Annotated in this window: 45 protein-coding genes and 1 pseudogene (1 of these 46 running past the window's edge); 31 read left to right on the forward strand and 15 right to left on the reverse strand. The window is 64.2% G+C overall.

Translation table 11 applies throughout. The features are described from left to right. The first annotated feature begins 185 nt into the window (after positions 1 to 185). The gene (locus DN412_RS23730) at positions 186 to 1,589 is read left to right on the forward strand and encodes an MFS transporter (RefSeq protein ID WP_115213817.1); all 1,404 of its coding nucleotides are present in this window, start codon (positions 186 to 188) and stop codon (positions 1,587 to 1,589) included. A gap of 14 nt (positions 1,590 to 1,603) precedes the next feature. Further along, on the forward strand, positions 1,604 to 2,521 hold the full coding sequence (locus DN412_RS23735; RefSeq protein WP_115213818.1) for a dioxygenase family protein: 918 nt from the start codon (positions 1,604 to 1,606) through the stop codon (positions 2,519 to 2,521). A 113-nt stretch (positions 2,522 to 2,634) separates the two neighbouring features. Here the strand turns inward: DN412_RS23735 and DN412_RS23740 are convergent, their stop codons facing one another. Both DN412_RS23740 and DN412_RS23745 read right to left on the reverse strand, forming a co-directional pair. Then, positions 2,635 to 2,991 carry a hypothetical protein gene (locus DN412_RS23740; protein ID WP_133303072.1) on the reverse strand — a complete coding sequence of 119 codons (357 nt, stop codon included), beginning with the start codon at positions 2,989 to 2,991 and terminating at the stop codon, positions 2,635 to 2,637. Positions 2,992 to 3,027: 36 nt separating this feature from the next. Next, positions 3,028 to 4,143: a porin gene (locus tag DN412_RS23745; protein ID WP_115213820.1), complete on the reverse strand. Its 1,116-nt coding sequence runs from the start codon at positions 4,141 to 4,143 to the stop codon at positions 3,028 to 3,030. A 497-nt stretch (positions 4,144 to 4,640) separates the two neighbouring features. Here DN412_RS23745 and DN412_RS23750 point away from each other — a divergent pair, with 497 nt between their 5' ends. The 9 genes from DN412_RS23750 to DN412_RS23790 all read left to right on the forward strand — a co-directional run bounded on the left by DN412_RS23750 (position 4,641) and on the right by DN412_RS23790 (position 13,536). Then, positions 4,641 to 5,672, forward strand: a complete 1,032-nt coding sequence (locus tag DN412_RS23750) for an ABC transporter substrate-binding protein (protein WP_115213821.1) — start codon at positions 4,641 to 4,643, stop codon at positions 5,670 to 5,672. Between the two features lie 3 nt (positions 5,673 to 5,675). Then, positions 5,676 to 6,470 (forward strand): ABC transporter ATP-binding protein, encoded by a 795-nt coding sequence (locus DN412_RS23755; RefSeq protein WP_115213822.1) that lies wholly within the window; start codon positions 5,676 to 5,678, stop codon positions 6,468 to 6,470. Then, on the forward strand, positions 6,470 to 7,309 hold the full coding sequence (locus tag DN412_RS23760; protein ID WP_115213823.1) for an ABC transporter permease: 840 nt from the start codon (positions 6,470 to 6,472) through the stop codon (positions 7,307 to 7,309). Before DN412_RS23755 ends, DN412_RS23760 begins: the two co-directional genes overlap by 1 nt. A 34-nt stretch (positions 7,310 to 7,343) precedes the next feature. Continuing rightward, complete coding sequence (locus DN412_RS23765) at positions 7,344 to 8,729, forward strand: FAD-dependent oxidoreductase (protein WP_115213824.1); 1,386 nt, start codon at positions 7,344 to 7,346, stop codon at positions 8,727 to 8,729. A 20-nt stretch (positions 8,730 to 8,749) separates the two neighbouring features. Then, positions 8,750 to 9,904 carry a CaiB/BaiF CoA transferase family protein gene (locus DN412_RS23770; RefSeq protein WP_167471118.1) on the forward strand — a complete coding sequence of 385 codons (1,155 nt, stop codon included), beginning with the start codon at positions 8,750 to 8,752 and terminating at the stop codon, positions 9,902 to 9,904. Then, entirely contained in the window at positions 9,901 to 10,674 is a 774-nt protein-coding gene (locus tag DN412_RS23775; protein ID WP_115213825.1) for an enoyl-CoA hydratase-related protein, read from the forward strand. Before DN412_RS23770 ends, DN412_RS23775 begins: the two co-directional genes overlap by 4 nt. After that, positions 10,674 to 11,030 (forward strand): ferredoxin, encoded by a 357-nt coding sequence (fdxA, locus tag DN412_RS23780; RefSeq protein ID WP_115213826.1) that lies wholly within the window; start codon positions 10,674 to 10,676, stop codon positions 11,028 to 11,030. Before DN412_RS23775 ends, fdxA begins: the two co-directional genes overlap by 1 nt. 38 nt (positions 11,031 to 11,068) lie before the next feature. Continuing rightward, a complete protein-coding gene (locus tag DN412_RS23785) occupies positions 11,069 to 11,983 on the forward strand; it encodes a LysR family transcriptional regulator (RefSeq protein WP_115213827.1) in 915 nt (304 codons plus the stop codon). Positions 11,984 to 12,105: 122 nt separating this feature from the next. Further along, complete coding sequence (locus DN412_RS23790; RefSeq protein WP_115213828.1) at positions 12,106 to 13,536, forward strand: aldehyde dehydrogenase family protein; 1,431 nt, start codon at positions 12,106 to 12,108, stop codon at positions 13,534 to 13,536. 102 nt (positions 13,537 to 13,638) lie between these two features. Here the strand turns inward: DN412_RS23790 and DN412_RS23795 are convergent, their stop codons facing one another. The 5 genes from DN412_RS23795 to DN412_RS23815 form a co-directional block, all read right to left on the reverse strand. Beyond that, positions 13,639 to 15,009, reverse strand: a complete 1,371-nt coding sequence (locus DN412_RS23795) for a sensor histidine kinase (RefSeq protein ID WP_115213829.1) — start codon at positions 15,007 to 15,009, stop codon at positions 13,639 to 13,641. Continuing rightward, positions 15,002 to 15,682, reverse strand: coding sequence for a winged helix-turn-helix domain-containing protein (locus tag DN412_RS23800; RefSeq protein WP_115213830.1), 681 nt, complete (start codon positions 15,680 to 15,682; stop codon positions 15,002 to 15,004). The genes DN412_RS23795 and DN412_RS23800 overlap by 8 nt, the downstream gene beginning before the upstream one ends. Before the next feature lie 148 nt (positions 15,683 to 15,830). After that, a complete protein-coding gene (locus tag DN412_RS23805; protein WP_115213831.1) occupies positions 15,831 to 17,288 on the reverse strand; it encodes an efflux transporter outer membrane subunit in 1,458 nt (485 codons plus the stop codon). 1 nt (position 17,289) lies between these two features. Further along, positions 17,290 to 20,451, reverse strand: coding sequence for an efflux RND transporter permease subunit (locus tag DN412_RS23810; protein WP_115213832.1), 3,162 nt, complete (start codon positions 20,449 to 20,451; stop codon positions 17,290 to 17,292). Positions 20,452 to 20,465: 14 nt separating this feature from the next. Next, positions 20,466 to 21,692 carry an efflux RND transporter periplasmic adaptor subunit gene (locus DN412_RS23815; RefSeq protein ID WP_115213833.1) on the reverse strand — a complete coding sequence of 409 codons (1,227 nt, stop codon included), beginning with the start codon at positions 21,690 to 21,692 and terminating at the stop codon, positions 20,466 to 20,468. Between the two features lie 369 nt (positions 21,693 to 22,061). Here DN412_RS23815 and DN412_RS23820 point away from each other — a divergent pair, with 369 nt between their 5' ends. Both DN412_RS23820 and DN412_RS23825 read left to right on the forward strand, forming a co-directional pair. Beyond that, positions 22,062 to 23,006 carry a COG4280 domain-containing protein gene (locus DN412_RS23820; RefSeq protein ID WP_115213876.1) on the forward strand — a complete coding sequence of 315 codons (945 nt, stop codon included), beginning with the start codon at positions 22,062 to 22,064 and terminating at the stop codon, positions 23,004 to 23,006. Between the two features lie 183 nt (positions 23,007 to 23,189). Beyond that, positions 23,190 to 23,534 carry a DUF4148 domain-containing protein gene (locus DN412_RS23825; RefSeq protein WP_115213834.1) on the forward strand — a complete coding sequence of 115 codons (345 nt, stop codon included), beginning with the start codon at positions 23,190 to 23,192 and terminating at the stop codon, positions 23,532 to 23,534. Between the two features lie 225 nt (positions 23,535 to 23,759). Here DN412_RS23825 and DN412_RS23830 read toward each other — a convergent pair. Beyond that, a pseudogene (locus DN412_RS23830) lies at positions 23,760 to 24,820 on the reverse strand (porin). Between the two features lie 313 nt (positions 24,821 to 25,133). Next, a complete protein-coding gene (locus DN412_RS23835; RefSeq protein WP_115213835.1) occupies positions 25,134 to 28,547 on the reverse strand; it encodes an adenylate/guanylate cyclase domain-containing protein in 3,414 nt (1,137 codons plus the stop codon). A gap of 347 nt (positions 28,548 to 28,894) precedes the next feature. Here DN412_RS23835 and DN412_RS23840 point away from each other — a divergent pair, with 347 nt between their 5' ends. Continuing rightward, on the forward strand, positions 28,895 to 29,569 hold the full coding sequence (locus DN412_RS23840; RefSeq protein WP_078200194.1) for a heavy metal response regulator transcription factor: 675 nt from the start codon (positions 28,895 to 28,897) through the stop codon (positions 29,567 to 29,569). After that, positions 29,566 to 30,972, forward strand: a complete 1,407-nt coding sequence (locus tag DN412_RS23845) for a heavy metal sensor histidine kinase (protein ID WP_115213836.1) — start codon at positions 29,566 to 29,568, stop codon at positions 30,970 to 30,972. Before DN412_RS23840 ends, DN412_RS23845 begins: the two co-directional genes overlap by 4 nt. A 1-nt stretch (position 30,973) precedes the next feature. On the opposite strand, the gene DN412_RS23850 is transcribed toward DN412_RS23845, so the two are convergent. The 4 genes from DN412_RS23850 to DN412_RS23865 all read right to left on the reverse strand — a co-directional run bounded on the left by DN412_RS23850 (position 30,974) and on the right by DN412_RS23865 (position 36,393). Beyond that, positions 30,974 to 31,189 carry a hypothetical protein gene (locus DN412_RS23850; protein ID WP_115213837.1) on the reverse strand — a complete coding sequence of 72 codons (216 nt, stop codon included), beginning with the start codon at positions 31,187 to 31,189 and terminating at the stop codon, positions 30,974 to 30,976. A gap of 190 nt (positions 31,190 to 31,379) precedes the next feature. After that, positions 31,380 to 31,889, reverse strand: coding sequence for an acetone carboxylase subunit gamma (locus DN412_RS23855; protein ID WP_115213838.1), 510 nt, complete (start codon positions 31,887 to 31,889; stop codon positions 31,380 to 31,382). A gap of 23 nt (positions 31,890 to 31,912) precedes the next feature. Continuing rightward, positions 31,913 to 34,237: a hydantoinase B/oxoprolinase family protein gene (locus tag DN412_RS23860; RefSeq protein WP_115213839.1), complete on the reverse strand. Its 2,325-nt coding sequence runs from the start codon at positions 34,235 to 34,237 to the stop codon at positions 31,913 to 31,915. An 11-nt stretch (positions 34,238 to 34,248) separates the two neighbouring features. Further along, the gene (locus tag DN412_RS23865) at positions 34,249 to 36,393 is read right to left on the reverse strand and encodes a hydantoinase/oxoprolinase family protein (RefSeq protein WP_115213840.1); all 2,145 of its coding nucleotides are present in this window, start codon (positions 36,391 to 36,393) and stop codon (positions 34,249 to 34,251) included. Between the two features lie 451 nt (positions 36,394 to 36,844). Here DN412_RS23865 and DN412_RS23870 point away from each other — a divergent pair, with 451 nt between their 5' ends. Beyond that, entirely contained in the window at positions 36,845 to 37,378 is a 534-nt protein-coding gene (locus DN412_RS23870) for a lecithin retinol acyltransferase family protein (protein WP_115213841.1), read from the forward strand. Positions 37,379 to 37,392: 14 nt separating this feature from the next. Here DN412_RS23870 and DN412_RS43060 read toward each other — a convergent pair whose 3' ends face one another. Beyond that, positions 37,393 to 37,650 (reverse strand): hypothetical protein, encoded by a 258-nt coding sequence (locus tag DN412_RS43060; protein WP_133303073.1) that lies wholly within the window; start codon positions 37,648 to 37,650, stop codon positions 37,393 to 37,395. Between DN412_RS43060 and DN412_RS23875 the strand changes: the two genes are divergently transcribed. From DN412_RS23875 to ggt, 6 genes are all read left to right on the forward strand, one after another. Beyond that, the gene (locus tag DN412_RS23875) at positions 37,649 to 39,652 is read left to right on the forward strand and encodes a sigma-54-dependent Fis family transcriptional regulator (protein WP_115213842.1); all 2,004 of its coding nucleotides are present in this window, start codon (positions 37,649 to 37,651) and stop codon (positions 39,650 to 39,652) included. The two genes, DN412_RS43060 and DN412_RS23875, sit on opposite strands and share 2 nt — an antisense overlap. Positions 39,653 to 39,814: 162 nt before the next feature. Further along, positions 39,815 to 40,762: a LysR family transcriptional regulator gene (locus DN412_RS23880; protein WP_115213843.1), complete on the forward strand. Its 948-nt coding sequence runs from the start codon at positions 39,815 to 39,817 to the stop codon at positions 40,760 to 40,762. A 200-nt stretch (positions 40,763 to 40,962) separates the two neighbouring features. Beyond that, complete coding sequence (locus DN412_RS23885; protein ID WP_115213844.1) at positions 40,963 to 41,442, forward strand: (2Fe-2S)-binding protein; 480 nt, start codon at positions 40,963 to 40,965, stop codon at positions 41,440 to 41,442. 11 nt (positions 41,443 to 41,453) lie between these two features. Continuing rightward, a complete protein-coding gene (locus DN412_RS23890) occupies positions 41,454 to 43,781 on the forward strand; it encodes a xanthine dehydrogenase family protein molybdopterin-binding subunit (protein WP_167471119.1) in 2,328 nt (775 codons plus the stop codon). 305 nt (positions 43,782 to 44,086) lie between these two features. Further along, the gene (locus tag DN412_RS23895; RefSeq protein WP_167471120.1) at positions 44,087 to 45,079 is read left to right on the forward strand and encodes a tripartite tricarboxylate transporter substrate binding protein; all 993 of its coding nucleotides are present in this window, start codon (positions 44,087 to 44,089) and stop codon (positions 45,077 to 45,079) included. A 149-nt stretch (positions 45,080 to 45,228) separates the two neighbouring features. Then, complete coding sequence (ggt, locus tag DN412_RS23900) at positions 45,229 to 46,836, forward strand: gamma-glutamyltransferase (protein WP_115213847.1); 1,608 nt, start codon at positions 45,229 to 45,231, stop codon at positions 46,834 to 46,836. A gap of 252 nt (positions 46,837 to 47,088) precedes the next feature. Here the strand turns inward: ggt and DN412_RS23905 are convergent, their stop codons facing one another. Further along, positions 47,089 to 47,844: a sulfite exporter TauE/SafE family protein gene (locus DN412_RS23905; RefSeq protein WP_115213848.1), complete on the reverse strand. Its 756-nt coding sequence runs from the start codon at positions 47,842 to 47,844 to the stop codon at positions 47,089 to 47,091. 311 nt (positions 47,845 to 48,155) lie between these two features. Here DN412_RS23905 and DN412_RS23910 point away from each other — a divergent pair, with 311 nt between their 5' ends. From DN412_RS23910 to DN412_RS23950, 9 genes are all read left to right on the forward strand, one after another. After that, complete coding sequence (locus DN412_RS23910) at positions 48,156 to 49,124, forward strand: Bug family tripartite tricarboxylate transporter substrate binding protein (protein WP_115213849.1); 969 nt, start codon at positions 48,156 to 48,158, stop codon at positions 49,122 to 49,124. Between the two features lie 11 nt (positions 49,125 to 49,135). Further along, positions 49,136 to 50,248, forward strand: a complete 1,113-nt coding sequence (locus DN412_RS23915) for a DSD1 family PLP-dependent enzyme (RefSeq protein WP_115213850.1) — start codon at positions 49,136 to 49,138, stop codon at positions 50,246 to 50,248. A gap of 128 nt (positions 50,249 to 50,376) precedes the next feature. Beyond that, the gene (locus DN412_RS23920; RefSeq protein ID WP_115213851.1) at positions 50,377 to 51,831 is read left to right on the forward strand and encodes an N-acyl-D-amino-acid deacylase family protein; all 1,455 of its coding nucleotides are present in this window, start codon (positions 50,377 to 50,379) and stop codon (positions 51,829 to 51,831) included. 67 nt (positions 51,832 to 51,898) lie between these two features. Further along, positions 51,899 to 52,528: a helix-turn-helix transcriptional regulator gene (locus tag DN412_RS23925; RefSeq protein WP_115213852.1), complete on the forward strand. Its 630-nt coding sequence runs from the start codon at positions 51,899 to 51,901 to the stop codon at positions 52,526 to 52,528. A gap of 254 nt (positions 52,529 to 52,782) precedes the next feature. Beyond that, the gene (locus DN412_RS23930; protein WP_115213853.1) at positions 52,783 to 53,796 is read left to right on the forward strand and encodes a Bug family tripartite tricarboxylate transporter substrate binding protein; all 1,014 of its coding nucleotides are present in this window, start codon (positions 52,783 to 52,785) and stop codon (positions 53,794 to 53,796) included. A gap of 14 nt (positions 53,797 to 53,810) precedes the next feature. Then, positions 53,811 to 55,562, forward strand: coding sequence for an IlvD/Edd family dehydratase (locus DN412_RS23935; RefSeq protein ID WP_115213854.1), 1,752 nt, complete (start codon positions 53,811 to 53,813; stop codon positions 55,560 to 55,562). Between the two features lie 13 nt (positions 55,563 to 55,575). Further along, positions 55,576 to 56,517 (forward strand): NAD(P)-dependent oxidoreductase, encoded by a 942-nt coding sequence (locus tag DN412_RS23940; RefSeq protein ID WP_115213855.1) that lies wholly within the window; start codon positions 55,576 to 55,578, stop codon positions 56,515 to 56,517. A gap of 89 nt (positions 56,518 to 56,606) precedes the next feature. Continuing rightward, complete coding sequence (locus tag DN412_RS23945) at positions 56,607 to 57,392, forward strand: SDR family oxidoreductase (protein WP_115213856.1); 786 nt, start codon at positions 56,607 to 56,609, stop codon at positions 57,390 to 57,392. 80 nt (positions 57,393 to 57,472) lie between these two features. Beyond that, positions 57,473 to 57,671, forward strand: partial view of a dihydrodipicolinate synthase family protein gene (locus DN412_RS23950; protein WP_115213857.1) — the 5' portion only. The gene runs 737 nt beyond the window's last position; 199 of the gene's 936 nt are visible here — the first part of the coding sequence; the start codon lies at positions 57,473 to 57,475; the stop codon falls past the right edge of the window.

Genomic DNA, 57,671 nt, shown 5'->3' on the forward strand with positions numbered 1-57,671 from the left:
CTGATCGGGCTGTGTTCGATAAAGCGTTCCACCACTGCGTCCAGTACCACGCCACTGACTCCGTCTTCGGTTCGAGGACACGGAGCTTGCCCTATTCTTCATCACCTTGAAAGGGGTGGCTCTGAGGGCGCTTGCCGGGCGGGCCATCAGCAACGCCGTCCAGACACTTAGAAAGCGAGGAGACTATGAGACAGATCGATATCCAAAGAATGGCCAGCGAGGCCAGGCTCAATGCCTTTCACTATGGCGTGCTGGGCTGGTGCGCGCTCATCATCATTTTCGACGGCTATGACCTGGCCGTAGCCGGCATTGCCTTGCCGTCGATCATGAAGGAGATGGCAATCCAGCCAGGGCAGGCTGGCTTGCTGGTCAGTACAGCGCTGTTCGGCATGATGTTCGGCAATATCCTGCTGGGAACTATTGCCGACAGGATCGGCCGGCGCTGGGCCATTGCAGCCTGCATCGCGCTGTTCAGCGTGTTCACCGCGGCCGCGGGCCTTTGCAGCAACCCGCTGCTGTTCGGCGCGGCCCGATTCCTGGCCGGCGTCGGCATCGGCGGCGTCATGCCAAATGTGATTGCTCAGATGACGGAATACGCCCCGCGGCGCGTGCGCAGCACGATGGTGACCCTGATGTTCAGCGGTTACTCGGTCGGCGGCATGCTTGCGGCGGTGCTCGGCAAGAACCTGATCGAAAGCTACGGCTGGCAGTCGGTGTTCCTTGCCGCAGGCTTGCCGGTGCTGCTGATTCCGCTGGTTCTGAAATCCATGCCGGAATCCGTGGCGTATCTGGTCCGGCGCGGCCGCACTGACGAGCTCAGGCGCCTGGCGGCCAGCATCGACCCGACCTACCGGGCCGATGCCAACGACCGCTTCGTTATTGTCGACGCAGACGCGGCGGCCGCGGAGACCGTGGCACCGGTGGCACCCATCAGCCAGCTCTTCCGGCAAGGACGGGCGCTGAGCACGCTGATGTTCTGGCTGTCCTGCTTCATGTGCCTGTTCATGGTCTACGCGCTCAGCTCGTGGTTGACCAAGCTGATGGCCAGCGCCGGCTATACCCTTGGCTCCGCGTTGACGTTTGTGCTGGTGCTCAATCTCGGCGGCATGATCGGCGCCATTGGCGGCGGGTGGCTGGCGGACAGGTTCCATATCAAGTACGTGCTGATCGGCATGTATGTGCTCGCCGCGGTGTCGATCACGCTGCTGGGCCATCCCGTGTCGACCGGCTGGCTGTATCTGCTGGTTGGCCTTGCCGGAGCCTCCACCATCGGCACGCAGATCGTCGGATGTGCATACGCCGGCCAGTTCTATCCCAACGCTATCCGCGCCACAGGTATCGGCTGGACCCTTGGCATGGGCCGGGGCGGTGCCATCCTGGCCCCGATCGTGATCGGCGTCCTGGTCGCCATGGGCTTGCCGCTCGGGCAGAACTTCATTGCCATTGCCGTGCCCGGTCTTGTCGCGGCGGTGGCGGTGCTGATGATCGACCACGGCCGGTCCGCCTCGGCGGCCGCCGGGCCAGGCAACGCCGCAGGCAGCGCCAGGTTGGCCGATGTACCGCGAAACCCCGCAAATTCCAACACCTGAGGAGATTAAGCATCATGGCTGAATACACCCCTTCCGAACTTCTGGCGCTGGTAAATTCCAGCCAGGTCAGCGCTGGCGATGAGCGTGTGCGTGCCATTACGGCCCGCATCGTTGCCGACCTGTTCCGGACCATCGAAGCATTTGAGGTCACGCCCGACGAATTCTGGTCCGCCATGAAGTGGCTGACCCGCCTGGGCCAGGCTGAAATGGTGGGCCTGATTACCGCCGGCCTCGGCTTCGATCGCCTCCTTGACATTCTCGAGGAGGAGGCTGACCAGGTGGCGGCGCGCGCGCAAGGCACGCCGCGCGCCATCGAAGGCCCGCTTTACGTTGCGGGCGCCCCCCTGTCCCAGCGCGAAGTGCGCCTGGATGAAGGCAACGAAGGCAAGGGCGAGTTGCTGGTGATGGAAGGCCGCGTGCTCGGACTGGACGGCAAGCCCGTGCCGCACGCGATGGTCGATGTCTGGCATTGCAACGAGTTGGGTCGCTATTCTCACTTCGACCCGAGCCAGCCCGACTACAATCTGCGCCGCTGCATCGAGACGGACGCCGAGGGCAACTACCGCTTCCGCAGCTTCCTGCCGCCGGGCTACGCGATTCCGCCAGACAGCCCGGTGTCCGAGCTCTTCTCGTTGCTGGGCCGCCATGGCAACCGGCCCGCCCACATCCATTTCCTGGTCTCGGGCCGTGGCAAGCGCGCGCTGACGACGCAGATCAATATCCCAGGCGACACCTTCCTGGACGACGATTTTGCTTTTGCTACCCGTGACGGCCTGATCGTGTCGCTGGAAAAGGTGGAACGATCGACGGACTATGCCTCGCTCGGCGTGACGGGACCATTCAGCCGCGTTCGCTTTGATTTCGTGCTGCAGGACGCCTTGAACGAGACGGAAACCATCGCTGCCAGCCGCTACCAGACCGCTGCGAACTGAGTGCGCCCCGGCGCTGCGGCCATTTCCGTTTCGCTCGCTCAGCTGACACGATGTGCCGGCGCCCGGGATGAATCATGGGCGCCGGCGCATCGGCCGTGTCGGGCCTCGCCGGCTCACGACGCCGCTCGCGCTCGCGATCCGGTCTCCCGCAGGAACAGCGCAAGGACAATGGCAGGCACGATGCCGCCGATCAGCCACATGCTTGCTGCGCGGAATACCGCCAGGTTCATTGCGCCGCCATTCGCGATGTGGGCGAGCACCTTGCCGTATGCGGGCGTGAGCAAAGCGCCGAATGTGAACACCAGGAAGTTGATCGCTCCGGTCGCACTGCCTTTCACGTCGTCCGAATTGAATTCCTTGATGATGGTATGGGGCAACATGGCCGCACCCGAGCCGATGCCGAGCAGCAGGAGCCCAAGTTCGGCCGTGTGAGGGTGGGCTATCGTGGAAGGATGAAGAGCACGCAGCAATTGCGCACACTGTTTGCCCTGAGCAATCTGAGTCGGTCAGAACTTATGCCGGATCCCTGCCACTGCAGTTACCTGCGACCTGGTGGACGACGGCGAGAGCGTATAGATCTGCGCGTAGGTGGCGTCTCCCGCCGCCCGCTGATAGATCCCGACCAGGAACAGGTCGGTACGCTTGGACAGGAAGTAGTCCGCGCCGAGGTTGACCTGGTGCCATTTCGGCTGGTTGCCGCCGGGCTGGTACTCGCCCCAGGTATAGATATAGGCGGCACCGAGCATCAGATTGGGCGTGATGTAGTCGGTTACGGAGATCTCCCCGTTGTTGACCGTCAGCCTTGTATTGTCCAGGTAGTCGAAGCGCACATTGGTATACAGCGCCGATACCCCCACCTTGCCAAACTGGTAGGAGCCTCCGGCGCCGAAGATGCGCTGATGGTCGACCTTGGCCCCGCTTGCTTTGCTGGTCACGAACGGGGAAGTGAAGCCATAGTCGCCAACCACCGCGCCCGACTGGTTGTTCGCGCTGTTGGGCGTGTTCAGTTCCTCATAGGCAATGCCCAGCGAAAGATCATTTCGCTTGTAGGAAATCCCGAGGCTGTACGCGTTGTTGGAACGGAAGTCGCCCGGCTTTTCGCCAAGACTCATCATGCCGGCAAACTGCAGGCCGCCGTACGAAGGGCTCTTGTAGGCGATCGTATTGTTGACGCGGAAGGTGTTGAAGACGTTGTCGCTGTCGCCGATGTGCGTGCCAAAGGCGGCGAACTGCGTGGCCGACTCATAGGACCACAATGTCGCCGCGGGCAGGTCGTATTGCCGGCCCAGGCTGATGGTGCCAAGGGTCGGCGACGACATGCCGACGAATGCCTGCCGGCCAAACAGGCGGCCGCCTTGCGACAAGGTGCCGGTGTCGATGGCGAAGCCGCCTTCCAGCGTATAGAAGGCGGTGTTCCCGCCCCCCAGTTCTTCCGTTCCCCGCAGGCCCCAGCGCGGCGTCTGCATCGGGCCGTTCGCCAGCTGCACCTGGGAATGGCCGTTCTGGTTATTGGCATACACGATGCCGGTCGAAATCAGGCCATACAGATTCACGCCGCTTTCTGCATGGGATGCCGGGCACGCCAGCAGCGTGGCGGCGGCAGCTATGACACATCGCTTCATGGTGACTTTCCTGTCGAGTGATGAATAAGCGCAGCCCTCCCCATGTGCACCGGGTGCACAGGGATCAGGTAGAGACGGGAGCTGGATTTGGGGAGAGGGGGCGGGCCCGCTATGTGCGGATCAAGCTACAAAATGGCGGGGCCATGCAGCGAAATGCTTTTGTCATATCTCTTCCTCTCGAATCTCTTTATCGATGAGATTTGAAGGGCATTCTCCATGCAGACGAACCGCCGCAGGAAGCACCGATTTTTGTCACCGCCGAGCGAATTATTCGCTCGCTGTGATTAATAATGCTCAGCTTTATGCACCAGGATGGCGTGCCGTGGCGCCCTTCTGGTGCCGGCTGCGCACGGAAATAGTGCTCTAATTTTGGCATCGGCTGCGCTCTAAAATCAGTTCTTGTTAGAGCACCACCTCAACCTCAAAATAGCCTCAACGCGAAATCCCGCTGGCACTGCCAGGCCAGCGCAATGAGACAGCTATTAAAGGAGATGGAGATGCCACGATTAGAGAATCCTGGTCGGCGCCGTGTGCTGCAAACGTCCTTGTTGGCGGGCGGGCTGGCTGCCTCGGGTGCATTGCTGTCGGTGCGAGCGCTCGCCACCGAGCGCGCCGCGGTCACCATGCAGCTGGGCTGGGTGCCCGGCGGCAATCAGGTGGGCGAGGTGGTGGCCAAGCGCCTCGGCTATTACGAGCAGGAGGGCATCGACTTCAAGATCCAGCCCGGTGGCCCCAATATCGATGGGGTAGCCATCGTGGCCTCGGGGCGCGGCGAGGTCGGGCAGATCTCTTCCAGCCCTTCGGTGATGCTGGCGGTGTCGGAAGGGCTGCCGGTCAAATGCTTCGCGGTCGGCCTGCAGCAGCATCCCTATGCTTTCTTCTCTCTCAAGAAGGCGCCGATCCGTTCTCCGCAAGACATGATCGGCAAACGGATCGGCATCCAGGCTACCGGCCTGGTGCTGCTCAAGGCCTTGCTGGCCAAGCACAAGATCACCGAGAGCCAGGTCAACATTGTGCCGATCGGTGCCGACATGATGCCGCTGCTGAGCGGGCGGGTCGATGCGGTGACCGGCTGGCAGACCAACGCGTCGGCGCTCAAGGCGCTGGGTGCGGACCGCGTCGACCTGAGCCTGTGGGACTCGGGCGTGCGTCTCTATGCGCTCCCGTACTACGCGCACACCAACACCCTGCGCAACCATCCGGAGGTGCTGCAGCGCTTCCTGCGCGCGACCGCGCGCGGCTGGCTCTACGCCAACAAGAACCGTGACCAGGCGGTCGATCTGCTGCTCAAGGATTACCCCAGCCTGAACCACACGGACGAACGTGCCTCGATCGACTCACTGATGGGCTATGCCTTCAACAAGGAGAGCAGCACGCAAGGCTGGGGCGCCATGGACCCGACCGTATGGCAGGAGCAGATCTCGCTGTACGCGCAGCTCGGGCAGTTCCGCGCGCGCGCTCCCAGGCTGGAGGATGTCATGACGCTGGACATCCTGCAGGCCACCAAGTCCTCCCGACTGACGGTGTAATCCATGCTAGCTACTCAATCCAATCCTGCGCGCGCGCCGCTGTCGATCAGTTGCCGCGATATCAACGTCCGCTTCTTCACCGACCGCCGCAGCACAACCGCCATTGCGGGCCTGAGTCTAGACGTGGCCAGCGGAGAGTTCCTCACGCTGTTGGGCCCTTCCGGCTGCGGAAAGTCCACCTTCCTGCGCGTGGTGGCCGACCTGGTCAAGCCCAGCCGTGGCGAGATCCGCGTGCTCGACGCCGCGCCGCAGGTGGCGCGGGCGCGCCGCGACATCGGCTTCGTGTTCCAGGACGCGGCACTGCTGCCATGGCGCACCGCGCTGCAGAACGTCGAGCTGCCGCTCGAGGTTGCCAACGGCCGTGCGCGTGCCGGCCGCGCGACGCCACGCGAGCTGCTGGAACTGGTTGGCCTGAAGGGGCGCGAGGATGCCTTCCCGCACGAAATGTCCGGCGGCATGCGCCAGCGCGTGGCGATTGCCCGGGCGCTGGTCAGCGATCCAAAAGTGCTGCTGATGGACGAGCCGTTCGGCGCGCTCGACGAGATTACGCGAGACCGGCTCAACGAGGAACTGCGCCGGGTCTGGCGGGAAATGGGGCTGACCATCCTGTTCGTGACCCACAGCATCCACGAGGCCGCGTTCCTCGGCCAGCGCGTGCTGCTGCTGGCGGCCAATCCGGGCCGGGTCAAGGAGATCGTGCCGGTCACCCTGCCCGAGGACCGCACCCTCGACATCCGCGAGACGCCTGAATTCGTACAACTTAGCGCGCATCTGCGGCGCGTGCTGGAGACCTGCTGATGAGTACATCGGAAATGAAGCTTGACCTGCCAGGCGTATGCCCGGACACCGAAGCCGACGCCTGGTTCGCCAGCCGCCGCCGCCGTATCTGGCGCGCGCGTGCGATGCCCGCGCTGGGCATTGCCGGACTGCTGTTCGCCTGGTGGGCGGTGGTGGTGGGCTTCGGCATCAAGCCCTTTATCGCGCCATCTCCCGGCCTGGTGCTGCAGACCTTGTTCGACAAGCGCGACGTACTGCTGCAAAACCTGATCCCCACCGCCATCGAAGCGGCCGGCGGCTTCCTGTTGGGCAATCTGCTTGCCATCTTGCTGGCAACGGTCTTTGTCCACAACAAGACGCTGCAGGAGATCTTCTACCCGGTCGCGGTCATGATCAATTCCATCCCGGTGGTAGCCAAGGCGCCGATCCTGGTGCTGATCATGGGCAATGGCATCGAGCCGAAGATCACCATCGCCGCCATCGTCTGCTTCTTCCCCACGCTGGTGAACATGGTGCGCGGGCTGGAGGCGGTCAATCCGCAGTCGCTGGAGCTGATGCAGGTGCTGTCGGCCAGCAAGCGCGAGATCTTCTTCAAGCTGCGCCTGTTCAACTCGCTTCCCTACCTGTTTTCCGCGCTGCGCATCGCTGCGTCAATGTCGGTAATTGGCGCGGTGGTCGGTGAATGGGTCGGCGCCACCGAAGGCATCGGGGCCATGATCATCCAGGCTACCTATGCGTTCGACTCCGCCCTGCTGTACGCGGCAATCGTCATGTGCGCGGTGATGTCCGGGACCTTCTTCCTGGTGATCGCGGCGACCGAACGCTGGCTCATCAAGTGGCAACCCGAGAACGCCCATTGAGCACGGCACCACAACAACAATTTCGAGGATAGCAATGACCAAGATCAGTGACTGGATCCGCCAGCCGGCCCAAGACGTGCGCGTCGCGGCCAAGGCCAATGTGGTGGTGGTGGGCGGTGGCCCGGCTGGCCTGTCGGCCGCGCTGGCGGCTGCGCGCAACGGTGCCGAAACCATCCTGCTCGAGCGCTACAACCACCTGGGCGGCCTGGCCTCGGGCGGCATGGTACTGGTGCTGGACGATATGTGGGACAGCCACCTGCAGGAAATCTCGGTGCGCGGCAACTGCCTGACCATGATCGAGCGCATGGCCGCGCTGGGCCTGGCCAAGTTCCCGCGCGCCAACGAGTGGGGCGAGGATCCCGCCGCGTACCGGCGCTGGGGCCGCTGGGGCACCTTCGACTTCCACAGCCAGAAGACGCCTCATCCCGTCTGCTTTGCTGCGGCCTTCGATCCCGATGCCTATAAGCGCGTTGCGCTCGACATGGTGCAGCAAGCCGGCATCCAGCTGCGGCTGCACTCCTGGTTCTCGCAGACCCTGGTCGAAGACGGACAGGTCAAGGGCGTGATCTGCGAAACCAAGAGCGGGCGCGAAGCCATCCTGGCCGACGTGGTGATCGATGCCACCGGCGACCTGGACGTGGCCGCATCGGCCGGCGCGCCGCACATCGGCGGCAGCTATATCACCACCACCGTGTTCCGGCTGGGCGGGGTCGATACCGAAGCCGCTGAACGCTTCGAGCAGGAAGAGCCGGAGGCCTACGCCCAGCTCGACCGCCAGATCAAGCGCATTCTCGGCGGCTCGTGGGGCCTGTGGTGGCTCAAGACGCCGCTTCCCGGCGTGGTGTGGTGCAACTGCCCGCACATGGCTGGCATCGACGGCCTCAAGGCGGAAGACCTGACCCGCGCCGAGATCCAGGGGCGCCAGCACATCCACGCCGTGGTCGAGTTCGTGCGCGACAAGCTGCCCGGCTTCGAGCATTGCTTTGTGATTGACGTCGCGCCGCAGACGGGCGTGCGCCAGACCCGCCTGCTCGAAGGCGAGTATGTGATGAGCAAGGAGGACGTGGCGCAGCGCTTGCGCTTTGACGACAGCATCGCACGCGGCCGCGACTACTACATGCCTTATCGCGTGCTGCTGCCCAAACAGGTCGACAACCTGCTGGTGGCCGGCCGCCACTACTCGGCCACCTCGCAGGCGCAGAAGATCTCGCGCGAGATCCCGCCGTGCATGGCGATGGGCGAAGCCGCCGGCGTGGCCGCGGCGCTGGCGCTCAACGCCGGTGTGTCGGTGCGCAATGTGGACGTGGGCAGCGTGCAGAAGGCCCTGCGCGCCCAGGGTGCCGATCCCGGCAACCAGGCAGGCCGCAACGCCGATATTCCGGCGCTGGCCGCCTATATCCCGCAGGCACAGGCAGCATGAACGAGATGGAGACAGGAGCTATGCAGCAAGACATGCCGCTGACGGGTATCCGGGTGATCGATTTCACCCAGGTCATGATGGGCCCGGTGTGCACGCAGACGCTGGCCGACTACGGCGCCGATGTGATCAAGATCGAGCGCAAGGGCGCAGGCGATCTGAGCCGCTCGACCTTCGAGCCGGTGGCGGGCACCGATAACCCGATTTTCTGCAGCCTGAACCGCAACAAGCGCAGCCTTGCGCTTGACCTGCGCGATCCGGCCGCGATGGCGCAAGTGAAAACGCTGATCGCCGGCGCGGACGTGGTCGTCAACAACTTCCGCGCTGGCGTGATGGAGCGCATGGGCCTGGGCTACGAGGCCTGCCGCGAACTCAACCCGCGCATCATCTACGCCGTCGGCACCGGCTTCGGCGAGAGCGGGCCCTACGCGCACAAGGGCGGGCAGGATGTCCTGGCGCAAGCCGTCAGCGGCGTCATGGCGCGCCGCGCCGACGAGTCGGTGCCGGTCTCGGTCTACCCGACGGCGCTGGCCGACTACTCGGCCGGCATGCATATGGTGCAGGGCGTGCTGCTGGCCTTGCTGCACCGCGCCCGCACCGGCGAGGGGCAGAAGATCAGCGTGTCGCTGTACAACTCCATGCTGGCAATGCAGATGCAGGAGGCGGCCATGATTATGATGGAGGATTCGGAGGTCAACTGGGCCGCCATGCCGCTGTCCGGCGTGTTCGATACCCAGAGCGGGCCGCTGGTCATGGTCGGCGCCTTTAAGGAGAATCCGCTGCGCGACATCTGCGCCGCACTCGAGCTCGAAGACTTGTCGGCCGATCCACGCTACTGCGATCTGAACCAGCAGTTCCGCAACAAGGCCACCTTGCAGGCCATGCTGCGCGAACGCTTTGCCGCCAATACGCGCGAGCACTGGCTGGCGCGCCTTGAAGCGCAGGACATCCTGTGCGCGCCGGTGCGCGACCTGCGCGAGGCACTGGTGGACCCGCAGACGCTGCATAACCAGATCCTGCTGGAAGGCCAGGGCGAAGGGCGGCCAGTCCGGTTCATCGGCAGCCCGATCAGCATGTCGCGCGCGCACGTCAGCCTGCGCCGGGCGCCGCCGCGCCTGGGCCAGCACAATGACGAAGTTCTGGGCGAACTGGCCAGCGCAAAAGTGGAGGCAGCATGAGCGTCCATCTGCAAGTCGAGAACTATGTCGCCACGGTGACTCTGTCGCGCCCCGATGTGCTCAATGCGATCGACCTCGCCACCGAGGCCGAGCTGCAGCGTATCTGGACCGAGCTGGAAGGCCGCCGCGATGTGCGCGTGGTGGTGCTGACCGGTGAGGGCGAGCGTGCCTTCTGCGTCGGTGCCGACCTGAAGAATCCTTCCACCACCGGCCTGGAGTACTGGGGCGCGGCGCGTCCCGGCGGCTTCGGCGGCATTGCCTTGCGCGAGTCGCTGAATGTGCCGGTGATCGCCCGTGTGAACGGCTTTGCGCTCGGAGGCGGCTTCGAGATGGTGCTGGGCTGCGATATCGTGGTGGCCTGCGAGGAGGCTAGTTTCGGCCTGCCCGAAGCCCTGGTCGGGCGCATGCCGCTGGACGGCGGCATGACCCTGCTGCAACGCCAGATCCCCTTCCGCAAGGCGATGGCGATGCTGCTGACGGGACAGCGCATGCCGGCACGCGAAGCCGCCGAGATCGGCCTGATCAACGAGGTGGTTCCGCGCGCCGGGCTGGATGCGGCGGTGCAGCGTTGGGTCGACGCGCTGCTGGCCTGCGCGCCGCTGTCGCAGCAGGCCATCAAGCAGGTGGTGCGGCGCACCTCGACGCTGTCGCCCGCCGATGCGCAGGCGCTGCGCCTGCCGGCGCTGGTGACCGCGCTGCAGTCCGAGGACGCGCACGAAGGCGTGCTGGCCTTCCAGCAAAAACGCAAGCCTCAGTGGCGGGGTTGCTGATGGCCTACGTCATTGCCTCGGGCTGCATCGACGTCAAGGACGGCGCCTGCGTAAAATGCTGTCCGGTGGATTGCATCTATGAAGGCGGGCGCGCCCTCTATATCCACCCGGACGAATGCATCAGTTGCGGGGTGTGTGTGTCGGTGTGCCCGACTGAAGCGATCTATGAAGATGTGGAATTGCCGCCGGCCGAAGCGGCATTTGCCGAAATCAACCGCGATTTCTTTGCCATCGGGGTGAGCGGCATCGGCTCGCCAGGCGGTGCCGACTATGTCGGGCCGGTCGCTTGCGACCATCCTCTGGTGGCGGCGTATCCGGTCAGGGCGGCGGCCACGGCGGCCAGGGAAGGGCACTAGGCCGGGGGCGCCGACATCGTGATTCGAGGGAAGAGGTCATGCACGCCAGCATTCTGAAGTACTTCGTCGAGGTCGCACGCTGTGGATCGATCCGCAAGGCTGCGCAAAATCTGTACGTCGCGTCGAGCGCAGTCAACCGGCAGATCCTCAAGCTCGAAGCTGAAATGGGTACTGACCTGTTCGACCGCCTGCCCAACGGCATCCGCCTGAATGCCGCGGGGGAGCGGATGTTGCTGCATATCCGCGCGACGCTGAACGACTTCCACCTGATGCGCAGCGAACTCGACGAACTCAAGGACGAGCGCAAGGGTCACGTGTCGGTGGCGGCGATGGATTCGCTGTTTGTCGATTTCCTGCCGGCCGCCGTGGAGGATTTCTCAGAGCTTTACCCGGCCGTGACATACGCTATCGCAGCGGTCACGCCGTGGGACGTGGCGCCCAAGGTTCTGGGCGGCGAATACGATGTCGGCGTCACCTTCATCGCCAAGCTGCCCGCGGGACTGGACGTGGTGGCGCAGGTGGCCCTGCCTCCTGGCGTGGTGATGGCCTCCTCGCATCCCCTGGCCAAGCTGGAGCGCCTGAACTTTGCCGACTGCCGCAACCATGCCTTCCTGCGTCTGGAGGGACGCTCGCCGATGCAGGGCGTAGTCTCGCCCAGGTTTGCCGAGTTTTGGGAGATGCTGACGCCCAGTGTCACCTGCAATTCGACTACCTTGCTCAAGCGGCTGGTGGCCTCGGGGCGCGGCATTTCGTTCTTCTCGAAGCTGGCCTTCCTCGAAGAAATCGAAAAGGGCGAAGTGGTCTGGCGTCCGTTCGACGAGCCCAATGTCAACGCGCTCAGAGTTGGCATCATCGTACCGAACCAGCGTGCGCTGTCCAACGTCACCCATGAGTTTGTCAAAGGCATCGCGCACCGCCTGAAACAGGTGGAGTTGTCCTTGCTCGATACCTGAGCGCCGGACCCCGGTCCGGCACCTCGATCCAGTCCGACAGTTTGTCAGCAGCTTTCCCGCGCGGGCGGGAGAGGGGACGGCTGTCGTCCGATTCATGCATCCGAAACAGGAACGAAAACCGAATGAAGCAAAACTATATTGCCGGCCAATGGCTGGATGGCGTCACCAGTGCCGCCAACATCAATCCGTCCGACACCACGGACATCATCGACCACTACGCCCAGGCCGACGCCGCCCAGGCGGGCGAAGCCATCACGGCCGCCCACGCGGCCGCGCCGCTGTGGGCGCGCAGCACGCCGCAGCAACGCGCCGACGCGCTCGACAAGATCGGCAGCGAGATCCTGGCGCGCCGCGAAGAACTCGGCGCGCTGCTCTCGCGCGAGGAAGGCAAGACCTTGCCGGAGGGCATCGGCGAGGTCACGCGCGCCGGAAATATCTTCAAGTTCTTTGCCGGCGAAGCGTTGCGCCAGCGTGGCGACAAGCTGGCCTCGGTACGCCCCGGGGTGGAGATCGAGGTTACGCGCGAGCCGGTGGGCACGGTCGGGATCATCGCGCCGTGGAACTTTCCGATGGCCATCCCGGCCTGGAAGATCGCCCCCGCGCTGGCGTTTGGCAACGCAGTGGTGTTCAAGCCGGCGGAACTGGTGCCGGGCTGTGCCTGGGCACTGGCGGAAATCATCAGTCGTGCGGGGTTGCCCGCGGGTACGTTCAACCTGCTGATGGGCCGCGGCTCGCAAGTCGGCCAGGCCATGCTTGACGACCGGCGCATCGACGCGATTTCGTTCACCGGCTCAGTTGCCACCGGCACCCGCGTGGCCCAGGCTGCCGCGCAGCGTCTGGCCAAGGTCCAGCTCGAGATGGGCGGCAAGAACCCGATGGTAGTGCTCAATGATGCAGACCTGGACTTGGCAGTGGAATGCGCGGTGCAGAGTGCGTTCTTTTCCACCGGCCAGCGCTGTACGGCATCGAGCCGGCTCATCGTGGAGGAAGGCATTTACGCGCGCTTTATCAAGCGCATGCAGGAGCGCACCGTGGCGCTCAGGATCGACCATGCACTCACCGCCGGCACCGATATTGGCCCTGTGGCCAGCGCCGACCAGCTCGAGCAGGACTTGCGCTATCTCGCCATCGGGCAGCAGGAAGGTGCTCGCCTGGTGTGCGGCGGCGAGATGGTGACGCGCGCCACGCCGGGACACTATCTGACGCCGGCAATCTTTGGGGATTGCAGCAACGAAATGCGCATCTGCCGCGAAGAGATCTTTGGACCGGTCGCTGCCGTGATCCCGGCCAGAGACTATGAGCATGCCCTCGAGCTTGCCAACGACACCGAGTTCGGCCTTGCCACTGGCATCTGTTCCACCTCGCTCAAGCACGTGCAGCACTTCAAGCGGAACGCGCAGGCCGGTATGGTGATGGTCAATGTGCCCACCGCGGGCGTTGACTACCACGTGCCATTCGGTGGTCGCAAGGGCTCCAGCTTGGGGCCGCGCGAGCAAGGCAGCTACGCGGCCGAGTTCTACACGACGGTGAAAACGGCCTACGTGGCGGGCTGAGCGAAACCTCCTTGGACGAGGCCTTCGCACGCAAAAAGTGACTCCAAAACCCGCACCATTGCGTCAAACGCAAGCCGCCACCGCCCCCGTTTCGTTGACGCATCACGCTCCTGGGGAAGAGAGGATCAGCGTTGCCCGCAACCCGGGGTGATTGTCGGTCAGCTCGAGGGCGCCGCCATGCAGCCTTGCAACGGCGGCCACGAGGCTGAGCCCCAGTCCCACACCCGGGGTACTGCGGCTTGCGTCGCCGCGGTAGAAGCGTTCGAGAACCTTTTGCTTCTCGCCATCGGGGATGCCCGGCCCATCATCCGACACGGAGATGACGACTGCCCCGTCGGCGCGGCGCGACGCCTCGACGGTGATCGTCCCGCGCTGCTGGGCATACTTGAGCGCGTTGTCGATCAGGTTCCCGACCGCCTGCGCCAGCAACAGGGGATCGCCAGCGAGCGGGAGCGGCCCGGACGACGCGAAAGACAAGGCGACCCCCTGGAGTTCCGCCACAGGCTGATAGAATTCGGCGGCTTCGCCAGCCACGGCGGCAGCATCGACCTCGACGAATCCGGAGCGACGGGTGCCGGAATCAATCTCCGCCAGGCGCAGCAGCGCGTTGAAGATTCCCATGACGCGATCTACGTCGGCGATGGCGCTGTCGATCTCGGCAAAGGTCTGTTCCGGGCGAGGCCGGGTCACCGACAACTCTTCCAGGCGGGAACGCAATTCCGCCAGCGGAGTGCGCAGATCGTGCGCGATCGAATTGGACACGTTCCGGATGCCATCGACCAGGTGCTCGATCTGGTCGAGCATGCGGTTCTCGGTCTCTACGAGCGTGTTGAGTTCGCTTTCGCCGCCGTAAGCCGGCAACCGGTGTGCGAGATTTCCCTGAATGATGGCGGCGGCCGCCTGGTTGATGTCGTGCACCTTCGAGAGCAGCGTGCGACGGACCAGTAGCCCGCCCGCTACGCCGAGCAGCAGGACCATGCCGGCCGCGCCCGCCAGTGCGGACATGAACAGCGCCTCGAGCTGTTCAAAGCGGCTGACGTCCCGCCCCAATAACAGGTGATAGCCCCCGGGAAGTACCTGGTGGATCAGTACGGCTCTTACCACCCGCTTGCCTATGTCGATTGACGCTGCGTGCATGCCGGTCGATACGGGAACCTCGCGGGGCCATGCCGGCAAATTGCCGGCAAGCTTCGCCAGTGCCGGATCGGTGAACAGGAGGATGGTGATTTCGGCGTCATCAAGTTGCCCGCCGACGCGGGATTCAATGGCCGTGGCCAGCGCATCGGGTCCGTGCCTGGCAAAGAGATCTGCCATGTTCCGCGCATCGGCCTGCAGCCTTTCGGTGCGACTCTGCTCGATGGTGTTGTGCCAGGCGTATAAGAGCGGTGTGGCAAACAGGGTAAGCACGACCAGGCTCACGGCAACATAGCCAAGCCCAACATTCAGTGCTGAAAAGCGCAGGCGCTTAATCATCTGCCGTCAGCATGTAGCCGGCGTTGCGAATGGTCCGCAGCAACTGACGTCCGCTGCCGTCGTCGATCTTCTGGCGCAGCTTGCTTACGTGGACGTCGATGACATTGGTCTGCGGGTCGAAATGGTAGTCCCACACGTTTTCAAGCAGCATGGTTCGTGTCACGACCTGGTTGGCGTGGCGCATCAGGTATTCGAGCAGCTTGAATTCTCGCGGCTGGAGCGCGACGGCCTTGCCCGCCCGCGTGACCTTATGGGAAAGCAGGTCCATGGAGAGGTCGCCCAGCGTAAGCGTGGTCTCGGCCCGGCCCTCCTGCGAGCGCCGCAGCAGGGCGTCGAGGCGCGCCAGCAGTTCGCCGAAGGCGAAGGGCTTGACCAGGTAGTCGTCACCGCCGCTCTTGAGACCCCGGATGCGATCGTCCACATCGGCGAGGGCGCTCAGGATCAGGATGGGGACCTTGCTTCCGGTCCTGCGCAACGCCTCGATGATCGCCAGGCCGTCGATGCCGCCGGGCAGCATTCGATCCATGATGATCGCATCATAGGGCTCGCTCGCGGCGAGGAACATGCCGTCGCGGCCGTTGTCGGCGTGATCTGCGGTATGTCCCGCTTCGCTCAATCCCTTCCTGAGGAATTGGGCGACGCGCTCGTTGTCCTCGACGATCAGTAGTTTCATGATAGGTCCGGCTTCGCCATTGTGATTGCGGGGGACTTCGCCCGCGCAAAAGCAGGTCTCCAGGCATGCCCTGGTGAAATATTAGGCATAGCGTGATCGGGTTGCCAGCCTCCCGGCGATCTGGCCGTCCATCCTGACAATTCCGGGATTATGAGACACTTTCCGCCTGCCGCGGCGCATCGCCGGTGCGCTGGATCCAGCCACCGCCGAGCGAGCGATACAGGTCGACAAGGCTGGTCAGGCGGTTCAGCCGTGTCGTGACCAGTGCCAGTTGCGCGTTGTACAAGTCGGTCTGCGCGGTCAGCACGCTCAGGTAGCTGTCGGTGCCGCTCGTGTAGAGCATGTTGGCCAGTTCCAGCCGGCGCTGCTGGGTATCGGTGTAGCGCTGCTGTGCCGCCAGCTGATTGTCATAGGTGCCGCGCGCCGCCAGCCCGTCGGCAACCTCGCGGAACGCGGTCTGGACGGCCTTTTCGTATTGCTCGATGCCGATGTCCTTCTGGACCGTCGCAACATCCAGGTTGGCCTGGTTCGCGCCAGCGGTAAAGATCGGCATGAGCAGCGAGGGAACGAAGGACCATGCGCTGGACCCGCCTGAAAACAGGCCACCGAGTGCCGCGCTGGCCGTGCCCAGAGTGCCGGTCAGCGAGATGCGCGGAAAGAATGCCGCACGCGCGGCGCCGATGTTCGCATTCTCCGAGCGCAGGGCCGCCTCGGCCTGCAGGATGTCGGGGCGGCGTTGCAGCAGATCCGATGGCAGTCCTGCCGGAATATCGGTAAGGACAGGCTGGGCGCCGAGCCTGACGGGGGCAGGCAGGTCGGGTGGCAGCGGCTGGCCGACCAGCAGAACCAGCGCATTTTCGGCCTGCGCGCGCAAGCGGACCTGGGCGGCGTAATTTGCCTGTGCCTGCTCGACGGTGGTCTCCGACAGCCGCAGGTCCAGTTCGGACGCAATGCCTGTGTCGAACTGCAGCTTCACGATCTTGTAGGCTGCCTGCGCGGTCTCCAGAGTGCTCTGCGTCACCGCGAGCTGCTCATCGTAAGCGAGCGTGGTCAGGTACTGGTCCGCGATCTCGGACACCAGCAGGATCTCGGCCGCCTGGCGCGCGTAGGCACTTGCCAGGTACTGCTCGAACGCCGCATCCGAGAGGCTGCGCAGGCGGTCGAAGAAATCAATCTCCCAGGACGCCGAAACCCCCACCGAATAGTTGCGGGTGGTGTTCGCGCCGGTGCCAGAACGGCTGGTCGAGGTGCCCGTGGCCGACGCGCTCGCGCCGGCGTCCACCTGTGGGAACATTGCCGCGTGCTGGATGCGGTATTGCGCCTGGACTTTTTCGACGTTCAGTACCGCGACGCGCAGATCCCGGTTGTTGCGCAGTGCGAGCTCAACCAGCCGCTGTAGGCGGGGATCGGCCAGGAAGTCGCGCCAGCCGATGTCCGCGGCCGGCAGTGTTGCACCGCCTGTCCCGGCAGAATCGGTCTTGTAGGCCTCGCCGGCGGGGAAAGCGGCCGACACCGGCGCCGCCGGTCGCTGGTAGACCGGCTGCAGCGAGCAGCCGGCGGCAAGGGTCACGAGCAGTGCACTGGCGGCAGATCTGTATCGCTTCATGTCAGTTTTCTCCGGTGCCTTGGCCAGCCGCGGCCATCGCGGGTGCTGCCGGCTCGGCCGGCTTCTTCTTGCCAAGCTTGCTGCTGACCACGACATAGAACATCGGGATCAGGAACGTGGCCACAAAGGTGGCGGTCAGCATCCCGCCGATCACCCCGGTGCCGATTGCGTTCTGGCTGGCCGAGCCTGCTCCGCTTGCCAGCGCCAGCGGCAGCACGCCAAGCACGAACGCCATCGAGGTCATCACGATCGGCCGCATGCGCATGTGCGCTGCCTCAATGGCCGCCTGCAGCGCCGTGAGGCCCTGGGCGTGACGCTCGCGTGCGAACTCGACGACAAGGATGGCGTTCTTTGCCGACAGGCCGATAGTGGTGAGCAGCCCGACCTGGAAGTACACATCGTTGGACAAGCCCATCAATGACGTCGCGCCAAGTGCGCCCAGGATGCCGAGCGGCACCACCATGATGACGGAGACCGGGATCGACCAGCTCTCATAAAGGGCGGCCAGGCTCAGGAATACCACCAGGATCGACAAGCCATACAGCAGGGGAGCCTGCGAGCTCGATTGCTGCTGCTCCAGCGAGGTGCCCGTCCACTCGAAGCCGATACCCGCGGGGAGCTGCTTCGCCAGCCGCTCCATCGCCAGCATTGCCTGTCCGGAGCTCTTGCCCGGCGCGGCCTGGCCCTGGATCTCCATGGCTTCCACGCCGTTGTAGCGCTGCAGGACTGGCGGACCGTAGGTCCATGCAGTTGTCGCGAACGTGGAGAAGGGCACCATGGTGCCGCCGCTGTTGCGTACATAGATCAGGTTGATGTCGCCGGGATTCATGCGATAAGGCGCATCGGCCTGCACATATACCTTCTTGATGCGTCCGTCGGTATCGAGGAAATTGTTGACATAGCGGGAGCCCCAGGCAGTCGAGAAGGCCTGGTCGACGTCGCTGAGGCTGACGCCGAGCGCCGCGGCTTTCTCGCGATCGATATTGACCTTGAACGTCGGGTTGTCCAGTTGCCCGTTGTAGCGCACCTGTGCAAGGTCCGGATCCTGCCTGGCCAGCGCGAGAAGCTGGTCGCGCGCCCTGGCGAGCGCGTCATGGCCGAGTCCGCCGCGATCCTCTAGCTCGAAGTCAAAGCCGGCAGCAACGCCCAGGCCGCGGATCGGCGGTGGGCTGACGGGGAAGACGACGGCATCCTCGTAGGTGGCATAGCGCTTGATGATGCGCTCGGAAAGGGCCTTGGCGGACAGCTCGGGACTGTTGCGCTGGCTCCAGTCCTTGAAGCGGACGAACAACTGGCCCTGGCTCTGGCCACGGCCGGCATTGTTGAAGCCGTTTACCATGAAGGTGGCGTCGACCATCGCCGCCTCATCCTTCAGCAGGTACTTGCTGACCTCGTCGAGTACCGCGCCGGTGCGCGCCTGCGTGGCACCCGGCGGTGTCTGGACCTGCACGAACATGAAGCCCTGGTCCTCGTTCGGCAGGAACGACGTCGGCAGCCTGACAAACAGGATGCCCACGGCTACGACGATCGCCGCATAGAGGATCAGCCAGCGTCCGGAGCGCACCGCGACGTGCCGTACCCCGTGCACATACTGGTCCCGGCCCTTGTCGAAGGTGCGGTTGAACCAGCCGAAGAATCCCTTCTTCTCGCCATGGTCCTCGCGCGGTGGCTTCAGGAGCAGCGCGCACAAGGCGGGCGTGAGCGAGAGCGCAACGAACACCGACAGCAGCATCGACGAAACGATGGTGAGCGAGAACTGGCGGTAGATCCCGCCGACCGTGCCGCTGGAGAACGCCACCGGAACGAACACCGCGCACAGCACCATCGCCACGCCGATCAGCGCGCTGCTGATCTGTCCCATCGCCTTGCGGGTCGCCTCAAGCGGGGACAGTCCTTCCTCGTGCATCACGCGCTCGACGTTTTCGACCACCACGATGGCATCGTCCACCAGCAGGCCGATGGCCAGCACCAGGCCGAACATCGAGAGCGTATTGATGGTGAAGCCAAGCGCCGACATCACGCCGAACGTTCCCAGCAAGACCACCGGCACCGTGATCGAGGGAATCAGTGTGGCGCGCAAACTCTGCAGGAACAGGTACATCACCAGGAACACCAGGACGATGCCTTCCAGCAGGGTCTTGATCACTTCCTCGATCGAGATCTTGACGAAGGGCGTGACGTCGTTCGGGTAGACCACCTTCAGCCCGTGCGGGAAATACGGTTCGAGCTCCTTGATGCGGGCGCGTATCGCGGCGGCGGTGACCAGCGCGTTGCCGCCCGGCGCCAGCTGGATGCCAATGCCGGAGGCGGGCTGGCCGCTGTACTTGTTGTCGACATTGAAGCTCTCCGCACCGAGATTGATGCGCGCGACGTCACGCAGCCTTACCTGCGAGCCGTCGGGCAGCACCTTGAGCAATACATTGCCGAAATCCTCGCTGGTGCGCAGCAGCGTCGACTCAGTAATCGTTGCGCTCAGTTGCTGGCCCTGCACGGCCGGCGTTCCGCCGAGTTGGCCGCCGGAAATCTGCACGTTCTGGCTTTGTAGCGCCGCGGTGACGTCATTGGGACTGAGGGCGTAGCTATTGAGCTTGTTGGGGTCGATCCAGATGCGCATCGCGTACTGCGTACCGAACACGTTCATATTGCCGACGCCATTGATCCGGCTGATCGGATCCTGGACGTTGGAGACCACGTAGTTGGCGATGTCGAACTTGTTCATGCTGTTGTCAGCCGATACAAAGCCGATCACCATCAGAAACGCGTTGGTCGATTTGGTGACGCGCACCCCCGACTGCTGGACCTGAGCCGGCAGCAATGGGACGGCGAGCTGCAGCTTGTTCTGCACCTGCACCTGGGCGATGTTGGGGTCGGTGCCGCTGGCAAACGTTAGCGTCGTGGTCGACTGGCCGGTATCGTCGCTGGTCGATGACATGTAGAGCAGGTTGTCGATCCCGCTCATCTGCTGTTCGATCACCTGGACCACCGTGTTCTGAACTGTCGTCGCGGAAGCCCCGGGATAGGTGGTGCTGATCTGCACCGATGGCGGCGCCACGGGCGGAAACTGCTCGATCGGCAGGGACTGTATGGCCAGTCCTCCCGCCAGCATGATGAGGAGGGAGAGGACGATCGCGAAGATGGGGCGGTCGATGAAGAAGCGTGCCATGTCTGGGTCCGCCCTTAGGTTGCCTGCGCAAGCACAGGAGTCTGTCGCGTCGCGGACGCGCCGCGGGTGTCTGCTTTCGCCGCGACCTGCGCCGCCTGACCTTGCGCTTCGACTGCCTGCACCAGCATCCCGGGTTGCACTTTCTGGCCGCCGGCCACGACGATCCGTTCGCCATCGCTCAGGCCACCGGTGACAATCCATTTGTCGCCGAGCGTACTTTGTGCCTGGATCGTGCGTTGGACGACCTTGCTGTCGGGGCCGACCACCAGCGCGGTTGCCTGCCCCTGCGGGTTATGGCCAACGCCAGGGACAGGCACCAGGAACGCGTTGTCATTCACACCCTGCTCGAGGCGGGCACGCACGAACATGCCGGGGAGCAGGACGTTGTCCGGATTCGGGAAGATCGCGCGCACCGTCACCGAGCCGGTGGCCGGATCGACCGTGATGCCGCTGAATTCAAGCTTGCCGGTCAGCGGATACCGCGTTCCGTCCTCCAGCGTGAGCGTCACCCTGGCCTGGTCCGGGCCGTGCAGCTTTACCTGTCCGCTGGCGGCGTCGCGCCGAAGCTGCAAGCCGGCGACGCTTGCCTGGTTGAGGTCCACGTAGATCGGATCGATCTGCTGGATCGTGGTCAGCAGCGTTGCCGCGCTGCCCTGCACATAGGCGCCCTGGGTGACCTGCGAAATGCCGCTGCGGCCCGCAATCGGCGCGACGACATCGGTATATCCCAGGTTGAGCCTTGCCAGCTCGACGGCAGCCTTGCTGGCGGCAACATCGGCGGCGGCCTGCTTCCGGGCCGCGACCGCGTTGTCGTAAGCCTGTTTGCTGATCGCGTTGCCGGCAATGAGGGTCTGGTAGCGCTCCGCCTGCGCGGTCGTGGTGGCGAGATTCGCTTCCGCCTTCTGCAGTGCCGCCGAGGCGCTGTCCAGGGCGGCGCGATACTGTGCCGGATCGATCCGGTACAGCGTCTGGTTCGCCTTGACGTCGGCGCCTTCCTGGAAGCTGCGCTTTTGCACGATGCCGTCAACCCGGGCCCGGACCTGTGCAATGAGGTAGGCGGAGGTGCGGCCGGGGAGTTCCACCGAGACCGGAACGCTGGTCCGCCTGACCGTGACCACCGTGACTTCCGGCGTCGCCGACTTTGGACTCGCTGGCTTTGCGGGACCGCAGCCCGCGAGCGCGAGGACTGCCAGCGTGATGGCCAGACAGGCACTGCGCCGAAGTGTTTTGTGCGAATTCATCAACATGGCTCCATCCCGGTCGTTCGTGAAGAGCGGGTGGTTGCACTCTGCGCGATCGCGGATGAAGGCTGGGTTGGCGGTTCATTAACAGTTGTTAATGTGCAGGGAACGCGGCGAATGACAAATCCGTAATCAAATTGACAGCGTTGCACCTCCCCCGCACTGACTAGAATCCATGCCGTCGCACGCGAACGACGCCGGCCGGAGTTCGCCCCGGCGCGGCACCACCGCAGAGATGCGGCCTGCTGTCTGGAATGGCTTCGCTGGAGAGCGCCGCGCACACCAGCGAGCGAACCCTTTCACCCTGGAGAACTGGAGTGGGACATGCATGAATGGACTTCGGCAGCACCTTCCGTGCTTGCAGCTTTCATGGCCTCGCTGGTCGAGTTTGTGGAGGCACTCACCATCGTGCTGGCGGTCGGCGCCGTCCGCGGCTGGCGCTCGGCGCTGCTGGGGACGGCGGCTTCGCTGGCCACCCTGATGCTATTGGTGGCAGTCGCCGGCCCTGCGCTGGCCAGGGTTCCGTTGCCGGTGGCCCAGTTGGTCGTTGGCACGCTGTTGCTGCTGTTCGGCATGCGCTGGCTGCGCAAGGCGGTGCTGCGGGCGGCAGGCATCTTGCCGATGCACGATGAAGGTCAGGCGTTCACCGCGCAAACCGAATCCTTGCGCCGGCAAGCCGGGCCATCCGGCAGGTCGATCGATGCGGTGGCATTTGCGACCGCCTTCAAGATCGTGATGCTTGAAGGCATTGAGGTGGTGTTCATCGTCATCGCGATTGGCGCGAGCGGCCGCTTGATCCTGCCTGCGTCCGTCGGTGCCGGCCTTGCATTGCTTGTGGTGGTGGCGCTCGGCGTGTGCCTGCATCGACCGCTGGCGAATGTTCCGGAGAATTCGCTCAAGTTCGGCGTCGGTGTCATGCTCGCCGCTTTCGGCACCTTTTGGGCAGGCGAGGGCCTCGGCCTGTCGTGGCCGGGTGAAGACTGGGCGATCCTGGTTCTGATCGGTGTCTTCCTCGTCGTTGCGCTGGCGATGGTTCATCTATGCATGCGACTGCGCGGGGCGTCCCCGGCGCGGCAGAATGCAGCCGCCGGCGCGCGTCCGCCCCCTCGGCGCCGCATCGCGAAGGTGGTCGAGGAAGTGACGGGACTCTTTGTGGATGACGGCTGGCTGGCCTTCAGCGTGGTGGCCTGGGTGGTGGCTTCGTGGGAGCTGGGGGCAAAGCATGCCGTCACTGCTGCAAGCGCGGGGCCGCTGTTCGCGGTGGGACTGACGGTGCTGCTGGCGGCCAGCGCGGTCCGGCGTGCGCGCGCCTGAGGGCGAGCCCCCGGGCATCGTAAGCGCCTGGGCGTGTGAGAGCTAACGTAATGCGATGGTAATGGAGTGGTCAGTCTGCGGTCAGCGGGCGGAGCCAATACTGAAGACAGCATTTTCATCATGTCGATGAAAGCGCGACTCCGGTGCCACCGGAGGCATTCCAACTGAAAGAGGTACCGCATCATGAAAGCAATCGTTCGAACCGTACTGGTTTCCTGCGCCTTCGCAGCCCCGGCATTGACCTTTGCGCAAAGCGCGCAGGCACCGCTTACCCGTGCCGAGGTACGCGCCGATCTGATCCGGCTGGAACAGGCCGGTTACACACCGGGCCGTGGCAACGACGCGACCTACCCCGTAGAAATCCAGGCGGCCGAAGCCAAGGTGCAAGCGCAGGATGCCGCCGCGCTCAAGGCTGCTTCGGCAGGCATGAAACCGCAGGCACAGGGCCATTTGCAGGCAGCAGCGCCCTCAGCCGCCGGGCAATCGGGGATGGATGACCTACGCAGTTCGTTCTACAGCGGCGCATGACGTGCCTCTGACGCCGCGGATGAGGTGTCCCGCTGAACCGCACCGTTCCGTAAGTGGTTCGCGCGGGCGGGGCACCTCATTTTCGACCGGACGATCTGCTGCCGTAGTCAAATTGGAGCCCCTCAGTATTCCAACAACAACGAATCTGCCATTCAAAAAGGCCATCGCGGAATAGCGATGGCCGTAAAACCCCTGCCTGTCACAGGAGTGTCGATAACTCGTGCATCAAAATTTGTGCCGGATACCGAGCACCGCACCCGTTTGATTCGAGCCTGGCCAGACACTCGTGGGGCTACCGCTGGTTGCGTTGAATCCGTTCAAACCAAGCTGCGACCCGCCCTTGTTCCTGACGTATCCGAGGGTCAGGTATGCATCAGTGCGCTTTGAGAATGCATAGTCGGCGGACGCCACAAGCATCAGTGGATCAGCGTTCGACTGACGTGTGTCGGTGTAGTATGCGGCTCCGGTAAGCGACAGCGCGCCGGTCGCGGCATAGCGCAGGCCTGCAAAGTACAAGTTTGAGCGTACGTTTCCGTTGGCGCTTCCGTTCAGCCAGCGGTATCCGGCGAACGCCTTCATTGAGCCAAATTCGTACGTGCCCCCGAGTAGCAGCCGGCGATCTTTCTTATCCTGTGTCGCAATAGTGCTGCCCTGGAATTCATCGTAGACCAAGCCGGCCGAAAGTGCCCCAGTTTGATAATAGAGCGAGCCTCCGATATTCCGGTCGATCCGGAAATCACCTGGCACCTCTCCCGCGCCCGTTCTGCCGAAGCTATAGAGCGCGGCCGCAGTCAGGCCGCCGAACGAGATGTTGTACTTTACCGCGTTATCGGCGCGCCCCGTGACAATGGGGTCGCTGCTGTACAGCGAGTAGCGCACGGAAATTGCCATCGGATCGAGTAGCGCCGACAAGTCGTACATGGGAGTGGTTTGTCGGCCGAGCCTCAATGTTCCGTATTTTTGGCTGGAGAGGCCGACTAATGCGGCACGGTCGAATAGCCTGCTGCCGCCGTTGTTCGATCCCGAATCCACGGCAATGCCACTTTCGAGTTGAAAGATTGCCTTCAGGCCGCCGCCCAGGTCCTCCGCCCCGAGAATTCCCCATCGTGAGGTCGACAAGTTTCCGGATGACATGCGCACAAGGTTTTTGCCGCCGTTAGCGGTGGGTGCATTCGACAGTATTCGATGCCAACATCCGTCACACCATAAAGCGTAACGCTGGATTGCGCGAACGATGTACCAGACGAGATTGCCAGAACAGCCGCCGAAGTCAGGCCCGATTTAATTCCCACTTTGTTTCCCCTACTTGTTTATTAAACTAAATACCACCAAAAAACCGGTGCAGTATAGAAAGCAGCGTCTTTCGGTTCGATTACAAAGCAGTTACGATGCAGCGGGGACGGGTCATCATGGCTGCGGCAATTGGGGATATGGGTGACATGGGCGATCACGCGCCAGCCTGGGGGGAGCCCAGCTTTGCCGTGCACGCGGCAGGAGAGATTGCCATCCCGCTGGATGAAGTCGCGAGCACCATCGTGGAAATCCCCGCAATCACTTCTGATTGCCTGGATGACGAAGTGCCAGACCGACCGCGCGGCCTTAGGGCAGTTCGTCGAGCAGCGCTCTCGCCAGCGGCAAGTCGGTGGTGTCGAAGCCTTCCGTGAACGCGCCGTAGATCTGCGCCAAGTGCTGCCGGGCTGCTTCTGCCTTTCCCTGTCGTTGCCATAGTCGGGCCAGACTCAGCGTTGCTCGCAATTCCAGCGACTTTGCACCCTGGTGGCGGGCGACTGCGATCGCCTTGTGAAAACACGCCTCGGCTTCTCCGGCATTCGCGGACGGGTCGCTTCCCATGCCGGACGCATGGAGTATCAACTCCCCTTGAAGCCTGCGCAGTTCCGCTTCATAGAAGCGCTCCCCGGTCCTGTCGACAATGGCCAACGCCTCGTCCAGCACGTTCAGCCCCGCGTCCGCCTGCCCCGCATTCCCGTAGCATTCGGCCAGCAGGGCCAGGAAATATGAGCGCTCCCGCTCAGCCCCCGTGGCCCGGTAGGCGGCAAGGCCCTGGCGGATCTGGGCGATTCCCTCCTCGCTGTGCCCCTGCACGGCCAGCGCCCAGCCGCGAAGGATGGGTGCCCACGCCAGCCAGAAAGGGAACCCCTGTTCGGTTGACAGCGCCATGGCAGCCTCGGCCAACTCCCGGGTCTGCTGTGCGTCACGCCGGAACTGATGAAGCTCTGCCGTAAAGACCAGGCAGTGAACCAGGCTGAATGGGTGAGACATCTTCCTGGCCAGGGCAAGCGCCTCCTGGCCCGGCTTGCCGGCCTGATCGGCATGGCCCTGATACCAGAGGATCCACGCCGCAAAGGTCAGGCTACGTATGCCGGGATCCACCCCGGAAACAAAGGCACGGGTGTGACGCTGCCCGGGCCCGCAGAGCGCGAGCGCCTGCTCGTGGTGGGCAAGGGCAGTGGTGAGGTCACCTTGAAAGAACAGGGTCGCTCCCAGTGCGCTATGGGCTTCCACCAGCAACGCCGGGTCCCGCGTGTTCTGCGCTATGCGGAGCAGCCGCTCGCCCAGCTCGCGTGCGGTGGCGTACTCCGCCCGCAACTGATAATAGGTCCGCAGTCCCAGCAGCGCCGGGAACAGTAGCGAAGCTTCCCCGACCTGATCGCACAGCGCCAGTGCGCGAGTGTAGGTCGCCTCCACCGCCGGGGCGGCATAGCCCCGGGCTGCCATCAGGGCCGGACCGATGGCAAGCTGCAGTGCGAGCTCCTGCCCAGCGCGTTCGGGCGTGTCGGGCAGGCGCATGAGCAGTTCCAGCGCCGAGCCGAGGTGCCGGATCGCTTCGAGATTGGCGGAACGCTGGAAGGCCTGTTGCCCCGCACAGTGCAGATACTCCAAGGCTTTCGGGACGTTGCCGCTCTGGCTGTAATGGTGCGCCAGCTCGCTGCAGTACTCCTTGAGCCGGGTAGGGTACAACGCCTCGATGGCCTGCGCGGTGCGTTCATGCAGCACGCCGCGCTGTTCCGTGAGCATCGAGTTCCTGGCAACCTCCTGTGTCAGTGCATGTTTGAACGTGTATTCCACCTCCGGGAACGCGGGCCGCTCGTAGATGAACTCGCCGGCCTCCAGGCGGGACAGCAGGCGGCGCAGATCGCCTTCAGGCCGCCCGACGACCGCCTGTATCAGACTCCAGGGAAACTCCGTGCCGATCACGGCAAGGGTCTGCAGCAGCCCCTTCTCCTCGCCGGGGAGCCGATCCATGCGAGCCGCGAGCACGCCCTGCACGGTGGGCGGGATGCGAATCGCGGTCGGCGTCGTCTCGATCCGGTAACCTCCGGGCTCGCCGAGCAGCGCTTTCTCCTCAGCCAGGGTCTGGACGACCTCCTCCATGAAGAAGGGATTGCGCGCGGTCTTCTCCAGGATGAGCTGCTTGACGGGCGTCAGTCCGGGATCGACCCCCAGCAGGACGCTGAGCATGTCCTGCGCTTCGGCGGGGCCCAGAGGATCGAGCCGCAGCTGGGTATAGTAGCTTTTGCGCCCCAGGTCATGCTGATACTCGGGGCGGTAGTTCACGAGGACGAGGATCCGGGCACTTGTCACGGCGTCGACGAGGAACGCCAGGAAGGCCTCCGTGTCGCTGTCCAGCCATTGCAGGTCCTCGAACAGGAGCTCGATGGGCTGATTAACGCTCTCGCGCACCAGCAGGCGCATGATTGCCTCGAACGTGCGCTGCCGCCGGATGAGCGGGTCCATGTTCGGCAGCGCCGAACCCGGCTCGCCGATGCCCAGCAAATACAGCAGGTAGGGCAAAAGGTCTTCCAGACTGCGCTCCAGCGCCAGCACCTTGCCCATGACCTTTTCCCGGCACCGTTGGTCGTCATCCTGGGCGGTGATCTGGAAATAGTTCTTCAACAGGTCAATCAGGGGCAAATAGGCAAAGGACTTGCCGTGCGAAATCGAAAAGGCTTCGAGCACCAGACAGCCTCGCTGCGAGCGTCCTTTGAATTCATGGAACAGCCGCGATTTCCCGACCCCGGCTTCCCCCAACACCCCGACGATCTGCCCGTGTCCCGCCGTGGCCTGGTCCAGCGCCCGGTGCAGTTGCTCCAGTTCGGTCTGGCGGCCCACAAACCGGGCCAGGCCACGACGCTCCGCCACTTGCAGGCGCGTGCGCAATGGCCCCAGGCCAAGCAGCTCATAGACGGTGAGCGGCTCGGGGATGCCTTTGACCTGGGTGTCGCCCAGGGTCTTGAACTCGAAATACCCCTCGGCCAGCTTATGGGTTGACGCGCTCACCAGGATGGACGAGGGCGCGGCAATCGTCTCCATGCGGGAGGCGATGTGGGTCGTGTGCCCAACCGGTTCATAGTCCGTGTGCAGGTCGTCCTTGCGGATCCAGCGCACCACCACCTCACCCGTGTGGACGCCCACCCGGATCTGCAGCGGGATGCCTTGCTCCAGGCGTATCCGGTCACTGTGGCGTCGGATGGCTTCCTGCATGCGGAGCGCCGCATACAGCGCCCGCTGAGGATGGTCCTCATGGGCGATGGGGGCGCCGAACAGGGCCAGGATCCCGTCGCCCAGCGACTTTGCCACGTAGCCCTCGTAGTGGTGCACGGCCTCCATCATCAGGGCGACGACGGGGGCGATCAGGCGGTCGACTGCTTCCGGGTCGAGGTCGTGGATCAACGCGGTCGAGCCGGCCATGTCGGCGAACAGGACGGTGATGGTCTTGCGTTCGCCGGCGCCGGACGTGTCGCCGCCGCGCGCTTCCAGGGCGGCCTGCTCGGCCAGGATGCGCTCGGCCAGATAGGGAGGGGTGTACTGAATCGGGGGCGCGGGCGACGCTTGCGGCCAGGCGCCCAGGGGTGCACCACATTCACTGCAGAATTTGGCGGCCGGCCCCGACTCGTGGCCGCAGCGCGGGCACACGCGTGCCAGCCCGGCCCCGCACTCCTCGCAGAATTTGGCCCCGGCAGAGTTCTCGAATCCGCAGTTCGAGCAGCGCATACAACCTCACTTGCCCCGGCGCACCTTCTACAGATTAGACGCCTGGCCAACATCCGCGGGCAGTCCGTCGATGCAAAATTCGGTCGAGTAGGCGAGGGCCTCGGCGTCGAAATGGAATGCGTGAGATCTAACGTTCACTTTATAGAAGGCCGGCAGACGGCGCGCGAAACTGTGAAGGAATGGCGGCGGGATGCCGCAGCGCGAGCATCACAATCCACTGTCTTTAAAATGCGGCAGGGCATCAAACGCGGTCGGAACGATTACAGTCTTGTCATTCCGCGCAGGGTGCGCCGGGCATATGATCGCTGCATGCAATCCAGACAGCGGCGACAGGGGGGCGCAAGGCAATGAAGATCCTGGTGGTGGAAGACGAGCCCAAGACGGCGGCGTACCTGCGCAAAGGCCTGACGGAATCGGCCTTCGTGGTGGATGTCGCGGTGACGGGCGCCGATGGGCTGCATCAGGCCATGGAGCATGCCTATGACCTGATCATCCTCGACGTCATGCTCCCCGGGATGAACGGCTGGGACCTGCTCAGGCAGTTGCGCGAGCACAAGGACACGCCGGTATTGTTCCTCACCGCCCGCGACGACCTGGAGGACCGGGTGCGCGGCCTGGAGCTTGGCGGCGACGACTACCTGGCCAAGCCGTTCGCGTTCGTGGAGTTGCTGGCACGCGTGCGCACCTTGCTGCGGCGAGGGCCCTCGCGCGAAGCCGACCGGATCGAGATCGCAGACCTGGAGGTAGACCTGATTCGCCACCGCGTTACCCGTGGCGGGCAGCGCATCGACCTGACGCCGCGTGAATTCGCGCTGCTGCATTTTCTTGCGCGGCGCCATGGCGAGGTCCTGAGCCGTACCCAGATTGCATCGCACGTGTGGGACATGAACTTCGACAGCGACACCAACGTGGTCGATGTTGCGGTCCGGCGGCTGCGCGCCAAGATGGATGACCATTTCGCGCCGAAGCTGATCCACAGCGTGCGCGGCATCGGCTACGTCCTCGAAGCGCGCCAGCCGTGAAGTCTGCCGGCTCGCTCACCGCGCGGCTCGCGCTCGCCTTTGCGCTGATTGCGGGGGGCGCCTTTGCCGGGGTCGGGCTATACCTCTATCACGCGCTGGCCGCGCAGATCATCGAGCGGGACGACGCGGAGCTTCTGCGCAAGGCCGCCCGCGCCCGCGCCGAACTCGCCGAGACGGGAGCGAGCAACGCCGAGCGATGGCGCGAGCTTGGCGGCGTGGTCGCCGGCAACGCCGAGTATGGCTTGCTCGCCAGCGCGCCCGACGGCACGCCGCTGGTGGCGACGGGAGCAGAGCCGGGCGTGCCGCCCGAAGCCCCGGCGCTGCCGCCGGGAGCGCCGATCGGGCCGGCATCGATCCGCGCATGGAGCGGCGCCGACGGACTGCCGGTGCACGGCATCTCGATGCTCGCGCACGCCGGCGCGCAGCCGTTGCCGGTACAAGTCACGGTCTACCAGGTTGCTGCATCGCGCATGGCACTGTTGCGCGCCTATCGTTGGAAGCTGGTCTTGGCGACGTGCCTTGGAGCCCTGGCCGCAGGCGTGCTTGGCTATGCCGCGCTGCGCGCCGGCATGGCGCCATTGCGTCGCATAGCCGCCGGCACGCGGGCCGTGACGTTCACCAGCGGGGCGCTGCCCGTCGATCCGTCGCAGCTTCCCGCGGAACTCAATGAGCTGGCGCTGGCGTTGCAGCACATGATTGAGCGGCTGCGCGAGCGCTACGAGCGCTTGTCACAGTTCTCCGCCGACCTGGCGCACGACTTCCGCACGCCGATCAACAACCTGCTCGGACAAACGCAGGTGGCACTTGCCAGCGACCGGTCGGTCGAGGAATACCAGGCGCTGCTGGTGTCAAACGTGGAAGAATACGAACGCCTTGGGCGGATGATCGAGAACATGCTGTTCCTGGCCCGGGCCGACAACGCGCGCGTGGCGGTGCGCTACGCCGAGCTGGACCTCGCCACCGAACTCGAGCGGCAGGCGGACTACTTCGAGCTGTTGGCGGACGCCCGCGGGATCACCATTCTCGTCGATGCGCAGGGCCAGGTCCATGCGGATCCCACGCTGCTGCGCCGCGCCGTGGGCAACCTGATCTCCAATGCGGTCCGGTACGCGCCCACCGGCACACAAGTGCGCCTGTGGGCGCGCGAGGCGGGCGCGCAGGTGCGGATCGAGGTGTCGAACCCGGGCCCTGGCATTGCAGCAGAGGATCTGCCGAAGCTGTTCGACCGCTTTTTCCGTGCGGACCCGGCGCGGGCCAACTCCGGCGAGTCGTCAGGCATCGGGCTCGCCATCGTCAAGACCATCATGGATCTGCACCATGGCACCGCGCAGGCGGAATCGATACCGGGGCAGGTGACCTGCTTCCGGCTGATCTTTCCGGGCCGCGCGGGCCCGGGCCAATGAGTCAGGCTTGCGCAGGCAGGTGGGCGCCATCGAGGTAAGGATCGCGCGCGCCGTTGTTGGCGCCGTCCGTGAAGGGATCGCGTGGGCGGTGGACCTGGTCGGCGATCGCCCCGTTGGGCTCGTTGGAGGGATCGACAGCCGCTGAGGCAAAGGGCGCGGCGGATCCCAGTACCGTGAGCAGCAGGGCAGCAATGAGGATTCGGCGGGTAGGCATCATGACATTCTCCGGTTGATTCGTGCGGCGCGCGGATCGTCGCGCCGTGCAAAGCAGTCTAGGTATCCGATGCCAACCGATGCATTGCTGCTTGATGACAGAGTTGTAAGTCTCGGCGACGTTCCTGCCTCCCGTTTTCGCCGTTGTCTGCAGCGGGGGCAGGCAGTGCCTGCCCCCGCTCTTCACGCTGCGATCAGTCCGGGGCGCGCTCCGGAACCGACAGGTGCACCCATTCCTTATAGAACGCCTCGATATCCGGCTCGAAGTCGTGGATCACCGGATACCACGGGGTGGGTGCCTCGACGTCATGCATGGTGCCGCACGCCGGGCAGTAGTACTCGCGATATACCTGCCACTGGGTGTCGGGGGCCATGAGCCTGGGATAGACCTCGGTCATTGCCTCCTCGGTGTCGCGCACGTAGATCGAGGCATGCAGTTTCCAGTTCTCGCGGTAGTCGCAGAACTCGTGGCCGCAGTCGCACTTGATCACCCACGCCTTGGTCCTGGCCGATTGCACGATATGCATATGCGGGCCGAGCGGAAGCACGATGCGGTCCGGGAAGCTCACCTTGGCCTGCAGGGCAGCCAGGTACTGCTCGAACCGGCTGTCATCCTTGGGCATCGAGAGCATGCGGAAGGTGGTTTCCCAGTCCAGGGAGCCTTCGACGAGGTGGGCAACCTGTTCATTGGTGTAGGCAGACATTGTTCAGCTCCTTGATTCGGTGATTACTCTTCGACCTGGACGACGGTGGTGACGTCGGGCAGCAGGGAGAGGTCCATCCGGTGCTTGGCGCCGTAGGACGGCACCCCCAGTTCTTCCTCCAGCAACTGCCAGTCGGCGGGGAGGTTCCAGAAGGCCTTGAACTCTCGCGTGAACTTCTCCGACAGGGCGAAGCTGGTGGCGAACATGTGTTGCACCTGGACGGATGCGTGCTTGTTGAGGATGCGCTCGCGCTCCTCCTTCATCCATTCGCGGGTTGGCAGGGACCGGGCCAGGCGTTCCTTGCGGATCTCGGCACGGCGGGCCTGGGTTTTGCCTGCATCTACCGTGAACACGCCCTTGGCGTCCTGGGTGAAGACGGCGCCATAGACCTTCTGCGCATATTCCGGCAGCAGGAACTTCTGGTTGAGGTCCGCTTCGATGGCCTTCGGATCCCGGTCGATCGGGTCTCCAAAGCCCGGGCCCCCGCGCAGGTAGTTGAGGTACAGGTCGTGGTTGGCGTAGCAGTCTTCGGTGGTGATGCACTGCTTGTCACGCTTGACCACGGCGGTGGCATCGATGTGGCGCTCGTAGTCCGGGTTGCCCGGATCGATGTCGCCGCCCAGAGGCAAGGAATCGCCGATGGCGATGCGCTTGTCCAGCCCGGTCTTGTGTGCCTCAAAGCGATAGCCAGTGGCCGAGGGATAGCCGCCCATCATGCCCCAATCGCTGTTCATGAACCCGTTGCCCATGAAGAACATGGTCCAGTCCTGGGCGTTCCAGACCATGCGCAGCGTCTCGAAGCCGCAACCGCCGCGGTACTTGCCATACCCGCCGGAGTTGGCCTTGACGTTGCGGCCAAGGTAGAGCAGTGGCTCGGCCATCTCCCAGATCTCGATATCACCCATGTCGCCTTCCGGGTTCCAGATGGCGGCGGCGTGGTTGAGGCCGTCCTTGACCGCGCAGGCGCCAGTGCCGCAGGAGCTGGCCTCGAAGCTGTTGACCGCGTGGATCTCGCCATCCTGATTGATGCCGCCGCCTTGCAGCCAGTTGGAGGTGTTGGCGTTGCCGGCGTTGACCTCTTCCAGATAGCCGCGGCTGAAATAGGACTGGGAGAGACCGCGCCACAGGGCCGCCCAGCCCGAGACCAGGAAGTGCCAGGCGTAGGCGTGGCCGGTGCGGCGGTCATCCGGGTTGCACCAGGTGCCCTTTGGCAGGCGGAACTCGGTGGCGAAGTAGGCACCGTCGTTGATGCGCTGGGTGGGCACCAGGGTCTGGCACATCATCACCCAGATTCCGGAAGTGAATGCCACCTGGTGGGCATTGAAGGTGTGCCAGCCCCAGCGGCTCGCGCCTTCGAAGTCGAGGCGCCACTTACCGTCCGGCTTGATGGTCATCTCCACCGGCGAGTGCATGATGGAGTCGAGCTTGGCGAAGGCGTTGGAGACCTGCACGTCCTCATGCTTGTAGGGCACGTCGACAAAGGAGACCTTGCGGTACTTGCCCGGCAGGGTCATGGCCTTGATGCGGCTCTGCAGTCCGCGGCGGCCTTCTTCGATGACCTCGTAGGTGAATTTCTCGTAAGCCTCGATGCCGTCGGCACGAATCACCTCCTCCACCAGTTCGCGGATCATGTGGCAGCCGGCGATGCGGGTCTTTTCGTCGAGGATCCAGTACTTGGGCGTGCGCACTGAGCGCTGGGACTCGTGCAGCCAGTCGCGCAGCGGCTCGTCGTTCACGCCGGTCTTGCGGCAGGTGATCATGTAGCCGTCGCCGAAGCGCTGGGTCTGGCCGGTGGACATCGAGCCCGGGGTCACCGAGCCGGTGTCGATGACATGCGTGACGCCGCCGACCCAGCCGATCAGCCGGCCCTTCCAGAAGATCGGGACGATGGTGGCGATGTCGCAGGGGTGGACGTTGCCGATGGCGCAGTCATTGGTCGTGAACATGTCGCCGGGGTTGATGCAGGGGTTGGCTTCCCAGTTGTTCTCGATCATGTACTTGATCGCCGCGCCCATGGTGCCGACGTGGATGATGATCCCGGTCGAAGTCAGGACGCAGTCGCCGGCGGCGTTGTAGAGGGTGAAGCAGAGTTCGCCTTCCTGCTCGACGATGGGGCTGGCGGCGATCTTCTTGGCAGTCTCGCGGGCATGCACCAGGCCGCCGCGCAGCTTGGAGAACAGCTTCTCATAGCCGATCGGGTCGCTGTCACGGAATTCCAGCTTGTCGAGGCCGTTGTAGTGGCCGGTGGCCTTGGTGCGCTCGATGATGCCGTCGCGGTGCTGCTTGAGCGTCTGTCCGTTCTGCAGCAGGTCGGCGAAGCCGACTTCTTTATTGCTCATCATATTCATGGCGGGTCTCCTTACTTCACTTCCTTGAGATGGAACAGGCGGTGCTTGTCGATCGTGGTTTCGAAGCCGTCGGGCACGACGAAGGTCGTGGCGTCGGATTCGATGATGGCGGGACCCACGATGTGGTTGCCGGCCTTCAGGGCTTCCATCTTCCAGAGCGCGGCATCCACCCACTTCTTGTGGCGGTAGAAGGGACGGGTTCCGAGATAGGCCGTTTTGGGCGGCGTCGGGCCGGCATCCGGGTCTTCCGGCAGCACCGGCTTCTGGGTCACGACGGTGCCGCGCAGGATGGCGCCGGTGATCGAGAAGCCCAGTTCCGGCGAGCGGGCGGAGCTCGCGTAGACGCGGCCGTAGGTGTTCTCGAAGGCCTCGACGATCTGGTCCCAGTCGGCGGCGGTGGCGGCGCTGGTCACCGGCGAGACGATTTCGAGGTCATTCAACTGGCCCATGTACTGCATCTTGTAGCCGGGGATCAGCAGCACATCCTCGGGCTTGTAGCCGTTGAGGACGAATTCGTCGATGACCTTGACCGCCAGTTCAGACCAGGCTTCCTGCAGGCTCTTGCAGGCGGCTTCCTTGTCGGCGTCGGGGGCGTGCTGGGCAACACCAAGGTCCACGGACTTGTCGTAGCGGTATTCGAAGTCCGCGCAGGCGCAGCCGAAGGCCGAGAAGCCGGCCGCCCAGGCCGGCACGACGACATCCTTGAAGCCGACGCCCCCGGTGTAGCCGTAGGTGTGCACCGGGCCGGCGCCGCCGTAGGAGAAGCAGGTGAATTCCGCCGGGTTGTAGCCCTTGGCACTGATGTTGGCGCGCAGGTACTCGGAGAGGGTGAGATCGAGCAGCTCGATGACGCCGGCGGCGGCATCCTCGACCGACAGGCCGAGCGGGTCGGCGATCTGCGCCTTGATGTGGTCGCGGGCGCGCTGCACGTCGAGCTTGATGGCACCGCCCAGGAAGTTCTCCGGGTTCAGGTAGCCGAGCACGACGTGGCAGTCGGAGACCGACACCGTGTCGAGTCCGCTTTCCGGCCAGCAGGTGCCGACGCGGTAGCCGGCGCTGTCGGGGCCGAGCTTGATCGACTTGCTGTAGGGGTCCAGGCGCACGAAGCTGCCGGCGCCGGCGCCGACCGAGTCCATCGCCACCAGGGGCAGGGAAAGCACCAGCCGGGCCATGTCGGGGTCGGACTTGATGGCGAAATTGCCCTTGGTGATCAGGGCCACGTCGAAGCTGGTGCCGCCGATGTCGGAGCAGGCGATGTTCTCGTCGCCCAGGTATTCGCCCAGCAGCCTGGAGCCGATGACGCCGCCGATGGGGCCGGAGACGATGGTGCGTGCGAGTTCCTTGGCCTTCCAGCTGATGGTGCCGCCGTGCGTGGCCATCACCCGCAGGTCGAACCTGGCGCCGTGCTTCTTGAACCGGTCGCTCACCTTCTTCAAGGTCTGGCGCGAGGGTTCGGCGCCATAGGCCTCAAGGATGGTGGTATTCATGCGGTGGCTTTCCTTGCGCGACGGGTAATAGTCCACCGAGGCGAAGACGGGGATATCCACCTTCAGCTTTTTCAGCTCGTCCCTTACCGCATCACGGGCGCGCTGCTCGCTCGATTCGTTCTTGTGGGATTGCAGCAGGCAAATGACGATGGCTTGCGAGCCGGCCTCCACCAGTTCCCGGGTAGCCTGGCGGACCTCGTCTTCACGCAGGGGGATGACCACCTTCCCCTGCACGTCGGTACGTTCGGTGACGCCGCGCGTGCGCGAGACGGGCACCAGCGGCTCGTCGTAGCGGTGCGTGTTCAGGTGAATCCGGTCCTCCAGGGCATAGCCGAGATAGCTCTGCAGGGCGCGGCCCATCGAATGGATCTGCTCGAAGCCGCGGTTGCAGATGAGGCCAACGTCGAGGCCCTTGCGCATGAGAATGCGATTGAGCATGGCCGTCCCGGAGTAGACGCAAGTCACCAGCTCCGGATAGACATCGTCCACGGTCCGGTCCCAGTGGCCAAGGGCGTCTTCGGAAGAGTTGAAGATGGCAAGGGATTCGTCGCCGGGATTGCTCTGCGCCTTGCCGACCACGAAGCGGCCATCGGAGCGCACAAAGAATGTGTCGGTCATCGTGCCGCCAGCATCGATGCCCATCACCTGTACGGTGGACTGCGATTGCATACTGCCTCCTGTCGTTGGTGTCGTCATGGTGGGAGTTCCCCACGACCCATCCATGGCAAGGCCTGTGCCAAGCCCTGGCTGGCACAGGCGCGCAGCGCCGATACGCGATGGAAATCAATGCGTTGCGGGCATTCCCGTGCCACTTCTGTAGTAGCGGGGGTGCCTGCTGTCGCTGTCCGGATTCACGACGCCCCTGCACAGAGGTGTCCGGGAACCGGACACCTTCTGCTCAACGATTCGATGCGGTTGTCTTGCGGCGAGCCCAGGTTTTAGCGGCCGGGGTATGCGCTGTTGCCCTGCGCGAATGGCGCCGGGCGTGGGAATGGGCGCTTGCCTGTGGCTGCCGCGATGGTCTCTGACTTTCCGGTGCTCGGCCACGGAGATCGCCTGCAGCGCTGGCACGCCCTGTGCGCTGGTTTCCTGCGAATGGCAGCGAAACGTGGTGAAGCAAATGAGGAATTCAACGACGACAAGGCGCCTGACGGTCGAAGCGCTTGCCGACACGGACCTGGCGCCCGGCGCCCATCTCGTCACCGATCGATTCGGGTACACGCATCATGGCGTCTATGCGGGCGCCGGCAAGGTCGTGCATTACGCGGGTCTGTCGCGGTCACTGCGTCCGGCCCCGGTGCACGAGGTCACGCTCGAGGAATTCGCGAACGGGCGTCCGGTGCGGGTCCGGCAAAGCCCCGGTGCCAGGTTCGCTGGTGTGGAAGCCGTCCGGCGCGCCTACTCCCGGCTCGGCGAGGATCGCTATCGCCTGATTTCCAATAATTGTGAGCACTTCTGTATGTGGTGCTTGTATGGCGAGAGCCGCAGCGATCAGATCGACCTCTGGAAGTCCTGGGCAAGTGATGTGCTCGCTGCGTGCCGCGACGCCATCAGGCGGCTCGCGGACTCGCGGAGCGTGCCGGTGGTGCGAGCCGATTCCCGCCTCGGATTCGAATGCGGGACGTTCGTGAATTCAACGCAATCTTCTTCCTGAACCGTGCTCGTGCGTCATGCATGGCTTCCGGCACATCGGCCACCGATCGTACGGCCGGTACCTTCGTGGCGGCTACGGCTAACGCAACCGCGCTTGGCGCGGGCATGGTTGCCATTGTCCGGTTTCCGGACACCTGAGGCGGCGATGGCCGGAAACCGGACACCTTCCAATTGATTTGCTGCAAAGCACAAACTGTTGATTTCAAAGAGGTTGTTGACTTGGGAATAACGCGGGCATACGGTTACTGCAGTCAACTGATAGTGATCGTCCATGCCCCCTTTACAATACGGCGCTCTGATCCCCCGCATCCGCGACGAACTGGTCGTGGCGTCGGCCTGGGAGCGTTTTCTGCAGGACCAACCCGTGGAAGTCAAAGGGGTGCGAAGCGTCGTCCTCGCATCGTGGCAGCGGTGTCGGTCCGAGGCCGTTGATCCTGCCAAGCACTCCGCACCGGGGGCTGGCGCCGAGCACGTGCGCCAGTTGCAGCGCCAGAGCCGGGACCTGTGCGATGCCGCCAGGCCGGCACTCGAGGGCCTGGGTGAGATCCTGCGGGAATGCGGTACCCTCATCATGCTCTGCGATCCGGGCGGCACCATTCTGCAACTCAGCGGTGAGACCCGGGCCCGCGGCGTTGGCGAGCGGATCAACCTGGCCACCGGTGGCTGCTGGAATGAGGACGTCATCGGTACCAATGCCATCGGCACTGCGATCGCCACCGCCGCTGCAGTTCAGATCCATGCCAACGAGCATTTCTGTGTGGACGTCAAGAGCTGGACCTGCGCTGCGGCGCCGATTCTCGACCCATTTGGCGGCACCCTGCTGGGCGTGGTGGATGTCTCTGGCGTCAAGGAAACGTTCCATGGCCACACCCTGGGCCTTGTGGTGGCGGCCGCCAGGCAGATCGAGGGCGAACTGGCCCGCCGCGGCGTTGCCATGCACGAGCGGCTGCTGACCCGATCGATCGATCATTTCATCCGTTACGCCAGCGACTACGTGGTGCTCATCGACAGCCGCGGGCGCGTTGTCCGTACCAACGGCAATGCGCAGGCGGCGCGGGAGAGCTATGACGTACGGCTGCCCCTGGAAGTTGGCGGCCAGGTGCCAGGACTCGACCTGGCACTGCCCGAAATCGACCGGAGCTGCCAACGGCCGCAATGGCTGCGCCCCGAATGGCTGCACCCGGTGAAGGACCATGACGGTATGCTGGGTACGATGCTGGTGATCCCACTCGAGGCGCGCCAGCATCGGAGCGCGATATCGTTGCCCACGGCTATGGCATCGATGGCAGCCAACGATGCGTTTGGCGAGATCATCGGGGCAAGCGAGGTGCTGGTGGCGACCAAGGCGCGCGCGCGCCGTATCGCACCTCTCGATCTGCCGGTACTGCTGCTTGGCGAGACCGGAGCCGGGAAGGAACTCTTTGCGCGGGCGCTTCATCGGGCGGGTAACCGCCCCGACGGTCCTTTCGTTGCCGTCAACTGCGGCGCTTTTACCCGTGAGCTGCTGGCCAGCGAACTCTTCGGCTATACCGACGGCGCTTTTACAGGCGCCCGCCGTGGAGGCCTTCCGGGCAAGTTCGAGCAGGCCGACGGCGGTACGTTGTTCCTGGACGAGGTTGGCGAGATGCCGCTGGACATGCAGCCCCACTTGTTGCGCGTGCTGCAGGACGGCGTTGTGGTCCGCCTGGGCGATACCCGCGAGCGGCGCGTCGCGGTGCGCGTCATCGCAGCCACTAACCGTGATCTGCAGAAGGAGATCGCAGCCGGGCGCTTTCGCGAAGACCTGTACCACCGCCTCTGCGTCGTCAGCCTGCTACTACCGCCGCTGCGCGACCGGCCCGGCGATATCGAGACAATCATTGCGCATCTCAACGGCAAACTGGCGCGCAAGTATGACTGTGCGCCCAAGCAGCTTGAACCCGCCGTGTTGCAGGCGCTGCTGCGCTATCGCTGGCCGGGCAACATACGTGAACTGCACAATGTCTTCGAGGTGATGTTCGCGCTCAGCGAAGGCCACGTCATCGATTCTTCCCTGTTACCCCCGGGCATCGCGCAGACGCCAAAGGACTCAGTTTCCATATCCACCTCGACGTCAACGCCCGGTCCGCGCGGTCGTCTTGAGGAAATGGAAAGACAAGCGATACTCGAGGCGATCGCGAATTCCCACGGCAATATGTCCATGGCCGCCCGGACACTGGGAATCTCGCGGAGTACCTTGTACGTCAAACTGGCCGCGATCCAGTGCGAGCCTGGCAGTTCAGGCGCCGGCATGTAGCGGGTTGACTGGCCCGCGGCGCGACATCCTTGCGCCGCTATCGCATCGCCGGGTGCCAACTCGCGCCGATGAAGCATCGCGTCGTCCGCACTTATACTCCACTATTTGGAATATGCGCGCCAGCCGAGACGCGAAGTTGCCGGCCGGGATCGCCAAGGGTGCATGCTGAATCGACTCGAAATGCTCAGGATTTTCTGCGTGACCGCGGAAGCGCCTTCCTTCAAGGCGGCGGCAGCGCGCCTGAGCACCTCGCCCCAGACCATTACGCGCGCGGTGAAGGAGCTGGAAGACCTGGTGGGCGAGCCCCTGTTTCACCGCAATACGCGTAGTGTGCGAATCACCGCCGCGGGCGAGCGGCTGGCCGAACGCGCACGCCAGGCACTGAGCGATGTTGATGGCCTGTTCGCGCAGCCTGCGGCCCGCGCCGCGACCGAGCTGAGCGGCGCCGTGCGAATCACGGCCCCTTACACGCTTGGCCGCGAGCACCTGCTGCCGGCCCTGCGGCAGATTGCCCTCGAGCATCCGGGCCTGATGCTCGACCTGCGGCTGTCGGACCAGGTTGCCGACGTGGTGGACGAGGAAATCGACATCGGCGTGCGTCTCGGCATGTTTCGCGACCAGCGCTTTGTTGCCCGCATGACCGGGCGGATTTCGTTCCATGTGGTAGCGACTCCAGAGCTGGTGGCGCGCGCCGGCATGCCTGCGCTGCCCGCCGATCTCCACGGGCTGCCCACCACCGGCCTGGTGGCGGGCAGCACCCGCCGACCCTGGCCCTGGTACTTCGCGCAGGGTGAGCAGTTCATTCCCCGCACCCCGGCGTTCCTCACCGACGACCCGCAAACGGAGCTCGGCGCGGTGCTGTCCGGGCTCGGTTATGGCCAGCTGCCGGACTACCTTGCAGGCGCGTACCTCCGCGCTGGCCAGCTTGTCAGCGTGCTGGAAAAACACACGCCGCAGCCATGGGGCCTCTACGTATTCCGTCCGCGGCGAGCGCCGGTACCCAAGCGCGTGCGGCTGGTGTTCGATGCACTGGTCGCGTATTTCACCGATCCCGACCTGTTTCCCGGTAGCGGACAGGGCGGCGGGCGCAGAGCGTCCGGCGGAGCGTAGGCGGCGCGCATGGCCATCGCGGCATCGCTGCCGCGCCAGCCGTCTTCCGGGGCGAAAAGAAGAATTCCGACGCCTGGAATTGTGAATTCCCAAAATTCTCATTCCGGGTGCGCCGTGCGCGCACCAGAATCTCCGTTGCATTCGCCGCGTGCGGCCTTGTAAAGGCCGTCCGTTCCCACTGGCACGCCCTGCAAGAAGACATGAGAACAATCACCATCAACGGTAAGCCCCAGAAGATCGATTTGCCCGACGATGCGCCGCTGCTGTGGGCGGTGCGCGACCACCTCGGAATGACCGGCACCAAGTTCGGTTGCGGCATGGCGCTGTGCGGTGCCTGCACCATGCATCTGGACGGCCAACCGATTCGTTCCTGTGTCACGCCCGTTTCCGCGGCGGCTGGTAGGAAGCTGACCACCATCGAGGGCCTGGCGGCCGACAAGGTCGGGCAGGCGCTCCAGGCAGCGTGGGAGCAGTTCGGCGTGGCCCAGTGTGGCTACTGCCAGGCCGGCCAGCTGATGTCCGCCACGGCGCTGCTGAAGGCCAACCCGCATCCCAGCGAAGCCGATATCGACGGCGCCATGAGCGGCAATATCTGCCGCTGCGGCACCTACACGCGCATCCGCGCTGCCATCCAGCATGTGGCGAAGTCGAACGTGGCAGGCAAGGGGGGCGCGAAATGAAACAGTCACCAATGAGCGGGATCCTCGGTATGGACGTGGCAACGGCGCAGGACGCTATCCCCGGCGCGCCGGAGTCGACCGGGCGGCGCCGCTGGCTCAAGGGCATGGGCGCGATGACGGGACTGGCTCTGACGGTCGGCCTGGACGGCGTCGTGCTGGCGCAGGAGGCCAGGAAGTACGGCCGCGACGCGATGCCCGGCGGCGCGGTGGACGATCCGCTGGTCTTCGTGCAGATCGGCGAGGACGGTCACGTCACAGTCGTGTGCCATCGCTCCGAGATGGGGCAGGGCGTGCGCACCAGCCTGCCGATGGTGGTGGCCGACGAGCTGGAAGCCGACTGGGCCCATGTGGCGGTGGTGCAGGCCCTGGGCGACGAAGCACGCTATGGCAACCAGAATACCGACGGCTCACGCAGCATCCGGCATTTTTTCGAGCCGATGCGGCGCGTCGGCGCCAGTGCGCGGCAGATGCTGGAAGCCGCCGCCGCCGCGCGCTGGGGCGTGCCGGTGAGCGAAGTGCAGGCGCGCAACCATGAGGTGGTGCATGCCGCGAGCGGCAGGAAGCTTGGCTACGGTGCGCTGGCGCGCGACGCGGCCCGCCTGTCCGTGCCCCCGGCCGCGAGTCTCCGGCTCAAGGATCCCGCCGCCTTCCGCTATATCGGCAAGGACAGCACGCGCAATATCGATGGCCGCAATATCGCCACTGGCCGCGCGCAGTATGGCATCGACGTGCGCATGGACGGCATGCTGTACGCCGTGATTGCCCGTCCTCCTGTCTTTGGCGGCAAGGTGGCCAGCTTCGACGCGGCGCAGGCCGAAAAGGTGCCGGGCGTGGTCAAGGTCGTGCCGCTTGCAGGCAGCCCGGCGCCGGCCCTGTTCAATCCGCTGGGCGGGGTGGCGGTGATTGCCAGCAATACCTGGGCCGCCATCAAGGGCCGCGAAGCGCTGAAGATCCAGTGGGATGACGGCCCCAACGCCGGCTACGATTCGGCTGCTTTCAAGGCCAGCATGGAAGCGGCGGCCAACCGGCCGGGCAGGGTGGTGAGAAACCAGGGCGACGCGATGGCGGCGCTGGCCGGCAGCGGCAAGCGGATCACGGCGCAATACTACCTGCCGCATATCGCACACGCATCGATGGAACCGCCGGTGGCTACCGCAAAGGTGGGCAACGGGTCGTGCGAGGTGTGGGCGCCGGTGCAGGCGCCGCAGGCCACGCGCGAGACCGTGGCCAAGGCTCTCGGTCTCAAGCCTGAGAACGTGACCGTCCACGTGACGCTGCTGGGCGGCGGCTTCGGCCGCAAATCCAAGCCCGATTTTGTCGCGGAGGCCGCGCTGTTGTCCAAGGCAATGGGCGGCAAGCCGGTCAAGGTGACCTGGACGCGGGACGACGATCTCCACCACGACTACTTCCACACCGTCTCGGTGGAGCACCTGGAAGCCATGCTGGCCCCGGACGGCAAGGCGCTCGCGTGGCTGCACCGGACCGCGGCGTCATCGATCAGCTCCACCTTCACCGCCGGCGCCAGGTCGGAATCGGCGGTGGAGCTGGGCATGTCCGCGATCAATGTGCCCTTCGACATCCCCAACCTCCGGGTGGAGAATCCCGAGGTGGAGGCGCATACCCGCATCGGCTGGTTCCGCTCCGTGTCCAATATTCCACACGCTTTCGCCGTGCAGTCATTTGCCGCTGAACTGGCTGCGGCGGCGGGCCAGGATCATCGCGATTACCTGCTGGCGCTGCTGGGCCGGGATCGCCGCATCGACCCTGGCCAGATGGGCGACACCTGGAACTACGGCGAGTCGCCGCAGCAGTACCCGCTGGATACGGGCAGGCTGCGCAAGACCATCGAAGTGGCGACGCGTGAAGCGGGCTGGGGCCGCAAGCTGCCGTCGGGCCGCGGCCTGGGCCTGGCGGTCTGCTACAGCTTCGTGACCTACGTGGCCGCGGTAGTGGAAGTGGTGGTTGGCCAGGACGGCAGCATCAGCGTGCCGCGCATCGACGTTGCGGTCGATTGCGGTCCCCAGGTGAACCCGGATCGCATCCGCTCGCAGGTCGAAGGCGCTTGCATCATGGGCCTCAGCCTGGCCACCAGCGGCGAGATCACCTTCAGGAGCGGGCGGCCCCAGCAGGACAATTTCCACCAGTACGAGGTGTTGCGCGCGCCGGCCGCACCGCGGGAGATCCATGTGCACCTGCTGCCGAGCCGATTCGACGTGCCGCTCGGCGGGGTCGGCGAGCCGGCGACGCCGACCATCGCGCCGGCGCTGTGCAACGCAATCTTCGCCGCTACCGGCACGCGCATCCGCACGCTGCCGATCCGGGACCAGCTCAAGGGCTGATCTGACCGGGTCGCGCGGTCGTCACACGCATGCGATCGGCCGCCCCAGTGGGCGGCAGGTCCGGCCTGCCACTGTTTCGCCTCGCTACCCAAGAAGCTGACAGTGCCGTTGTGCGTTCTCTCGCCGGCGTCGCCTTACCGTCTCAGTTGCTCGGGCAGCGCTTCATGCCGCTGCAAAGTCGCTTTCATCGTCTGGACAAAATATCTACTATTGAATATATTGTCCAGAACCTTGGATTTCCGCCCGCCTGACACAGCCGGGATCAGGCTGCCCCGCGTGGGACAAGCAAGGACACAGATGGAGGCATCTTGAAATCAGCATCCGCATCCGTTTCCCGTAGCGTGGCGTTCGCCGCCACGCTGATTGCCTGCCTGGTGTCCGGCGCGGTCTTCGCGCGGGATGGGTATCCAGGCAAGCCCATTACCATCGTCGTGCCCTATCCGCCGGGCGGCTCCAACGACATCTTCGCGCGCATCGTCGCCAAGGGGATCGGCGAGGAGCTCAAGCAAGCCGTCGTCGTCGACAACCGCCCCGGCGCCAGTGGCAATACCGGCACCGGCATCGTCGCCAGGTCCGCCCCGGACGGGTACACGCTGGCCGCCGTGTCGTCCAGCATGACAACCAATGCCGCGGTGCAGGCCAAGCTACCGTTCGATGCGGTCAGGAGCTTCGCGCCGGTGGCGATGTTTGCGCGGGGGCCGTTCATCGTCGCGGTCAACAATGCATTCCCCGCCAGGACACCGCAGGAACTGATCGCCGCGATCCGCGCCAACCCAGGCAAGTACAACTACGCCTCGTCCGGGCCGGGCGGCGTCAACCAGTTCGGCACTGAGCTGCTCAAGGCCATGGCCGGCAACCTGCTCATCACGCATATCCCGTATCGCGGCATGCCCCCCGCCTTGACCGACCTAATGGGCAACCAGACGCAGTTGCTGATCTCCACCGGCCCGTCGCTGCTGCCGATGGTCCGCGCCGGCAAGGTGCGCGCCATTGGCATCACCAGCCTCAAGCCGAGCCCGATCGCGCCGGAACTCGCGCCCATGTCCAGCGCGGTGCCGGGCTACGAGTTCGAGCTCTGGTGGGGCCTGCTGGCACCGGCGGGCACGCCGTCGGCGATCGTCAACCAACTGAACGCCGCCGTCAATGCGGTCTTGTCCAAGCCCGAGATCAAGGCGGCGATCCTGAAAGAGGGCGCCGAAGCCAGGCCCGTCACGCCGGCCCAGTTCGCCGCCACCATCGCGCAGGACGTGGAGCGGTGGCGGGCGCTCGCCAAGCGACAGAACATCGTCGTGGATTGATATGGGTCGATTTGTATTCGCGTTGCCCGCAATGCCAATTGCCCGGAGAAAAGCGCCTAACTGCGCTGACTTTTTTTCAACCGCCAGGCTTAGCTGAACGGCTTGCCGCCGCCAGACTTCGCGTCGGCTGCTATTTACATCAGGACAACATGCAATCGAATCAAAGCGCTTTCTGGACCTTTCCCTACACGTCGCAGCGTTTGCCGCTGGTCGCCGACAACGTCGTGACGACTTCGCAGCCGCTTGCCTCCGCGGCCGGCTTGCAGATGCTGCTGCGCGGCGGCAATGCAGCCGATGCGGCGCTTGCCACGGCAATCGCCCTGGCTGTGGTCGAGCCGTGCAACAACGGTATCGGCGGCGACGCGTTTGCGCTGATCTGGGATGGCGACACATTGCATGGTTTGAATGGATCGGGCCGGGCACCGGCCGCATGGACGCGCGAGTATTTTTCAAAATACAAGGAGATACCGAAGCGGGGCTGGGACTCGGTAACCGTGCCAGGCACAGTTTCAGCGTGGCGCGCCATGTGGGAGCGCTTTGGCAGCCTGCCGTTCGAAGACCTGTTCGAACCGGCGCTGCGCTATGCGCGGGAAGGTTATCTGGTTTCGCACAATGTCCACAATCAGTGGCAAAAGCAGGTCGGCGAACTGATCGATCAGCCGGGCTACCGCGAAGCGTTTGCCCCCGACGGCCGGGCGCCGCTCCAGGGCGAGCGCTTTATTTGCCCGGGACAGGCAAAGGCACTCGAGCGCATCGCGCGCACCAAGGGCGACGATTTTTACCATGGCGAACTCGCCCGTGCGATTGCCGACCACGCGCGCAATACCGGTGGCGCGATCACTGAAGCCGACCTCGCCGCGCATAAGGCGGACTGGGTCGAGCCGATCGGCATCCGCTACCGGGATGTTGAACTGTACGAGATCGGGCCAAACGGTCAAGGCATTGCGGCGCAGATGGCATTGGGCATGCTCGAGCATTTCGATCTGAAGAGCCTGGATCAGGATAGCGCGCTGGCGATGCACTTGAAGATCGAGGCAATGAAGCTGGCCTTTGCCGACTTGCATGAATACGTCGGCGATGTGGATCACATGACGGAAGTCACAGCGGCCGACCTGCTCAACCCGGCATATCTGGCACAACGCGCCAGGTTGATCGACCCCGAGCGGGCTGCGCCGGCCCGCGCCGGCAAACCGCTTGGCGGCGGCACCGTCTACCTGACCACGGCGGATCGCAACGGCATGATGGTTTCGTTTATTCAATCCAACTTCAAGGGCTTTGGTTCGGGCGTGGTCGTGCCCAATACCGGCATCGCCTTGCAAAACCGCGGCTGGGGCTTCAACTTGCGTCACGGCCATACCAACGAGGTGGCGCCTGGAAAACGTCCGTTCCACACCATCATTCCCGGCTTCCTGATGCAAAACGGCCGGCCGCTGATGAGTTTTGGCCTCATGGGCGGATCCATGCAGGCGCAGGGTCATATGCAGATGGTCTCCCGCATGGTCGATCAGGGGCTGAATCCGCAGGCGGCAAGCGATGCGCCTCGCTGGCGCGTACTTGACGACAATCATGGAGTTACCGTCGAATGGAATATGCCGCAAGCGGTGATTGAAGGACTGATCTCACGCGGGCATCCGATCACGGTTGCCAAACGCTTTGATACCGAGTTCGGCAGCGCCCAGGCGGCTCTGCGCCTGGAAAATGGCGGCTATGTCGCGGCAAGCGATCACCGCAAGGATGGCTATCCGGTCGGAATTTGATCTTTCTTTGAACTAAGTGACGATATTCAGTTGCGCCAGCGCTGCAATTCGGGGCGTACGATCTGCCGCAAGGGCCGGCTCCGGCTGGAGCCGGTCACGCGCGGCGGCTTTGTCGCAGTAGGCCTCCAGTAGATTGGGCCGGAGTCGGACTCAGCAGGGAAGGCGGGTCGGGGTGCTGTTAGCCTGCGGCTTCGATTGGCATCAATCCCGGCACGCGAATTCCACGGCCTCGGTGTTACCGCGACAGAAGCCCTACGCCAAACGCTGAAGCAAATGCGGGACGGACGATGTCAGCAACGCGACCCCGGATGCCGCGAGCAGGCTCAATACAATCTTGCGGAAGGTCGCTTCGGAAATCCCAACATACAGCCGGGCGCCCAGGATAGTGGGAATCAGCATCGCCGGCCCGACGATTCCGAGCATCGGCAGCATGGCACGTGTCACGATTCCCTTTTCCACGTAGATGGCCATGGTCACAAGCAGCAAGGCGAGATTGAAGTTCTGAATGATCGCACGCTGTTCATCCTTGTCGAATCCCCGCAACGAGCACCAAAGTGTGGGAATCGTGCCGGTAAAGCCGCCGATGCCACCCATGATCCCGCCGATGCCGCCCACGATCCCGTCGGCCAACCTCCCGCCCGCTGTGATCTTCGGCAGGTTTCGTACGGCAAGCATCGTCGGGCACCACAGCACCAGGAACGTACCGAGGAAGACCTTGAAGAGTTGAAGGTCGAGCGACGGGAGAATCGCGACGCCAACGGGTATGCCAGCCAGGCCGCCGATCAGGAAAGGCAATAGTCTGCCCAGCTTGAATCCTCGGCGCATGGTTACCACGGCAATGATCTGCCCCGTTAGCGCCCCAAAAACCGCCATTGACGCGGCCAGCCTGGGATCCAGCGACCACGCCCAGAACGACATTGCAGTGAGACCAAAGGCGAAGCCAGAAAGCCCTTGTACGAAGCCAGCAACAATGGCTCCCAGTGCCACGACCAAAATCACCGGATCCATGCGTAAGGGCCTCTTTCCTATTGGGGCGTCATCTGAGTGTCCGCAGTGACCAGCCTGGCGACATGGGACCTTATGAAGCAACGGTGAAGCGCCGTGGTCTGCAGGCCGCAATCCATATTGCCCTTCGGGTGTGCCTTGCTCTGGGGCAGGGGGCTGGCGCGAGTTGTTCCGTTACTTCCTGCTTGGGTTGACATTATATCCAGAACTGTATATTTTGTCTAGAACACAAACCGTAACCATGGAACTTCGATGGCGCAAGTGCAGCTGATGGAATGACTCGAAAACGCGAATCACATACAGGAGATGGCCCAATGAGTTCCCGACGTTCTTTGGTGAAGTTTGTGTTAGCGCTGTGTGCAGCATTGCCGGTTTCCGCCTTCGCGGCTTATCCGGACAAACCGATCAGGCTAATTGTGCCGTCAGCCCCCGGCGGTGCTCCGGATGCGTTAATGCGGGCCCTCGCTCCGCAGTTGGCACAGCAATTGGGCGTGTCAATCGTGATTGACAACAAGCCTGGTGGTTCCTATGTGATCGGCACGATGGAGCTGGTGAAGTCTGCGCCCGACGGATACACGCTGGCTTACGGCAATATCGTCTCGCTGGCGACCAACAAGTCGCTGCTGCCATCGGTGCCATACGACGTCGAAAAGGACCTGACGCTGATCGCGAACACGCTGCGCCTGTCCAACATGATGATCGTCAACGACAGTGTGCCCGTCAGGACCATTCCCGAGCTGATCGCCTATGCGAAAAAGAATCCGGGCAAGCTGGCCTTTGGATCGGATGGCAACGGCACCACCGCACATCTGGGCGTCGAACTCTTCAAGGCGATGACGGGCGTCAACATGCTGCATGTGCCCTATCGCGCGGCGACTTCGGCCGTCACGGACCTGATCGGCGGTGGCATACAGCTCATGATGATCAACACGCCGGTTTCCGCACCGATGGCCAAGGCGGGCAAGGCGCGGGCGCTTGGCGTCTCCTCGGCGCAGCGCATGGCTGCCTATCCGGACGTTCCCGCGATCGCCGAATCCGTGCCTGGATTCGAGGTGTCGGCGTGGGGAGGCATCGTCGGCCCGGCCCACATCCCCAAAGACATCGTTACCCGCCTCAATCGCGAGATTCGCATCGCTCTGGACAGCCCCGCCGTGCGAGAGCGATTCAAGCTGCTGGGAGCGGAAATCGCGCCCAGCACGCCTGAGGAGTTCCTGGAACTCTCCCGCCGCGAGACGGCCAAGTGGGCAAAGATCGTGAAATTCTCCGGTGCCAAGATCGATTAAAGGAAATCCCCGTGAGTCCCTGGAAAGCAGCTCAAGCCGGCGACCCCGTCGCTGATATCGATACACCCGCGCTCGTACTCGACCTGGATGCATTCGAGCGAAATCTCAAGCGAATGGCTGACGCATTGCGCGGCCGAAACGTGCGTCTGCGTGCCCACGCCAAGAGCCACAAGTGTCCGGAGATCGCCTTGCGACAGATCGCATTGGGCGCGGTGGGCATCTGCTGCCAGAAGGTCAGCGAGGCTGCCGTGTTTGTCCAGGCCGGCGTTACCGACATCCTCATCAGCAACGAGATCGTCGGCGCAGCGAAAATCCGCCACCTGATGGAACTTGCCGGCTCTGCCCGCATTGGGGTTCTGGTCGATGATGCCTCGCAGATTCAGGCTCTGGCCGCCGCCGCACAAGCATCCGGGAAGAGCGTGGATGTCTATATCGAAATCGACGTCGGCGCCCATCGCTGCGGCATCCCTCCAGGTGAAGAAGCGGCGCATCTCGCAGAATTGATTGTCTCCTCGCCGCTGCGCTTTGCCGGGCTGCAGTGCTATCACGGACCGGCCCAGCATCTGCGAACGCCGCAGGAGCGTACTGCCGCAATTCGCGATGCCGCTGAACTCGCGCTGTGGACAAAGAAAATCATCGAGGCACATGGCATTCCAGTTGAGATTATCGCTGGCGCAGGTACCGGCACGTTCCTCCTCGAGCGCGACTCCGGCGTCTATAACGAGCTTCAGTGTGGCTCCTATGTCTTCATGGATCGCGATTACGGTGAAAATACGCGTGGTCCGGACGACATTCCCTTCGAGCATGCGCTCTTTGTCCTGACGTCGGTGATGAGCAGGACCACCGGCGAGAGGGCTATCGTGGATGCAGGCCTGAAGGCCTCCAGTGTTGATTCCGGCATGCCACTGGTGTGGAAGCGCAGCGATCTGAAATACCTGAAAGCATCAGACGAACATGGCGTAATTGCTACCCCCAGTCCCGCTTCAGTGGAACTGGGAGAGAAATTGATGCTCATTCCCGGCCACTGCGATCCCACCGTCAATCTATATGATTCTCTGGTTTGCGTACGCGATGGAAGGGTCGAAGCGCTATGGCCGATTGCGGCGCGTGGTGCTCTGCTCTGACTGCCATGCCGATGGTCTGCGAGCACGATTGACATGCTTCTATCGCGTCGCCGATCCCGCGACGAGATGCATCACCACACAGCCCGGCTTCCGGAGAAATTGATGAACACGATACCAGGGAGTACCCGATGAGTGAGCGTTATGATGTCATGATCCGCTATGCCTCGATTGTCGACGGAACGGGAGCTCCACGTTATGCAGGCGATGTGGGTATCAAAGGTGACCGTATTGTGCGCATCGGCGATTTGCGGGGGGCCAGCGCAGCCACGGAAATCGATGCATCTGGGCTTGTGGTGGCGCCTGGTTTTATCGATGCGCACACGCATGACGACCGCTTGCTGCTCTCTGGCGGGGACATGGCTCCCAAGGTCAGCCAGGGTATCACTACTGTGATCGGCGGCAATTGCGGCGTTTCGCTGGCGCCGATGCCGCGGCAGATTCCCGATCCGGTCACCCCGCCGCTTAACCTACTCGATGATGGCGGAGCGTGGTTTCGGTTTGCTACCTTTGCAGAATACCTGGAGGCTTTGCGCGCTCAGCCCGCGGCAACGAATTGCGCCATGCTGGTCGGCCATTCGACATTGCGGGTCGCGACGATGAATGATCTTTCCCTGCCGGCAAATCCGGACGAAGTCGCAGCCATGCGCGCGCTGGTCGATGAAGCCATGCGCGCCGGCGCGATTGGCGTGTCCACGGGGCTGTTCTACGAACCGTCGATTGCGGCGCCAACGGAAGAAGTCATTGAAATATGCGAGCCGTTACGCGAGTACGGCGGAGTCTATTGCACGCATATGCGAAACGAGGGCGACCACATCATTCAATCACTGACCGAGACCTTCCGCATCGGTCGCGAAGTCGGTGTACCGGTCGTCATCTCGCATCATAAGCTGGTCGGCGTCAAGAATTATGGTCGCTCCGCAGAAACGCTGAAGTTCATTGCTGAACATATGGAAAAGCAAGAGGTTTGCCTCGACTGCTATCCTTATCCGGCGTCGTCCACCATTCTGTCCGCGCATCGCGCACGTAATGCGACCCGGGTGACCGTGACATGGTCAAAACCCCTGCCCCAGTATGCCGGCAAGGATCTGGCCGACATCATGGCCGAACTCGGTGGCACACAGGAAGAGGTAGTCGACCGGCTGTCGCCCGCCGGTGCGATCTACTACATGATGGACGACCGGGATGTGCAGCGCATCCTGGCCTTCGACCAGACCATGATCGGCTCGGACGGTTTGCCCCACGACGACTCTCCGCATCCGCGTCTTTGGGGAAGCTTCCCACGTGTTCTTGGCCACTACGGGCGGTCCCTGGGCCTGTTTTCGCTTGAGACCGCGATCCATAAGATGACCGGACTGACCGCCAGGAATTTCGGGCTCGCCGACCGTGGGGTTGTGCGGGAGGGGGCCTTCGCAGACTTGACCGTTCTCAATCCCGAAACAGTTGGCGAGGGAGCGTCATTTGCCAGGCCGATTGCACCGGCCATAGGCATTGATACGGTGCTTGTCAACGGCAGCGTCGTGTGGCGCGATGGCAAGTCCAGCGGCGCGCGGCCCGGCCAGGTGCTACGGCGGGAGCGAGCGTAATCGCCGAGCCAGGAGTGGCCGGGCCGTTTCATTGACGTAATATCTTGATTTTAGATATTATTTCCAAATGAAAAAACTTTCGGCGGAGCAGCAAGCGCTGCTTGAACAGCTTAAGCAGGTCGCGCAGGGTCTCGGCGAGACCCTGGCACCGTTCTGTGAAGTCGTTGTACATGACCTGCTGCATCCTAAGCAGGCCATCCTGGCGATCCACAACAATCTATCGGGCCGCCAGGTTGGCGATCCGGCCACAGAACTCGGTATCGCACGCATTGCCGATCCGGAGTTTCCGCAAGTCATCGCGAACTACGCGAATCAGTTCACCGATGGCCGCCAGGCAAAGAGCACGTCCATTGGCATCAAGGATTCGAGTGGCCGCTACGTGGCGGCCTTGTGCATGAATGTAGACCTGACGCTTTTCCGAGGCTTGCAAAATGCGCTGAACCAGTTTGGCAGCGTCGGCTCTGCTGCAGGTGTGAACGAATCGCTCGATCCGGCCGGCGCCGAGGCCATCAGGCGCCGCATTGACCAGTTCGCTGCGCGGCTTGCGACCACGCCGCGTTCCCTCAAGGCGCAAGAGCGCCGCGCACTGATGCGCGAGCTCAAGGAGTCGGGCTGTATGGAAGTGCGCCGAGCCATGGAGATCGTCGCACAGCATCTGGGCGTCTCGCGAGCCTCGGTGTACAGCTATGCCAAGTGAAGCTGGCCTGCTGCCCGACTCGTTTCCGCATTCATTCCGCTGACACGGGCTACGCCAAGCGTAGCCCCCCACGCCTGCCTCGGCGAGGGTCGGCACGTTTGGCAGCGAGCGGTCCTGGGGGGCCGCGGAAACCAAAATAATCTTTTGGTTAATCGGTCTGGGGATCGCTTTTTTTTGCCTTCCGTCTTCGTCAAACTCCGTGCATGACGCATCCCCGGCTGTGGGTGCGCTGACAACAAGAGACCGGAGACGATATGGATTTCCCCATCATCAATGCGACTCGTCGCACCCTGCTGCGGGCAGGGCTGTTGGCCCTCACCGCCATGACCGCTTTCACAAGTGCCCCGGCCGCGTTCGCGGCCTATCCGGACAAGCCGATCCGGCTGGTCGTGCCTTATCCGCCGGGCGGCGCCACCGACGTGATCGGCCGCATCGTTGCCACCCGCCTGGGCGAAGTGCTGGGCCAGCAATTGGTGGTTGACAACCGGGGCGGCGCGGGCGGGAACATCGGCGCGGAAGTGGTCGCCCGCAGCGCGCCAGACGGCTATACGTTGCTGATGGGCGCACTGACGTCCCATGCAACCATGGCCACCCTGGAAAAAGGGCACTTGCGTTACGACATCCTCAAGGACTTCGCCCCGGTGATGGTCGTTGGCTCGGTGCCACTGGTGGTGGTGGTCAATCCGAGGGTGCCGGTCAAGACGCTCCAGGAACTGGTCAGCTACGGCAAGGCCAATCCCGGCAAGCTTAACTACGCCTCGTCTGGTGCCGGCGCCCCGCAGCGCATGGCGGCTGAGATCTTCAAGAAAGAGGCCAATATCGACATGACCCACGTGCCGTACAAAGGCAGTGGTCCCGCCATGACAGACCTGGTGGCCGGGCAGGTCAACATGATGGTGGAGACGGTGCCGGCCGCGCAGCCGTTCATCAAGGCAGGCCAGTTGCGCGCGCTTGCCGTGGCGGCACCCAAGCGCATCTCGATGCTGCCGGACGTGCCCGCTGCCGCAGAGAGCGGCATGCCAACCCTGGACGTCAGCTCCACCTTCGGCGTGCTGGCGCCGGCGGGCACGCCCGCGCCGGTGGTTGAGCGCCTGAATGCGGCGCTGGCCAGGATTCTTGCAATGCCTGATGTCAAGGCGCAGTTCCTGAAGCAGGGTGTCTATGCATTGCCGCCAACCACCCCTGAAGAATCGGCCGAGCGCTTGCGCACCGAAGTCACACGCTGGGAGAAGGTCATCACCGACGCCCATATCAAATCCGATAGCTGAAACGACCACGACTCATGACCACTAATAAGCCCAAAGGACCGGACGCTTCCTCCGGGGAAACAGGCCTGCGCAAAGGACTGACCAACTATGGCGACCTTGGGTTCTCGCTGTTCCTGCGCAAGGCGTTTATCAAGGGCTCGGGCTATACCGATGCAGCACTCGACCGCCCGGTGATCGGTATCGCCGATACCGGCAGCGCATTCAACCCGTGCCATGGCAACATGCCGCAGCTGATCGAAGCGGTGAAGCGCGGCATCATGCTCGCCGGCGGGCTGCCGATGGAATTCCCGACCATCTCCATCCACGAGAGCTTTGCCGCGCCGACCAGCATGTATCTGCGCAACCTGATGTCGATGGATACGGAGGAAATGATCCGCGCCCAGCCGATGGATGCGGTGGTGCTGATCGGCGGCTGCGACAAGACCGTGCCGGCGCAGCTGATGGGCGCGGCCTCTGCCGGCGTGCCCGCGATCCAACTGGTCACCGGCGCGATGCTGACGGGTTCGCACCGCAGCGAACGGGTGGGTGCCTGCACCGACTGCCGCCGCTATTGGGGCAAGTTCCGCGCCGGGGAAATCGACGCGGAGGAAGCCTCGCAGGTCAACAACCAGTTGGTGGCCAGCGTCGGCACCTGCTCGGTGATGGGCACCGCCAGCACCATGGCCTGCCTGGCCGAAGCGATGGGCATGAGCCTTCCAGGCAGCGCCACGCCGCCGGCCGTGACCGCCGACCGCATCCGCATTGCCGAAGAGACCGGCGCACGCGCCGTGGCGATGGCACACGAGGGCCTGACCATCGACAGCATCCTGACGCCGGCCGCGTTCGAGAATGCCATGCGCGTACTGCTGGCCATCGGCGGCTCGACCAACGGCATCGTGCACCTGGCGGCCATTGCGGGCCGCATGGGCCTGGATATCGATATGCAGGCGCTTGATCGCATGGGCCGCGAAACCCCGGTGCTGCTCGACCTGAAGCCGAACGGCCAGCACTATATGGAGGACTTCCACAAAGCCGGCGGGATGGCCACCTTGCTGCGTGAACTGCGCCCGCTGCTGCGCCTCGATGCGCTGACCGTCACGGGGCGCACGCTGGGCGAGGAGATAGACAATGCCGGCCCGGGCTTCGCGCAAGATGTGGTGCGCAGCTTCGACAACCCGATCTACCCGCAAGGCGGCATCGCCGTGCTCGCCGGCAACCTGGCGCCTGGCGGCGCCATCATCAAGCAATCCGCGGCGACCGCGGAGCTGATGGAGCATGAGGGGCGCGTGGTGGTGTTCGAGAACGCGCAGGACCTGATCGAGCGCATCGACCTGGACCACCTCGACGTGAGCGCCAATGACATCCTGGTGCTGAAGAACATCGGCCCCAAGGGCGCGCCCGGCATGCCCGAGGCCGGCTATATCCCGATCCCGCGCAAGCTGGCGCGGGCCGGTGTCAAGGACATGGTGCGGATTTCCGACGGGCGCATGAGCGGCACCGCGTTCGGTACGGTGGTGCTGCATGTGACCCCCGAAGCCGCCGTGGGCGGGCCGCTGGCGCTGGTGCAGACTGGCGACCGCATCCGCCTGAGCGTGAGCCGCCGCGAGCTGGCCCTGCTGGTATCGGACGAGGAACTGGCGCGCCGCCGCGCGGCCGCCCCCGTGGTTGAGCCGAGCGCGCCGCGCGGCTACCTGAAGTTGTTCCTGCAGACCGTGACGCAGGCCGACCAGGGCGTCGACTTCGACTTCCTGCGCGCGCCCGAAACGCGCGGCAAGGCACCTGAGTAAGAAGGGGGTGGACATGATAAGCGATACACGTGAGCCCGTGCTGCGCATCGGCGTCTTCGAAGCTGCGCAGCAAGACGCGATCGACGCCGCATTCCGCTGCGTCTCCGAGGCCGAGATTGCGGCTGACGGCGCCTTGCGCAGCGCGGTGCGCGCTATCGTCACGCGCAGCAATTTCCAGGTGCCCGCGGCGGTGATTGACCGCCTGCCTGCGTTGCGGGTGATTGCGACTTCCGGCGTGGGCTACGACGGCATCCCCGTCGCCCATGCCGCCAGGCGCGGCATCGTGGTCACCAACACGCCCGGGGTGCTGGACGCGGCCGTCTGCGAACTCGGCATCGGCCTGTTGCTGGCGCTGCTGCGTCGGATTCCCGCCGCCGACCGCCATGTGCGCGGCGGCGCCTGGCGCGAGGACGACTTCCCGCTCACCACCAGCCTGGCCGGCAAGCGCGTCGGCATCGTCGGGCTCGGCCGGATCGGCATGGGCATTGCGCAGCGGCTGATGCCCTTCGGCGTGGAACTGGCCTATAGCGGCACGCAGCGCGCAAGCTTGCCATACCGCTATTGCGAGAGCCCCATCGCGCTGGCTGAGTCGGTCGACATCCTGATCCTCACCTGCCGTGCGACCGAACAGAATCGCCACCTGGTCGATGCCGCGTTACTGGCTGCGCTGGGGCCGGACGGCTACTTGCTCAACCTGGCACGCGGCAGCGTGGTTGACGAGGCGGCACTATGCGAGGCCCTGCAAGCCGGCACGATCCGGGGCGCGGCGCTCGATGTGTTCGAGTCCGAGCCGCTGGCCGATTCGCCGCTGACCGCGCTGCCCAACGTGTTGCTGTCTCCGCACGCGGGTACGGCCACCCGGGAAACGCGCGCGGTGATGCTGCGGCTGATGCTGGATAACGTGCAAGCCGTGCTGGCAGGGCGAGCGGCGCTGACCCCGGTGGCGGTGGCGTGAGGACCGGCCCTGGCCCGGCAGCTCAATCGAGTGCGCGACAAACGTAATTCGTCAATCCAGGCGTTTCAAGTTATTCAAGCGAGGTATTCATGCAATTAGGAATCGAAGGCAAGGTAGGACTGGTGCTGGGCGGCGGCGGCGGCCTGGGCAGCGCCATCGCGCTGGCGCTGGCGGCGGAGGGTGTGAAGGTCGTGGTCGCCGATGTCAATGAGGAAGCGGCAAGCCGCACCGCGGCCACGATCGCCGCGAAGGGCGGCACGGCGCTTGCGCGCACCTGGGATCTGGCGGACCTGGCGTCGATCGAGACCCATGTCGCCGCCATCGAGGCCCAGTTTGGCCAGGTCGATATCCTGGTCAACAATACCGGTGGCCCGCCGCCCACGACTGCGTTTGGCCAGGAGACGGCACTGTGGCGCAAGCACTTCGAAAGCATGGTGCTGTCGGTGATCGCGATCACCGACCGGGTGCTGCCCGGCATGCGGGCCAGGCAGTGGGGGCGCATCGTCACCAGTACCTCGTCCGGCGTGGTCGCGCCGATTCCGAACCTGGGCATTTCCAATGCGCTGCGCCTGTCGCTGGTGGGCTGGTCCAAGACCCTGGCGCGTGAAGTTGGCCGAGACGGCGTGACGGTCAATATCGTGCTGCCAGGGCGCATCGCCACCGACCGCATCCGCTTCCTGGATGAAGCCAAGGCCGGCCGAGAGCAGCGCCCGGTGGAGGAGGTGTCGGCCGAAAGCACCGCCGCCATTGCGGTGGGCCGCTACGGCCGCCCGGAGGAATATGCCGATGCGGTGGCATTCCTGGCCAGCGACCGCGCCGGCTATATCACCGGCTCCACCATTCGCATCGACGGTGGCCTTATCCAGAGTATCTGAGGCCGAGGCGCAGGAACTGCCGCCCGCGCCTCGGCAAGACCGAACCCGCCCCATCACCTGCTATCGCCGGAGAGACAAAGATGCTATTGACCGCTTACGCCAAGGGTGTCTTCCCCATCGCGCCCACGCCATTCCTGGACGACGGATCGATCGACGTGAGTTCGATCGATCGTTTGATGGACTTCTATCTCGGCTGCGGCGCGACCGGCGTGACCGTGCTCGGCCAACTCGGCGAAGCGCCCAAGCTCGAGCACGCCGAGTCGATCGACGTGGCCGCGC

It is taken from the genome of Cupriavidus lacunae (assembly GCF_003353055.1).
GTDB classification, from domain to species: Bacteria; Pseudomonadota; Gammaproteobacteria; order Burkholderiales; family Burkholderiaceae; genus Cupriavidus; species Cupriavidus lacunae.

What these genes read in the sequence shown, in the direction of transcription:
- DN412_RS23810 (WP_115213832.1), bottom strand. Translation starts at nt 20,451, where the DNA reads ATGGCACGCTTCTTCATCGACCGCCCCATCTTCGCGATCGTCCTCTCC.
- DN412_RS23775 (WP_115213825.1), top strand. Translation starts at nt 9,901, where the DNA reads ATGAGCGTCCATCTGCAAGTCGAGAACTATGTCGCCACGGTGACTCTG.
- DN412_RS23870 (WP_115213841.1), top strand. Translation starts at nt 36,845, where the DNA reads ATGAGGAATTCAACGACGACAAGGCGCCTGACGGTCGAAGCGCTTGCC.
- DN412_RS23790 (WP_115213828.1), top strand. Translation starts at nt 12,106, where the DNA reads ATGAAGCAAAACTATATTGCCGGCCAATGGCTGGATGGCGTCACCAGT.
- DN412_RS23885 (WP_115213844.1), top strand. Translation starts at nt 40,963, where the DNA reads ATGAGAACAATCACCATCAACGGTAAGCCCCAGAAGATCGATTTGCCC.
- DN412_RS23865 (WP_115213840.1), bottom strand. Translation starts at nt 36,393, where the DNA reads ATGCAATCGCAGTCCACCGTACAGGTGATGGGCATCGATGCTGGCGGC.
- DN412_RS23855 (WP_115213838.1), bottom strand. Translation starts at nt 31,889, where the DNA reads ATGTCTGCCTACACCAATGAACAGGTTGCCCACCTCGTCGAAGGCTCC.
- DN412_RS23795 (WP_115213829.1), bottom strand. Translation starts at nt 15,009, where the DNA reads ATGATTAAGCGCCTGCGCTTTTCAGCACTGAATGTTGGGCTTGGCTAT.
- DN412_RS23730 (WP_115213817.1), top strand. Translation starts at nt 186, where the DNA reads ATGAGACAGATCGATATCCAAAGAATGGCCAGCGAGGCCAGGCTCAAT.
- DN412_RS23750 (WP_115213821.1), top strand. Translation starts at nt 4,641, where the DNA reads ATGCCACGATTAGAGAATCCTGGTCGGCGCCGTGTGCTGCAAACGTCC.
- DN412_RS23770 (WP_167471118.1), top strand. Translation starts at nt 8,750, where the DNA reads ATGCAGCAAGACATGCCGCTGACGGGTATCCGGGTGATCGATTTCACC.
- DN412_RS23840 (WP_078200194.1), top strand. Translation starts at nt 28,895, where the DNA reads ATGAAGATCCTGGTGGTGGAAGACGAGCCCAAGACGGCGGCGTACCTG.
- DN412_RS23860 (WP_115213839.1), bottom strand. Translation starts at nt 34,237, where the DNA reads ATGAATATGATGAGCAATAAAGAAGTCGGCTTCGCCGACCTGCTGCAG.
- ggt (WP_115213847.1), top strand. Translation starts at nt 45,229, where the DNA reads ATGCAATCGAATCAAAGCGCTTTCTGGACCTTTCCCTACACGTCGCAG.
- DN412_RS23930 (WP_115213853.1), top strand. Translation starts at nt 52,783, where the DNA reads ATGGATTTCCCCATCATCAATGCGACTCGTCGCACCCTGCTGCGGGCA.
- DN412_RS43060 (WP_133303073.1), bottom strand. Translation starts at nt 37,650, where the DNA reads ATGGACGATCACTATCAGTTGACTGCAGTAACCGTATGCCCGCGTTAT.
- DN412_RS23800 (WP_115213830.1), bottom strand. Translation starts at nt 15,682, where the DNA reads ATGAAACTACTGATCGTCGAGGACAACGAGCGCGTCGCCCAATTCCTC.
- DN412_RS23880 (WP_115213843.1), top strand. Translation starts at nt 39,815, where the DNA reads ATGCTGAATCGACTCGAAATGCTCAGGATTTTCTGCGTGACCGCGGAA.
- DN412_RS23910 (WP_115213849.1), top strand. Translation starts at nt 48,156, where the DNA reads ATGAGTTCCCGACGTTCTTTGGTGAAGTTTGTGTTAGCGCTGTGTGCA.
- DN412_RS23825 (WP_115213834.1), top strand. Translation starts at nt 23,190, where the DNA reads ATGAAAGCAATCGTTCGAACCGTACTGGTTTCCTGCGCCTTCGCAGCC.
- DN412_RS23945 (WP_115213856.1), top strand. Translation starts at nt 56,607, where the DNA reads ATGCAATTAGGAATCGAAGGCAAGGTAGGACTGGTGCTGGGCGGCGGC.
- DN412_RS23760 (WP_115213823.1), top strand. Translation starts at nt 6,470, where the DNA reads ATGAGTACATCGGAAATGAAGCTTGACCTGCCAGGCGTATGCCCGGAC.
- DN412_RS23890 (WP_167471119.1), top strand. Translation starts at nt 41,454, where the DNA reads ATGAGCGGGATCCTCGGTATGGACGTGGCAACGGCGCAGGACGCTATC.
- DN412_RS23940 (WP_115213855.1), top strand. Translation starts at nt 55,576, where the DNA reads ATGATAAGCGATACACGTGAGCCCGTGCTGCGCATCGGCGTCTTCGAA.
- fdxA (WP_115213826.1), top strand. Translation starts at nt 10,674, where the DNA reads ATGGCCTACGTCATTGCCTCGGGCTGCATCGACGTCAAGGACGGCGCC.
- DN412_RS23925 (WP_115213852.1), top strand. Translation starts at nt 51,899, where the DNA reads ATGAAAAAACTTTCGGCGGAGCAGCAAGCGCTGCTTGAACAGCTTAAG.
- DN412_RS23820 (WP_115213876.1), top strand. Translation starts at nt 22,062, where the DNA reads ATGGCCTCGCTGGTCGAGTTTGTGGAGGCACTCACCATCGTGCTGGCG.
- DN412_RS23805 (WP_115213831.1), bottom strand. Translation starts at nt 17,288, where the DNA reads ATGAAGCGATACAGATCTGCCGCCAGTGCACTGCTCGTGACCCTTGCC.
- DN412_RS23905 (WP_115213848.1), bottom strand. Translation starts at nt 47,844, where the DNA reads ATGGATCCGGTGATTTTGGTCGTGGCACTGGGAGCCATTGTTGCTGGC.
- DN412_RS23835 (WP_115213835.1), bottom strand. Translation starts at nt 28,547, where the DNA reads ATGCGCTGCTCGAACTGCGGATTCGAGAACTCTGCCGGGGCCAAATTC.
- DN412_RS23935 (WP_115213854.1), top strand. Translation starts at nt 53,811, where the DNA reads ATGACCACTAATAAGCCCAAAGGACCGGACGCTTCCTCCGGGGAAACA.
- DN412_RS23765 (WP_115213824.1), top strand. Translation starts at nt 7,344, where the DNA reads ATGACCAAGATCAGTGACTGGATCCGCCAGCCGGCCCAAGACGTGCGC.
- DN412_RS23875 (WP_115213842.1), top strand. Translation starts at nt 37,649, where the DNA reads ATGCCCCCTTTACAATACGGCGCTCTGATCCCCCGCATCCGCGACGAA.
- DN412_RS23735 (WP_115213818.1), top strand. Translation starts at nt 1,604, where the DNA reads ATGGCTGAATACACCCCTTCCGAACTTCTGGCGCTGGTAAATTCCAGC.
- DN412_RS23755 (WP_115213822.1), top strand. Translation starts at nt 5,676, where the DNA reads ATGCTAGCTACTCAATCCAATCCTGCGCGCGCGCCGCTGTCGATCAGT.
- DN412_RS23920 (WP_115213851.1), top strand. Translation starts at nt 50,377, where the DNA reads ATGAGTGAGCGTTATGATGTCATGATCCGCTATGCCTCGATTGTCGAC.
- DN412_RS23850 (WP_115213837.1), bottom strand. Translation starts at nt 31,189, where the DNA reads ATGATGCCTACCCGCCGAATCCTCATTGCTGCCCTGCTGCTCACGGTA.
- DN412_RS23745 (WP_115213820.1), bottom strand. Translation starts at nt 4,143, where the DNA reads ATGAAGCGATGTGTCATAGCTGCCGCCGCCACGCTGCTGGCGTGCCCG.
- DN412_RS23815 (WP_115213833.1), bottom strand. Translation starts at nt 21,692, where the DNA reads ATGAATTCGCACAAAACACTTCGGCGCAGTGCCTGTCTGGCCATCACG.
- DN412_RS23785 (WP_115213827.1), top strand. Translation starts at nt 11,069, where the DNA reads ATGCACGCCAGCATTCTGAAGTACTTCGTCGAGGTCGCACGCTGTGGA.